A 57,671-nucleotide genomic window follows, 5' to 3' on the forward strand; every position below is an offset into this window, starting at 1 on the left:
TCTTCAGGGGTACCCCAGCGTCCTGCTGGTATTCGTTCGGTTATGGTTGCAGTTCTATGCTCATCACTACGGATGGGCGCTGTATTATCGGTTGTAATGTAACCAGGTGCAATACCATTTACTTGAATTCCGCTACTTGCCCATTCGTTAGCTAATGCTTTTGTGACACCAGCAATACCATGCTTACTTGCGGTGTACCCGGGTACCGTGATTCCCCCTTGGTATGAGAGCATGGAGCATATATTAATAATTTTACCACTGCCGCGTTCGATCATGTGTCTGCCAGCTAATTGGGAGAGTAGGAATACACTATTCAAATTGAGATTAATGACATCATACCAATCTTGCTCTGAATGATCCTTTGCAGGCGCACGTCTAATGATACCAGCGTTATTGATCAGGATGTCAACATGTCCAGTGAGCGTTAGTGCCTCTTCAAAGGTCGTCTGCAATGAAGATCTGTCGCTCAGATCAACTTGGATGATTGAAGTCTTGCGCCCAAATGCTTTGGCTTTATTGGCGGTTTCTTCGCTTTTGCTTTGAGAGATGCATACCACGTCTGCTCCGGCTTCAGCTAAAGCGAGTGCTATTCCTTGCCCGATTCCTCTTGCAGCTCCTGTTACAATCGCAGTCTTACCTGATAAATCAAAAATATGCATGAGACGACAGCACGCTCCTCTTCAATATTCAAACCGCTCCTAGCATTAGGTTTACACCTAATTTTCGATACTCATCAGCGATCTCGGAAGATAGCCCTCGGTCGGTAATAATGGCTGTTAACTCGTGTAATGAGGCGAAGGTCCGAAGTGCTGTCTGTCCGAACTTATGATGATCTAATACGGCGAAGGATTCTTTGGCAGTAGCCAATAAAGCCTGCTTAAATTCAATGAGATCTCCGGTATAAATAGATAGTCCCTGCTGTGGATGTACTCCTGTGGCAGAGATGAAGGCTTTTTGAATATTTAATTGTTGAATATATGAAGTGCTGCTGGGACCAACCAACATATTTCGTACACGATAGCCGCCCGGCACCACAAGCCTGATATTGTCCTTCGAGGCAAGCTCGCTAATAATATATACATCATTTGTTATTACGGTTAATGGCTGATTTTCAAGATTTCGGGCGATCTCAAGAGTGGTGCTTCCTCCGTCCAGAGCGATGATGTCACCTTTATGAATAAGACTCATTGCTACTTGTGCAATCTCGTTCTTCTCTTCGGCATATTTCGTTAAGGGTTCTCTGGAGGGGAGGATTCCAAATTGGTCGGATTGAGCGAGAATAGCACCACCATGAATACGTACAATAAGTCCTTGTTCCTCTAGTTTGGTTAAGTCTTCACGAATTGTTTTTCCAGTAACTTTTAGAGTATTACTTAAATCGGTAACCGTAACTTCCTTTTTCATTAATAAAACTTCCATAATCTTCTCGTAGCGCCGGATCGGATTCATCCTAAAGCCTCATTTCTTTTATACAGGTTCTATTATTGTAATTCTTTCATAGCTACCTGGTCCATATCTGCATATGCCTTGTTGTCTCCAGCCATTCCCCATATAAATGTATAGTTGCTCGTGCCAACTCCACTGTGAATGGACCAGCTAGGTGATATTACAGCCTGCTCATTTCTCATCATAAGATGTCTCGTTTCTTTCGGTTCTCCCATTAAATGAATAACAACGGATTCCTCAGGAAGATCGAAATACATGTAAGCTTCCATACGTCTTGGATGAACATGGGCAGGCATAGTATTCCACATATTCCCTTCTTTTAGTTGCGTCATTCCCATGACTAATTGAGCACTTTGAATTCCTTTTTCGTGAATAAACCGATGTATAGTACGATCATTGGAATTTTGAATCGATCCAAGAGCGCTGCTGTCAGCTTCCGCTAGGGTAGTATGGGTTGTCGGAAATTTCACATGAGCCGGCGCTGAGTTTAAATAGAACTTGGCAGGATTAGCCGGATCATCGCTTTTAAAAATAACTTCCTTTGACCCCATGCCCACATATAAACAGTCTTTAGAGTTCAGCACGTACTCATTACCGTCTACAAGGATGCTTCCTGTACTGCCAATATTAATGATACCTAATTCACGGCGCTCCAGAAAAAACGAAACGCCTAGTTCTTTTAGATCTGTAACGAGCGTAACGTCTTCAGTCACAGGGTAGGCCCCTCCAATGATAAAGCGATCCTCATGTGTAAGTACAAGCTCAAGCTGATTGGGTCTAAATAGGTCGGAGATTTGAAATTCAGTGCGGAGCCGTTCGGTGTCAAATTGTTTCACTTCATTGGGATGAGAAGCATATCTTCTGTGCATAAAAAAATCTCCTTTTGTGTTCATTTGTGTGTATAATGTTCATATTAGTTCACTTTATACTTTTTAGGTTTACTTTACAAGAGCATCGGAGGAAAGAGTTTGTAGCCTTGAATCAATTGAACCTTTAATAAAAGGGGAGTAGGTATGGATAATAAATGGTTGTGGTATGAGATGATCAATCTAGAGGAAGAGCATCTTTATCCTGTCCGCAATGCCTTGATAAATCATGGAGAACGAATGGCGTTGGAGGTACTGAAGGATGTTTATGAGCAGCGAACGGAACCTTGTTTATATTTTAAAGATGAAGACTTAGAGGGCTTGATTGCATATGTGAAGCTGAGGTGCCAAGAAGAACTTGCGCTTGTGATGGAAACGGCAGATGAGACAGTGAACAACATATTTACTTTCCGTTTTCCATGGGATATGGAACGATCCAACGAATCGGTTCGATTCGAGGGAGAAATTCGTTGGGATCACATTCCTGCGGAAGATCCAGAATGGACCTACATGCTGAATCGTCATCGGTACTGGATTGCTCTTGGACAAGCCTACGTGATTACTCAGAATGAAAAATATGCTGAGGCTGTATGCCGACAGATGGAAAGCTGGATTGACCACAATCCAGCTCCAGAGATTCCTGTTAGGGATCACTTAACTTGGAGAACCATTGATGCGGGGATACGGTGCGATCATTGGATCAAGACCTATCCTTACATTAAGCGGAGTCCGCATTTTACTACACGGTTATTTCATAACATGCTTCGATCTCTATACGAGCATGGAGAATATATTGCATCTGCCCCATGCACAGGGTGGAAACGCATGAGCAACTGGGGCGTTATAGAAAATCGTGGCCTATTCGGTATCTCGGTGTTTATGTCAGATTGGAATAGAGCTGAATATTGGCGCGGGTTAAGTACGCAAAGCTTGAAGGAGACGGCAGAACTGCAAGTGCAAAAGGATGGAGTGCACTGGGAACAGTCACCGCTGTATCATAATGAGGTGCTTCATTGTTACATGGATTATCTGATCCTATCCACAAATAATGCGATCACACCAGAGCCGGTCATTGTTCGTACCGTTAACAATATGTTATATGCGGATCTTTACATGGCAAAACCCAACCACTACCAGCCTCTTCAAGGGGATAGTGACAATAACGACCTAAGGGAAACGCTTGCTGCGGGAGCAGTATATTTTGAGGATGCCCATCTCAAATTTGGAGGATCGACTGTACTCAGCTACGATCATGCTTGGGCGTTCGGTATTCAAGGGATTACGCTCTATGAGGAACTCGAAGCTAGGCAGCCTGAGCATATGTCATGGCCGTTTGTTCAAACAGGAAATTATGTTATGCGGTCTGGGTGGTCGGAGCAGGATGCCTATTTGTATTTTCATTGTGGCTTTCTAGGCGGCGGCCATGGACACGCGGATATGCTGCATTTCGAAATGCATGCCTTTGGCAGGGACCTGCTGGTTGATTCCGGTCGCTATAATTACGGAGATCATACGCCGTGGAGAAAGATTCTGAAGCAATGCAAGGCCCATAATACAACGATGGTGGATCATATTGATTTTAATGAATATATTGATTCTTGGACGAATGGAAGGATTGCTGAGCCAAGAGATGTGTTTTGGACAACGGATTCTAAATTTGATTATGTCGAAGGAAGCCATACGGGTTATTTTTATTTAGATGATCCCGTTCGGCCTCTGCGGCGAATTCTGTTCATTAAACCGAATGTTTGGTTACTATGTGACAGCTTTGAGTGCAAAGAGGAGCATATATTTGAACAGCATTTCCATTTCATGCCTGGCGCGATCACGGTAAATTCTAGCGATCTCACAGCTCGTACCCAAGCAGAGCATGAAGCCAATATCAAGATTATTCCGGTGCATCCGGAACGGTTGACCTGTGAAGTGAGGGATAGCATGATATCGCTTGAATATAATTCAATTGAACCGAATCAGGCTGTAACTTATCGGAGTATTCATACTGGATTTACTTCGATGCTGCATGTCCTTTACCCGCAAGCAGCGGGATCAAATAATGCCCCCTTCATTCAACCCATAGAAGTGATGACCTATTTAGGTGAGCATGTCCATCATGCAGAGGCGGAGGCTGTATTGATTCGCTTGGATCGCGATGATGACCAAGGGTATGAAGAGCATTTAATTCTAATTTGTCATCGCAAACCTCGAAATCATATCGATTCTTATGTTGTGGATGGGACTCAGGTTTTTGGCGAGGTTGTTTGGATTCAGCGTAGTGAAGGAACAGAATTAATAACGGTAATCAAATAATGGAAGGTAAGGTGCTACTCATGTGGAAAGATGCGATACAAGCAGCTATCGCCACCATCAAAATGAATGCCATTCGACATCCGGAACAATTCCCTCATATTTCGAATGAGCTATGTTATGAGTGGGGAGAGAATAATGACTGGATTGATGGCTTTTATACAGGTCTCCTATGGTTGTCCTATGAATATAGCGGAGATGATTTTTATAAACAGACAGCGATGCAGCAGTTGGAATCATACCGACATCGTTTAGAGCATCATATTGTACTTGACCATCATGACATTGGTTTCTTGTATTCTTTGTCTGCTGTAGCCGAATGGCGTATTACAGGCAGTGAAGAAGCTAGGCAGCTTGCGCTTAGTGCCGCGGATAAGCTTGTCGAGCGGTTTCGGGAAAGCTTCGAGGCTATCCAAGCATGGGGACAAGCCGATGATCCGGATAATGGTGGAAGAATTATTATTGACTGCTTAATGAATATCCCATTGCTATTTTGGGCACATGAACAGACAGGCAAGGTAGCTTATTATGATATTGCAATGAAACATGCTCAAAAAAGCTTGCGTTTTCTTATTCGCGGAGATGGGTCAAGTTATCATACCTTTTATTTTGATCTGCAAAATGGAAACTGCTTACGAGGAGGGACCCACCAAGGCTTCTTGGATGGATCGACATGGTCACGTGGACAAGCATGGGGCATATACGGATTTGCCATTAGCTACCGATATACGAAAGATCCAATGTATCTCGATACTGCGAAACGACTTGCACGATATTTTATAGAGCATTTACCAGAAGATCATGTCTCCTATTGGGACTTCGATGTCAAAGTGGAGGATGGAACACCGCGTGATAGCTCAGCCACTGCGATTACAGCTTGTGGTATTCTCGAAATATTAGACCTAGTACCACCAGACGATGCAGATCGTGCCTATCTTCAAGAAGCGCTTATGCAAATGATGACTTCACTGGTAGATAACTATTCAACGCAGAATATTCCGAATGTGGAAGGTCTGTTGCAGCATGGTTCTTATCACGTGAGAGGTAATCAGGCACCCGATAACTACATGATTTGGGGCGACTATTATTATCTGGAAGCACTGGTACGCATGGATAAAGGAATTAAAGGCTATTGGTAAACAGTTCCTAATTACAGAAATCACGGGTAAGGCTTAAACTGCTAACCTTTGCTAGAAAGTAAAATTATTACAAGTTTATGTAAAGGATTTGAAATTGTTTCAGTCATAGGCCACGCTTATAATCTACCTAAATACAACATGAATCGTTCGAGTATCAGTTTATGAATCTTCGTTGATTCGAGAGGTGGTCGAAATCCATGGAACTGTGGGGAGCTTCAATCCTGAAATATAAGTGGATGATTGCTGGAGTTATAGCACTTACCGTGGTTGCCTTAACAGGATGTTCGAAAGAAAAGATGGGAGCGCATGTCAGTGAAGATGATTATATCGCGCAAATTGATGGAACGCCTATTAGCTTGACGGAGTATAACAGGACAGTTCAAATGAACCAGTCAAATATTATGAATTACTTCCGAGAAAAGTATAATGCTGAGCTGACAGAGGATTTTTGGAATACCGCTTATGGCGATGAAATTCCTTTAGAAGTATTAAAGAAGAAAGCGTTAGAAGACAGTGTGAACATTAAAGTTAGACAAATGTTAGCCAAGGAACAAGGTATTGTTCAGGATATAAGCTATCCAGCATTCTTAAGTCAGTTTAAAGAGGAAAATGCAAAAAGAGCGAAAGCGCTTGAGAAAAACGAAGTTGTATATGGACCGGCACAATACAATGAAGAATCATATTTCGAATACGTACTGACCAATACTACACTCGCTGTGAAGCAGAATATACAGGCAAGTATGGATCATTCAAATGAACAATCGCTAAAAAATTTCTATCATAAGCATAAGGATGAGTTGTACAAGACTTTAGGTCTGGTGAGGGTGCAGGTCATATCGGCTTCATTTATGGATCAGAATCATCAAGTTAATGAGTTCATGAAAAAGCAGGCGAAAGAGAAATTAAGTAAGTCATCTTCTGAAATAGTAGCCGGAGCTTCCTTTGCAAATGTTGCTAGAACTTACACGGGTCAAGATGCTTCGCGTGAGCTTACATTTAATTTCGGTAATGAAAAACATAATTCACGAAGTCCGCTAGCACAAGCCTCATTAATGCTTAGTGAACAACAAACTAGTCGTATCATCGAGGAAAATGGAAGTCTCTACCTTGTGAAATGTATTGAAAAAGTAGAACCGGGTTCGCGCTATACTGCATATGAGGACATTAAAGGACAGGTGCTTCACGATTATATTAATAGCAAATATGACGAATTTATCCGTAATAAGCTGTCCGAATCGAAGGTTATAGTAAACGAGAAAAGCTACCAATCTTGGAAGTTCCCTAGTTAAGTATGCTTAGCCCTAACCCTTGTTGTAAGCGCTTCACTTATGTCGAGTGAAGTATTACATACGACGAATGTATGAGCAGATTAATACAGCTTAGCCATTCGATTATTGTCTAATCAGGAAAGGAAGTGGCGTATGATCGCAGAGTCAGCAAAAAAATGGTTGAGTATGTTATTGGTTGTCGTTATGTTAGCAGGCATCACCATTATGTCTTCGCCCACAAAAGTAATGGCAGCAGGAGGGAATACGTACTACGTAGATAATCTGAGTGGAAATGATAGTAACGGTGGTACAAGTTCAGGTAGTGCTTGGAAAACATTAACGAAGGTTAATGCTACGACCTTCGCGCCCGGAGACAAGATACTGTTCAAAGCGGGTGGTTCATGGCAGGGGCAGCTTTGGCCTAAAGGGTCAGGAGCTAGCGGTAGTCCCATCGTGATTGATATGTATGGCACCGGTAATAAGCCACTGATAACAGGTGTGAAGTCAGAGCTTTCAACTGTGCTTTTGAAGAATCAGGAGTATTGGGAGATTAATAATTTAGAAGTTACTAATCCTTCCTCGGACCCATTCACAAGAGACTGGAAGGGAGCACGTGGGGAACGGCGGGGCGTATATGTGTTAAATGAAGAAAGCGGAATCTTAAATCATATCTATATCAAAAACTTAAACATTCATGATGTTGATGGTGTGTATACAACAAGATCTGGGGGTATCATCTTTGATTCCGTCGGATCATGGACGCCAAGTGCATTTAATGATGTATTGATCGATGGCAACACATTAACAGATGTTGATGCGTACGGTATTTATATTAGTTCCAATTGTATCGTTCGTTACGGCATGGGTGATTTATGGGAATGGGTTCCTAAGCCATATGGAGCATGGACACCTTCTACGAACGTGAAAATTTCTAATAATACGGTTGTTAGAGCAGCGACTGGTGCTATTGCATGGAATGTTACAGATGGTGCCATTGTCGAACATAACACGGTCCAGGAGGCCACGTATCTTGCAACGAATGCAGCCATATGGTGGGCATATGCGGACAATAACGTTGTCCAATTTAATGAGTCCTTTGCAACACGCAATGGTTCAGAGGACGGTACAGGCTTTGATGTTGATGCAGGCAACATAGGATCTGTAGTTCAATATAATTACAGTCATGATAATGCAGGTGGATTCATGCTCTATGTCAATGATACGTATTACACGACTAATACTATCGTAAGATATAACATCAGTCAGAATGATAAAGGTCGTATTTTCAGATATAGCGGCTCGATTGATACCGTACTGAATTATAACAATTCCATTTATGTAGGGGCGGCTTCTGGTAATCCCGTCATGAGTGATTATTTCACAAAGTCCTCAGGTAGTCCGAAGAATATTAAAAACTATAATAATGTGTATTATAGCGTAGGTGACCGAGGCTGGACACTGACGGGTCAAACTTTTGATAGCAATGCTTATTATGGAGGTAAAACATTAGTTAGCAGCGATGCGCACAAGGTTACAGTGAATCCGAAGCTTGTAAGTCCCGGAAGTGGTGGAACGGGGATGAACACAGTGACTGGATATCAATTACAGAGCGATTCACCACTGATTGGCGCAGGGGTTCCTATTGCTAATAATGGTGGACGCGATTACTTCGGTAATTTGTTATACAATGGTGATCCGGACATTGGAGCATACGAATATCAAGGGACTGTACCTCCAGCGACCAACAAGACTCCTATTGTGTTCACACCGGCACCGATTACACCATTACCTAAACCACCTGGTCCTGCACCCGGAAATCTTGCCCCTCTTGCTACTATGACGGCTTCAATCGCAACCTTGTCTGGTAGTGCGATTAAGGGCTTGAACGACAGTTCCTATGACAATGCATGGTCAAGTATCGATAAGGGAGTAACCTTCCCTAATTATATCACGCTTGATTTTGGCACAAAGACTGTGACAGCCAATCAATTGAAGCTTATTACGAGATTCGGAACAGGCCAAGGGATTACGAAGCTCGATTTGGAATACTACAATGGAACCGCATGGGTTCCTCTGAAGACGGGTGTGCAGTTGGTTTGGAAATCAAGTGATACGACCAACGAAGCGCAAATTATTGATTTTAACTCGACTACGGCTACTCAGTTCCGCGTCAAAATTAACGGAGCTAATCTAAAGTGGGGTAACTTCGCTATTAATGAATTGGAGCTTTATAACAATCATTAATTTGAATTTGTCTTAGGAAATACAGAAATGCAGAAAAGGAATCTCCCAAAGATGGTTCTTTTTTTGTTAATCACTATACTAAATGATATGACTTTGAAACTGGGGGGATCGAATGAAACTACAGGCTGCAGCAAAAGCTTCAAAGTGGTTCGTCTATCAAAAAATAGTTATCGTGTTTATTGCTTTCCTTATTCCACTCATCTCTATGAACATTTGGGTCAATTACAAGGGCATGTCCTTGACCAAAAAATCAATTCTAGATTCATCTTTAGCGGGTGCTTCTTTTTACTCCAAACAGCTGGATAAAGAGATGTATTTCATTCGCAATCTACAATTACAATTTCTAAATGACAAGGATTTACAGAAGCTTAGCTTTCGAGGCAGCATGCTCGAGAATTATGAGGAGGTCCAGCTCATTGAGCAGGTGAGGGATCGGTTGACTACGTTGATGGTTTCAAGCGATTTTGTGGTCAATACGGGAGTATATGTAAACGCTGTCGATAAGACTATTTCGACGCTGACGGGTGTTACTAATACGCCAAATACAGAGTATGGCTTGATTTCGAAATTGATGAGCACTTCGCCCAAGCCTTCAATATATCGGAGTGGGGATCGCATTTTTTTCATAGAAACTGAAAATAACGGTGGTGTAATCTCCTATATAGAAATTTCTAAATTCAAGCTGCTCGAGGCCCTAACGCAAATTGCAAGATTATCTGAAGAGTCGGAAGTATTGCTCGGTAATCGTGAAGAAGGACCTATCCTATCGACTGCTGTTAATCATCAGGACACCTCTGCATTCCTTGGGTTAATTGATGAAAGCTCTAATAACACAGACATTTCTAGAATTCAAAAGTTTAATGGAACGAGTTATTTTATCATTCAGAATAATGTCAGTTCGTTGGATTTATCTCTTATTATGTACGTGAATCAGAACGAAATCACACGTCCGCTAAGTCTATTTATAACGTGGTTTTATGCATTATTCGTTATAGCCATTATTGTAATGATACTGTATTCCTTCTCACTTAATGTATTGATTCATAGGCCCCTATCTAAATTAGTGAAGGCATTTCATATGATTGAAACCGATAACCTAAATATCATGATAGAGTCGAAGACCAAGGATGAATTTCACTATTTATTTCATAGCTTTAACCGGATGGCCTCTAAATTAAAACATTCGATAGAAGAGAATTATGAACAGAAAATTACACTCCAGCACTCTCAGCTCAAGCAGTTGCAGTCTCAAATCAACCCTCATTTTTTGTATAATAGCTTTTTTAATATCTATATGATGTGCAAAGTAGGCGATTCCGAAAGCGCTGCTGAGCTCTCCCAGAAATTAAGTAGTTATTATCAGTACATCACGAGAAGTGGATCCGATGAGGTTCCTTTATATAAAGAGTATCGTCATGCGCTTGATTATTGTGAAATTCAGTGCATCCGCTTCGCCAATCGTATCCGATATGAATATGAAGAGATTCCGGATACGACCCATGTGATTTCTGTACCTCGTTTAATGATTCAACCCATTGTGGAGAACGTGTTTGAGCATGCCTTCGAAGATGGTACAGAGGAGGGGATCGTATATATGACGACCCACTGCCAAGAGGGATTTGTACGAATTACAGTAGAGGATAATGGCAATTTATTAACAGATCAGGCTATTGACCTGTTAAGGAAGAAATTGGCCATGGATTCGAAGCAAACCGAGAAGACCGGATTAATCAATGTTAATAATCGTTTGCAGTTGAAGTATGGAAAGGGAAGCGGTTTGTTTGTATCGCGCAGTACATATGGCGGTTTAAAGGTTGATCTAGTGATTATGTATGACAACAAGGAGGAGTAAGCATGTATCGACTGATGATTGTAGACGACGAGCCAGTCATTGTGAATGGTTTGGTTCACTTATTTCAAGAAAACAAGGAATTCGAATTGGATGTTTGTAAAGCGTTTTCGTCTAGTGAAGCACTTGAGATTGCGAAGCGGACTAAACTGGACATTATCGTTAGCGATATTCGTATGCCGAAGAAAAATGGACTGCAGCTCATTAATGAAATCTCCTATTATTGGCCATCCTGCCGCATTATTTTACTGACGGGATATAGTGAATTTGAATATGTCCATGAGGCACTGCGCAAAAATGTAGACAATTATATTCTGAAAACGGAAGGGATAGAACCCGTGTTCCAAGCCGTAAAACAGGCGATCGGTAAACTGGAGGAAGCAAATCGCGATAGAATCCAGCAAGAAAGAATAGAACGACAATTTCAGATTGCAGAATCTTTCTTGAAGCAAGAGTTATTTGAGAGAATGATGAATGGGGAAGAGATATACGCACTAATAACGGAGTCTCGTTATGAGGAGGTTTTTACACGCATCTCCCTTGAGCAGCCTGCCTTCTTATGTATTGGACATGTGAGTGGAGGAGACAAGCAGCAGATGAAGGAATCGCTGCTGTCGGTGCAGCGCATATTTGATAATTATATACCACCCACGATGCGATTTGAGAAGTTAATTCGTGATGACCATACCCTTGTTTGGCTGATTCAACCTGGTGAAGAGCTTCTTAGCAAATTTCAGGAAGGTGAGACTACTTCAGAGAAAACGATTCATGAGTTGGTTGTCTATATGAGAGGCATTCTAGAGCTCATTCAGAATGAAAGTGAAGAACTGCTGAATTTATGTGTATCTTTCGGCATTTCTAGGAACCTAGTGAACCAGTGGAATAGCATCCATACACAGTATAAAATGCTTCGTTCGATGATCCAGAGCAGAGCGCTATTAGGTCAGGACATGGTTATCGTAGATATTGGAAAAACAAGTGATGCTGAAGAAGCGCTTTATGCTGGCGGTAAAATGCATCAGGAAGATATGAAGAGTGTAGTTATCGAACAAATTCATCGGTATATTGATCAACATTTAGCTGGGGATGTGTCACTCACTGCGATTGCAGAGGAGGTTCATTTTAATCCCTCCTATTTATCCCGTTACTACAAACAAGCAACGGCACATAATCTCTTAGAATATATCCAATCCAAGAAGCTTGAGGGTGCCCTTCACCTGATGGAGAATACTTCGCTGAAATTAAATGAGATCGCCATGCGGGTTGGCTTTGATTCACATTCCTATTTTACTACCTTCTTTAAGAAAAAGATGGGGATCTCACCACAAGAGTACCGTAATTCTAAATAAGTAAAGAAAGTAAAAGCAATGTAAAAAACTCAAAATTGTTAGCGCTTTCTCATCCATCTAGAATGAATATAAGAAGAACAAGTTACCAGTTACTTATACAATCACAGTTTAAAAGGGGGAAAGCATTCCATATGAAAAAAATTAGACCATGGAAAATGATCTTGCTTGTATCGCTTACGCTTTCACTATTCACAGCATGTTCGAGTAAAGAACAAGACAATTCAACATCGTCAGCTACGAAAGAGGACTCAAAGAGCAATACTACACCTCCAGATCCACTTGGGAAATACCCAGAGCTCGTGACGGTAACGGAAGTGCTTGGATATAACCCACCAGAGGATCCGAGAACTCCCAAAGGGATTAAACCCGAAGAGAATGCCTACTTCAAAGATTTGAAGGAAATGATGAATATCGAAATAAAATATAAGTGGACGGTACCGTCTAGTCAATTCGAACAAAAATTTGCACTAGCTATGGCATCGAATGATCTGCCGGATATTATGGAGCTGGATCAGAAGAATTTCGAGAAGCTTAAGAAACAAGACATGCTTGCCGATCTCACGGAGGCATATGAACAATACGCTTCGCCTGCACTCAAGAAATATATGCAATCGGACGACGGGTTTGCCATGAAGACCTTTGAATCAGATGGTAAGCAATTAGGTATACCTGCCTTTGAGGATCCATTCTTGTCCGCGCAGCTATTATGGGTTCGACAAGATTGGCTTGAAAATTTGAATTTACAAGCTCCAAAAACAATGGATGAGTTAAATAAGGTAGCTGAGGCATTTGTTAAAAATGATCCAGATCAAAATGGCAAAAATGATACCTATGGTATCGCGATGCAAAAGAACTTATTTTTCTGGGGATTTGATCTAAGAGGTTTCTTTAATGGATTTGGAGCCTATCCTTCCATCGGAGATAATCAGTCCGCTTGGATTAAGAATAGTGAAGGAAAGCTAGTTCCTGGTCTGATTCAACCTGAAGTGAAGACCGCGCTTAGCATGCTGCAAACTTGGTACCAGAACGGAATTATTGATAAGGAGTTCGCTCTTAAGGATGAGAATAAGTCCGTTGAAGATTTAACAGCAGGGAAAGTAGGGATGTCCTACGGAGAATGGTGGTATCCAAACTGGCCACTTAACTTAAATGTGGATAAAGATCCAAAGGCGAAATGGATTGCTATTCAAATTCCAGGCTTAGAAGGTTCAGGTCATTCCCTGGTTCCGAAGATTCGTAGTAATAAAATCTTCGCGGTGAACAAAAAAGCGAAAAATCCTGAAGCCGCTATTAAATTGATGAACTTCTATATTGAAATGGGCAACAAAAAGTACATGGATCAAAATAAAGCGGAAAAGGGATATGTATACAACTGGTTTAATCCACGCATTTACAATCCAGCGCAAATCGAGACCATTTATACCGAAGTAAATAAGGCACTAGATGCTAAGCAGACTGAAATTACGCTCGATGATGAGAACTACAAGAACGTAGCAGATGTCTTCAAGGCGGCGAAGGACTATCTCGCGGGAGATACGAAAAGTGCAAGTAAAGGTGTAAATTGGGGGCAGTATTACAGCCGTGCGGCAAAAGATGGTGGCTGGGGTATGACGCGCAAGCTTAAAGAAAGTAAAGCATATGTTACGAATGAATTCTATGGACTTCCTACTGCATCTCAAGTCGAGAAGGGGACTCAGCTTGATAAATTGATGCAAGAGTCCTTCACCAAAATTATTATGGGTGCACCGATCAGCGAATTCGATAAATTCGTTACGAGCTGGAAGTCGCTTGGCGGAGATCAAATTACGCAAGAAGTAAATGATTGGTACAGCAAGAACGCTACGAAATAATGAGATAGCTTGATAAAGCGGGAGAGATGGATCGATTAGTCGATTTCACCTCCCGTTTTAAAATTAGTAAGAAGGGTGGGTCTCTATGAGAACGCTGAAAAAGGAGTATCTACTCCATCTGATGTTATTACCTGGTGTAATCGTCACATTGATCTACGCCTATGGACCAATGGCTGGTCTGATCATGGCGTTTCAACAATTCGAGCCTTTGTCTGGATTCTTTAAATCTAAGTTTGTCGGTCTGGACAACTTCCGTTATGTATTTAATTTACCGGATTTCAATCAGGTGCTGTGGAACACGTTAATCATCTCGATTTTAAAAATGATATTATTCCTTCTGGTTCCGCTTATTTTAGCTTTGTTACTAAACGAAGTTACGAAAAAATGGTTCTCAAGCTTTATTCAGTCGGCTATTTTCCTTCCGTTCTTCCTATCTTGGACAGTACTTGGAGGCGTTATTATAGAGTTATTTTCCCTAAGTGGTCCAGTTAATGGAATGATTACTGCATTGGGATTAGAACCCATTATGTTTATGCTGGATAATCAATGGTTTAGAGGCATTATTATCGGTACCGATGTGTGGAAAGGTATGGGCTATAACATGATCGTGATGTTGGCCGCTATTGTCGGGATTAACTCGACACTCTATGAAGCCGCAGAGGTTGACGGAGCAGGTAGATGGAAGCAGATGATTCACATTACGCTACCGGGTATGGCTCCGATTCTGATCCTGCTAGGCGTATTAAGCTTAGGTGGTATCCTGAATGCAGGCTTTGAGCAAATCCTAATTATGTATAACCCAACTGTATATGAAGGTGCAGATATTATTGATACGTTCGTCTATCGATTAGGGATGTTTAGTCAGCAGTTTGGGCCAGCAGCCGCGGTGGGGCTCTTTAAATCGGTAATCTCTTTAGTATTGGTATCCGTAACTTACTATGCTGCTTATAAATACAACAATTACCGAATATTCTAGGGATGGAGGTCGTAATGTGGTACAAAAACAATCGATTAGTAGAAAACTATTTGTCGTGTTCAATACAGTGTTATTAGCTGTAATCACAATACTCGGTATTATTCCGTTTATTCATTTATTATCGATCTCCCTGAGTTCGAATTCTGCTGCAATGGCAGGAGAAGTAAAGCTCTGGCCCGTAGGTTTTTCATGGGATGCCTATGTATATTTAGGAGAGAAGGTAGAGTTCTTCCGTTCCCTGTGGGTGTCTGTACAACGGGTAGTGCTGGGAACGATCATCAATTTGTTCCTCGTATTTATTACGGCTTTCCCGCTTTCAAAATCAAATGATCAGTTTAAATATCGCACTCCCTATGTATGGTTCTTTGCTATTACGATGTTCTTTGGGGGTGGCTTAATCCCTACTTATATTATGGTCAAGAACACAGGATTAATTGATTCCATGTGGGCCTTAATTCTTCCGGGTGCACTGAATGTATGGAATATGGTATTGATGCTTAATTTCTTCAGAAGCATTCCAAGAGAGTTGGATGAAGCAGCTACGATTGACGGCGCGGGACACTGGCGTATCCTGTGGAAAATATATTTGCCTGTATCACTGCCATCGATCGCAACCATTGGTCTCTTTACCATTGTAGGTCACTGGAATGCTTGGTTTGACGGTATTCTGTATTTGAATTCACCGGATAAATATCCGCTTCAGACTTATCTATCCACATTAATTATGTCTATGAATGCTCAGATGTCTTCGATATCGCTTGAGCAGCTGAAAGCGATGGAGAATTTGAGCGAGAAGACACTGAAGACGGCGCAGATCTTTATGGGCGCTTTACCGATTATGGTCGTCTATCCGTTCTTACAAAAGTATTTTGTTAAGGGAATGACCGTCGGCAGTGTTAAAGAATAATGCATCTTAAGAAGGGACGATGGATGATCTATGAAAAAGATTACGGTAGCGTTAATTGGCGCGGGACTACGGGGAATTAACTATTTAGAGTACGCTCTACAGCATCCACATGAGCTTGAAGTGGTAGCCGTTGCTGAGCCGGTACAAGAGCGCCGCGACAATTTTAAAGCAAAGCATTCCCTCGCGGATGAGGTATGTTATGAGAGTTGGGATGATCTGCTTAATCAACCTAGACTAGCAGATGCTGTCCTCATTTGTACGCAAGATACACAGCACTTCGAGCCAACGATGAGAGCGCTTGAGGCTGGATATCATGTGCTGCTGGAAAAGCCGATGTCTCCTAATCCAGAGGAATGTATCCTGATGGAGGAAATGGCGACTAAGGTGAACCGTGTCTTCTCCATCTGTCATGTACTGCGTTATACCCAATTTTTTTCAACAATAAAAGAACTTCTCCAGCAGGGAACCATTGGTCAACTCATGTCCATACAGCACAATGAGAATGTAGGCTACTGGCATCAAGCTCATAGCTTTGTTCGAGGAAATTGGCGCCGGAAAGATGAATCGAGCCCGATGATATTAGCGAAGTCATGTCATGACCTTGATATCCTGCTATGGCTAGCCGATGCGGAATGCGTTCGTGTATCTTCTTTTGGATCACTGACTCATTTTACGGCGCAGCAAGCACCAGAAGGAGCACCTCTTCGTTGTTTAGATGGCTGTCCAGTCGCGGATGATTGCTTATATTATGCACCCAAGCACTATTTAACGGATGATACGAATTGGCCGACATCAGCGATTAGTGATGATATGAGCTATGATGCGCGATATCAAGCACTGCTGAATGGACCTTATGGCAGATGCGTCTATCATTGTGATAATGATGTGGTTGACCATCAGGTTGTGAATTTGGAATTTGCTAATGCAGTAACGGCTGCATTTACAATGAGTGCTTTTACTAGAGATGTCAGTCGGACGATGAAGCTGATGGGCACTAAAGGCGAAATTCGCGGCGCAATGGAGAAGAATGAAATTGAAATTCTTCATTTTGGTAGTGGAAAGGTTGAGAGAATTCGCTTTGAGGATATGGGAGGTCACGTGGGCCATGGCGGTGGTGATATGGGACTATTCAAGGATTTCTTAAGGCTGGTTCGTGATGACGGCAAGAGCCAAGGTCTCACCTCGGCTGCTCATTCGGTACAAAGTCACCTAATGGCGTTTGCAGCGGAACAATCTAGAATAGACGGTAATACGATCGTGCTACAAGATTATGCTCAATCTTTTCGCCGTAGTGAAGAGGTGAAATAATGCTGGAGCCTCAACCACAGCTACAGACCTTATTATTAAGCTCATTAACGAAGGTCTTTGCGGATGAAAAGCCAATAGCACAGTCGTATACTCGTGCAAGTGCACTTTACGGGGAAACCTTCTCATTTCAAATTGCATTTACATCAGATGTACTTTTTAAGAATATAAGCATTGAAGTGAAGTCGACACTTGTTCATCATATAGGGATTAGATCTGTCGGGCTCGTCCCCTCAGAACTGCCATGCGCTTCAAATCATGATGGGGATGTGCTTCGCACAGCCCCAGGCTTATATCCAGATCCCTTATACGAGCTGGACCAACAGCCTATATCATCTATTCCTAATCAATGGCGATCGATTTGGATTCATATTGTCGTAGAGGATTGTGCTACCCCTGGTATTCATCCAATTCAGATCGTTTTTCGATCAGATGAAGGCACTGAAATAGGTATCTCTGATGTGTTTGAGCTGAATATCATTCCGGTTTCTCTACCACCACAGAAGCTCATTCATACGGAATGGTTCCATACCGATTGCATTGCAACACAGTATGGTGTGGAGGTCTTTAGTGAGGAGCACTGGTCGCTGATCGAAAAGTTTGCGGATACGATGGTTAAGCATGGCATGAATATGATTCTTACTCCATTATTCACCCCCCCTTTAGATACAGCTATAGGTGGGGAACGACCAACCGTTCAGCTTATTCAGGTTAAGGTGGAGGAAGATGGAAGCTATACATTTGGTTTTGATCGTCTGACGCGCTGGGTTGCGATGGCGAAGAAGCTGGGATTTAAATACTTCGAGTTTTCTCATTTATTCACGCAGTGGGGAGCGAAGCATGCGCCTAAAATTATGGCAGTGATTCAAGGTCAGGAGCAGCAGTTATTCGGTTGGGACACCGATGCATCTGGTGAAGCCTATCAAGGATTTCTAGATCAATTTCTGCCTCAGTTGAGCATCTATTTGAAAGAGCAGGGATTGGATCAGCAAAGCTGGTTCCATATTTCAGATGAGCCTGAACGAGAACACTTGGAATCATATAAATATGCAAGCAAGATGATTCATAAGCATTTATCTGAATATCCAATTATGGACGCATTGTCCGATTTGGAATTGTATCAACAAGGATTGGTAAAGCGGCCTATTCCACCAAATAACTGCATAGAACCATTTTTGCAGCAGGAAGTTCCAGATTTATGGACGTATTATTGCGTCGCACAGAATCAGAAGGTGTCCAATCGATTCTTCAATATGCCTTCTGCTCGAAACCGAGTAATAGGATTTCAATTGTATAAATTCGGTTTGCAAGGCTTTCTGCATTGGGGATATAACTTCTGGTATTCACAATATTCGATTCATCAGCAGCTTGATCCATTTCGGACGACGGATGCGATGCATGCGTTCCCATCAGGTGATGCCTACTTAGTATACCCTGGTAAGGACGGTCCGATTGAGTCTATTCGATTAGAAGTTCTTTATGAGGGGCTGCAAGATTTACGTGCTCTACAATTACTTGAGCAAAAGATTGGGAAAGCGCAAACGCTGGCGATTTTAGAAGAGGGCTTAATAGAACCGCTAACATTCTCTGAGTATCCGAGAGGAGACGGGGATTGGCTGTTAGCTACAAGAGAGCGAATTAATGAAGCGTTGATCCATCATTATACTTAAATACTTATTCATCTACAGCATAGATGAAACGGAGGGAATGTATGAATACATTTCAATATTCAGGAGCAGATTTTTATTACAATGATCAACCTATGCAGATACTTTCAGGTGCCATTCACTATTTCCGAACGGTACCTGAGCATTGGCAAGACCGTCTAATGAAATTAAAGTACTGTGGATTGAATACGGTTGAAACGTATATCCCATGGAATTTCCATGAGCCCAAGAAGGGGCAATTTAATTTCGAAGGTATGGCAGATCTCGTTCGATTTATCGAGCTCGCTGGTGAACTTAAACTGCACGTCATTGTTCGTCCTTCACCTTATATATGTGCAGAATGGGAATTTGGAGGCTTGCCAGCTTGGCTGCTAGAAGATTCAGATATGCGTCTTCGCTGCTACCACAAGCCGTTCCTTGATCATGTTGATGATTATTACGATGAATTACTACCACGACTAAAGCCCTTGCTATGCACGAATGGGGGACCGATTATTGCCCTGCAGATTGAGAATGAGTATGGAAGCTATGGCAATGACAAGCCGTACTTAAATCATTTGAAGCATGCCATGATTAGTCGTGGGATGGATGTTCTACTGTTCACTTCAGATGGCCCCGAAGATGCGATGCTGCAAGGTGGAATGGTTGATGGTGTACTGGCCACGGTAAACTTTGGATCACGGCCAAAGGAAGCTTTTGATAAGCTAAGAGAATATCAGCCAGATGCACCAATCATGTGTATGGAGTTCTGGAATGGTTGGTTTGACCATTGGCATGAGGAGCATCATACCCGATCTGCTAAGGATGTCGCAGAGGTATTAGATGAAATGCTGGCGATGAATGCATCCGTTAATTTCTATATGTTCCATGGAGGAACGAATTTTGGCTTTTACAATGGGGCTAATGGTCATACGGAGGATAGCTATGAACCTACGGTCACAAGTTATGACTATGATGGGCTGCTTAATGAATATGGAGAACCTACGGAGAAATATTTTGCCGTTCGAGAAGTGATCTCCAAATATATCGAACTGGAAGACTGTGAATTGCCAGCTCCGATGCTTAAGAAGGCTTATGGAAGAATAGACATGGTGGAACAGGCTTCATTAACCGATAATCTTGATCGAATATCAACACCTGTTCACTGCGCGTACCCAGAAACGATGGAGAAACTGGGGCAGGATTATGGCTTCATTCATTATCGTACGTTTATTTCAGGTCCGAGACCGAAGGACGAATTCTTCATTCAAGACTTGCATGACCGTGCCCTAGTCTACCTGAATGGTCAGCTTGCCGGGGTTATGGATCGTAGTGATGCGAGTACACGGTTAGAGTTTGAGGTACCAACGGGTGGTATGCAGGTCGATATCTTGGTCGAGAATTTAGGACGAGTTAACTATGGTCCTTACATGAGTGATCGTAAGGGAATCACCGAAGGTGTGCGTTATGGACGTCAGTTTTTATCGGGCTGGACGATGCATACGCTACCTTTAACCAACTTATCAGGTCTTAGCTTTGATACGATTTCTAATCAACAGACAGAACCAAGCTTTTATCGAGGTAAATGGATGGTCGAAGAGCTTGGGGATACGATACTCCATTTACCTGGCTGGACAAAAGGTGTCGTGTTTATTAATGGTTTTAATGTAGGACGTTACTGGAATGTGGGTCCTCAAGAGACAATGTATGTGCCTGGGCCTTTATTGAAACAAGGTGAAAATGAGATTATTATCTTTGAATTAGAAGGAACAACTGATCGGGCTGTAACCTTCTTGGATTGAAACTAAAAGGTTACGTGCAGCAAGCGACTACGTCTTTATCATATTTTCTTTGAATGGTAAGTTATCCTAAAGGCTATCCCCTAGATCTCAAAAGATCTTGAGGATAGCCTTTTTTTGCATCCCTTCAATATTTAGATTTGTAAACACAATGAAAAATCCATGTAAATTTATTGTTAAGCTTCATTTAAGGTTTGTGGTATAAGTTAGAAATTCTAGATTGCCTAGAAAAAATTTTTAACTACATAACTCTATCAATCTAACTTCACTATAGGAGGTACGCACATATGAATTGGAAGCTATCGTTTCGAAAAATCAAGAAAGTGGCTTTGTCACTTACACTAGTCGTTTCCGTTACTGGGATTGCAGGTATCGGGACAAACGCTTACGCGGCGGAGGCAGGGGTTGCACAGCCTTATGAATCCTTGTTCAAGGGAGACCGAATTATTGATGTAAAGGTGACCATTGCGGAAGAGGATATGGCTAGCATATTGAAAAGCCCACTCGAGAAGGAATATAAGAAGGCAACCGTCGAGGTGGATGGGAATAAGCTGGACAATGTAGGCTTTTCAACCAAAGGAAATCTAACACTTAAGAGTGTTGCAGGTATGACGGATTCTGATCGATATAGTTATCGATTGAAATTCAATAAATATGATAAGTCACAAACGTTACTAGGACTAGACAAAATGGTGTTAAACAACAACTACTCCGATCCATCTTATATGCGAGAGTATTTACATTATGAAGCTCTGAGAGCTATTGGAGCGGATGCTCCCTTGACTGTTTTCGTAAATTTGTACATCAATGGCAAACTGTCTGGATTCTATACGGGTGTTGAATCTGTAGATGATAGCTACCTTGAACGCAATTTTGGAGATGAGTCCAAAGATGGTGTGCTGTATGATACAGAAGAGAAAAGTTACCTGAAGGTTGAAGAAAGTGGCGAATACAAGACCATTACCAAAGATGCGGGAACAGATAAGGATAAAGTGGCATTAGGCAAATTCATTAAAGCCTTGAACGAGATGCCTTCGGGCGAGAAAGGTAATATTGAGAGTGTACTCGATGTCAATTCTGCTCTCCAATATATCGCTGCCAACGCAGTACTCGGGAATTATGATAGCTATAACGGAGACAAAGGTCACAACTTTAAGTTGTACGGAGACAAGAGTGGTAGATTCAGCGTAGTCCCTTGGGATATGAACATGTCCTTTAATGGATATAGTGGAGGGGGAAGAGGCACATCCAATTCGACAACGGAAAAAGTAAATACAAATGCTACAACGGCTTCTGTAGACGTGCCCGTGCTAGGGATTAGTATGGAAAGCGTTCCAATGATCAACAACCTGTTGAAAGTTCCTGAATACAAAACGAAGTATATGGCATACGTTAATCAACTTGTTACTTACTTAAAAGGTATCGATACACGGATTGATGGTCTTGCTAATCTCATTCGTCCGTATGTGAAAGCAGATCCAACAAAGTTCTATACGCTGGAGCAATTTGAATCCAATGTCGCGTATTCATCTAAAGAAGAAGATAAAGGACAAGGTGGATTTGGTGGGAATATGACTCCACCGAATGGAATGACTCCACCCAATGCTCCGGATGGAAATATGGCTCCACCAACGAATAATGGGGAAATGCCAACTCCACCTACTCAGGCTGGTGATCAAGCTCAAGGACCTGGCAAAGGATTTGGTCAAGGCGGACAAGGCATGGGAATGATGGCTGCGGGCTCGTTAAAGACATTTGCACTCAATAGACTTGTTAATCTAGAGGAGCAGCTAGGATTAGAGAAGACAACGTTACCTGTAGATCAAACGGTAAATCAGCCTGTAAATTCAACAGGTGGCATCCAAGTACTTCTTAAAGGCAAGGCTGTAGCATTTACAGATCAGCAACCGATAAACAAAAATGGCTCCGTACTTGTACCTGCTTCGAGTATTATGAGTGCGTTGGGTGCCAATGTAGCTTGGGACAAGAAAACTCAAACCGTCACCGCAACAAGTGGTGCTAACGTAGTTAAGCTCAAAATAGGCAGCAACGTTGCTACAGTAAACGGCAAAACAATGAAACTTCAAGCACCGGTTTCGATCGTAAATAACCGTACGATGGTTCCGGTACGACTGCTTGCGGAAGCATTTAATATGAAGGTTAGTTGGGATAAAACGACTACGACTGTGACGATTGTTAATCTGTAAAAAGAATATAAATTAAGGGACTGCTCCTCGGGGTTATATAACCTGTAAGAGCAGTCCCTTTTGTTCATAGGTTGGAACATTCAATTTGTATATTTTATGATCTCGGTTCATCGTGTAAATGAATATGACTTAGCGCAAAGGCACCCGATTTCGGATCATAGCCTACCCTTTCTTTGGATTCTTCTAAGTTTAAGCGTTTGAATCGGTTATTGGATATAGCATGGAGAATTGTAAGAGGAGGCAGGTCTTCCGTAGTGATTGCTTTTGAGATGAGATCACATAAATCCGAAGGACTGATATAAGCACTCATGTCACGTGCAGTCATCTGGTCTCCGCCTGGAATGAAATCATCATACGCCCCTATTCTTAATGCAATAGTTTGTAATCCTTCGCTATAAGCAAAATAAGAGGCGACGGATTCACCAAAACATTTACTCACCCCATAAAGATTCCTCGGCCGCGTAGGCATATTCGAATAAATTTGTGCATCAATTGGATAACCCTCGATCGTTTGAGCACTGCTAGCAAATATCACTCTTTGAACACCTTGATCCTTAGCTGCACGGAAGATATTATAAGTTCCTTTAATATTATTTTCTAGCAAGGATTCATAGAATCCCGCATCGGGTGAAGGATCTCCCGCAAGGTGAATAACGAGATCCATATGTTCACATGCCTTCTGACAGGCTTCTAAATCAGCAACATTAAGCATGAATAGCTCATGCTTTGTATTTGCATACGCGCTTAATCGAGATAGGTTAAGATCAGCTAAACGTAAAGAATATGGATGACTTAAATGATCTGTTACGGTTCGTCCTATTTTGCCGGAAGCGCCTGTAATTAGAATGTTCATGGGATCAGCTCCTTTTGGAGAAAAGTATAGCATACCCAAATTGTTTTTTTGATATGATCATATGGTCCAATGGATTGACTTCGTCCTTTTTTGGTACCGATGGTTGTATTTGTCGTGGTGAGGTTTACTGAAATCATTTGTTGACTGTGCGGTCAATAATCGGTATGATAATCCCATGAGCAGACCAAGAGAATTTGATGTCGATCTTGCATTGCACCAGTCTATGGAAGTGTTCTGGACCAAAGGATTCAAGTCAACCTCCTATGAGGATCTAACTCGAATGACGGGGGTTAAAAAGCAAAGTTTGTATTGTATATTTAACGACAAACGAGCCTTGTTCCTGAAGGCGTTAGCACACTATCGTGAACAGAGTATTGCGATACTGGAAGAGCTGGAAGCGCAGAAAATATCTCCACTGAAAAAGCTGGAGTCTTTACGCAGCTCTCTTCTAGACGATGAAGCGAAGTGCAGAGGATGCCTGATGGTAAATTCCGCACTGGAGTTCGGAACGGATGACGAGCAGGTCACCCGCGAAATAGAGCTGATGTTTGCCGAAGCCGAACATATACTAGAGAAGATCATTAACAGCGGTCAGAATCAGAAGTTGATTACGACCCTTTATTCCAGCAAAGAGCTTGCTGCTTATCTGAACAACGCAATTCTCGGCGCGAGGATACTAGAAAAATCGGGTGCATCCCGGGAAAAGATCGAGGCTGTCTTGCATATGTCTTTTGCGATGATTTCACCTTGATTTTTTTTGAATATTTCTTGACTTTGCAGTCAAGAAATATTGTAGTCAAGAACAAAGCGGCAGGCAGGCGAGCCTGTGAAATCTAAGTATTCTTGTAAAAACTAATTATTGGAGGCTATTATATTGAATTATTCTCAATCAGTAGAACCACTGTTTAAATCTTTTGAATTAGGCAATTTGAAATTATCTAATCGGATCGTAATGGCACCGATGACTCGTCAATTTTCTAAAGACGGCGTGCCAGGTGCAGATGTAGCTTCCTATTACCGCCGCAGAGCAGAGAACGGTGTGGGACTTATTGTGACAGAAGGAACGGTGATCAAACACCCGGATGCATCCAATCAGGATAACGTTCCACACTTTTATGGGGAAGCTGCATTAAACGGGTGGGCAAACGTGTTGTCTGAGGTGCATGAGGCAGGCGGACGGATTATACCACAGCTTTGGCATATGGGAGCACGAGGCCATGTAGGCGATTATTCGGAAGCTGAAATTGCCGACATTATTCAAGCCTTCGCACAGGCAGCTTCGGAGGCCAAACGCCTTGGATTTGATGGCATCGAGTTACACGGTGCGCATGGTTACTTAATCGATCAATTCTTCTGGGAGAAAACCAACCCTCGCACGGATCGTTATGGTGGTAACATGCTTGCGCGTACACGCTTTGCAGTGGAGGTCATTGAAGCCTGCCGCCAGGCAGTTGGACCTGATTTCCCGATTGTGCTACGCCTATCGCAATGGAAGAGCAGTGACTATACAGCGAAATTGGCTGAAACACCAGCACAGCTAGAGCAATTCCTTGCACCACTTGTCGATGCAGGCGTGGATATTTTCCATTGTTCCACTCGACGTTTCTGGGAACCTGAATTCGAGAGCTCTGACCTGAATTTTGCGGGATGGACCAAAAAGCTGACGGGCAAACCTACGATTACGGTTGGATCTGTTGGTCTTGATGGTGATTTTATGAGTCTTTTCACCGAAGGAAAGGGAGCTAATAACGTCGGGTTTGATGGATTGATCCAAAAACTCGAACGTGAAGAATTTGACTTGGTCGCCATAGGCCGTGCATTATTGGTTGATCCGGCTTGGGTGACCAAAATCCGCGACGGTCGGACTGACGAATTGATTCCTTTTACGTCGGAGGCAGTAAAAATACTCAATTAAGTTATGATTAACCTTAGATAAATATTGTCGGATTACAAGAACTCACAAGTATATGAAGTCGTCAAATTGACGGCTTTTTTGCTTTAAAGATGAGGATACTGTTTTCGTACATTTATTTGTATTATTTCACTGACAATGACTTTAGGAGTGACCACGATGCGTCCGCAGAAGAAGACGATGTTTTTGCTAATATTTTTAATTCTCGTATGGGGCATCAACTGGCCTTTATCGAAGTTTGCTTTGGCTTATACTCCACCTATTATTTTTGCAGGCCTAAGGGCGATCATTGGTGGAATCCTGCTTATTATTGTTGCGCTACCCAAGCTCAATAAGCTTCAGTTCCGTCGGAATTGGCCCATTTATCTTATATCGGCCATGCTAAGCATCGTTATTTATTATGGTGTACAGACGATTGGTTTGGGATATACACCTGCGGGACTTTTCTCGGCAATTGTATTTCTGCAGCCTGTATTATTGGGCCTCTTCTCCTGGTTATGGTTGGGAGAGAGTATGACGAAGATGAAGCTGTTTGGCTTGATCATAGGCTTTGCTGGAGTGGCAACTATGAGTGTAGGAGGACTTACGGGAGACATATCCACGATAGGAATTATACTGGCATTGATTACGGCCTTATCTTGGGCGATCGGAACCGTATACGTTAAGAAAATCGGTTATAAGGTTGATTCATTGTGGCTGACAGCGATGCAGGTTACAATCGGCGGTATTATTTTACTGGTTGTTGGTACAGGGATGGAGGATTGGAGTGCAGTAATCTGGAACATACCGTTTATTCTGGATACGTTGTTTATTTCTATCTTTGTTATTGCATGCGGTTGGTATGTTTATTTCAAATTAATTCATGAGGGAGAGGCGAGCAAGGTAGGTCCTATACGTTCCTTATACCTATCGTTTCGATTTTCACAAGTGTCGTGTTTCTGCATGAAGAAGTGACGATCAATTTGTTGATCGGACTGATTCTGGTTCTGGCTAGCATTTTACTCGTAAATGTGCGTTTTGTTCGAAAAAGGCCAAGTCAGAGAAAAGAACATTAATGCATGGTATTACATTACAAAAGGAACCGCGCCTAAAAACGCAGTTCCTTTTGTTTGTCTAAGTATATTTCAAACCAAGTCTCCAGCCTCAATACGGCTCAGCTTCATGGCCCTCCTGAACAGCTTTAGCCGCTGCTTGATCACCATCTTTGTTGCCAAGCGTTTTCTGAGATGATTCACCTTTAGGAGCATTCGCTAGTCCCTCTCTTAAACGGCGGCCATATTCCTCGTCTGCTTCTTCAGCTAGAGCGATCATTTTATCCTGAATTCGTTGATCTGATGGTGCAAGGTCAGCAACAAGGTTTGAAATTAACTCTGCTCTTTCCCATTCTTCAAAGTTCCTGTAGGTTTCGCCCGCTTGCTGCGTATTGTTCTCACGACGGATGGATTCACGTACTAAATTGCCTTCAATGAAAGGGGTATATTCCTTACCATATTGCTTAGCTTCTGTCAGACCGCCCAAGACGGAAGGCTCGTAATTAATATGAGGGTTCTGATCAGGCGCGCGGTCTACTTTATATTGCATTTGTCCGCCGCTCTGATTCGTGGCAACACGTTTTTTTGGTGCATTGATAGGGAGCTGTAAATAGTTTGCGCCTACCCGGTGTCGCTGCGTATCGGAATAGGAGAACGTGCGCCCTTGAAGCATTTTGTCATCGGAGAAATCGAGACCATCGACCAGTACCCCTGTACCAAATGCGACCTGCTCTACTTCGGTAAAATAATCCTCCGGATTGCGGTTCAACACCATTTTACCAACCGCTTTCCATGGGAATTTATCATTGGGCCACAATTTCGTATCATCAAGTGGGTCAAAATCCAGTTCAGGATGATCATCATCACTCATTATTTGGACAAGTAATTCCCATTCGGGGTAATCTCCACGCTCAATCGCTTGATATAAATCCTGAGTGGCATGATTGAAATTAGTGGCTTGAATTTCATTCGCTTCTGCTTGTGTTAAATTTTTGATGCCCTGTTTGGGCTCCCAGTGATATTTAATAAGAACAGCTTCTCCATCGCTATTCACCCATTTATATGTATTTACGCCAGAGCCTTGCATCATGCGATGGTTGGCTGGAATTCCCCAGGGGGAATAAACAAACGTAACCATATGGAATGATTCGGGTGAATTGGAGCAGAAATCGAAGAATCGTTCACCATCCTGAATATTTGTTATCGGATCAGGCTTGAAAGCGTGGATCATATCAGGGAACTTAATGGCATCGCGGATAAAGAAAATTTTTAAATTGTTACCTACTAAATCCCAATTGCCGTCTTCTGTATAAAATTTCACAGCAAAACCCCGCGGATCACGAAGCGTTTCAGGCGAATGGTTACCATGTATAACGGTTGAGAAACGTACAAATACGGGCGTTTGTTTACCCTTTTCTTGAAACAATTTAGCGCGTGTATATTTCGAGATAGGTTCTTCTCCAACCGCACCATAGGCCTCAAAATAACCATGTGCACCCGCACCACGGGCATGGACCACACGCTCAGGAACACGTTCACGATCGAAATGACTGATTTTCTCGATAAAATCATAATTCTCTAGCGTAACAGGGCCGCGGTTTCCTACGGTTCTGACATTTTGATTATTCGTGACAGGGTGGCCTTGTCTGTTGGTTAAGGTGTCATTATTCTCTTCATTGGTGTCGTGATTTGTTGGATCTTGTGTCACCTCTAAGACCTCCTAGGAAATGGTATACAAACGATTACTTATTTATAATTTGTCGTATTTTATATAAAATATTCCTTTTTCAAACATCATTCATAAGCTCAGTGCATAAGTATTATGGATTCTGTTGAACGAAGGAGTGATATGTAGTGAGTCTTAAGGGTTCAAAAGGTGAGGAACATATGCATATGGGACAAAATCCAATTGATCAGCCGGGCTGTATTAATCAAATGCCAGCAGTGCATTCTCAGATATATCCGATTGCGGGAATTCCGCAGCCTACTGAATATGTAACCCATTTAGACCCGGTATTCGTACAACATTTGAGTAGGCATCAAGGCCAAAGAATAGGTATCATGACTTCTGTAGGTAGAGTTGAAGGGATCAATGCAGGTGTGGCGGTAGATCATATTCAAATCAACTTAGAGGATCGATCTTTGCATATTCGAATTTCGGAGATTGTGTATTTTGAAGGTCCATTAGCATCGTATCGGTAAAATAAAATGGAGATTGTTCTTCGTTGTACAAATGATAAAGGCCACGGGGCGTTCCCGGCGGCCTTTTGTTGATGCACCTATCAATCAACTATTAATTTGCTTTTCTTTATTATTATAGCTATCGGGTAAGATTCTAAATAGCTTGATGTAGATTGCGGAGCTGATTAGAGTGACGAGTAGGATGAAGCCAAATACTTCAAGCGATGAGAGCCAGGAGGAGAGAAAAATCGTTAATGGGGCGAAGAATCGTCCGATGGAGAATTGTAGATTTGATGCCCCCATATACTGTCCTCTCGCATGGCTAGGAGCATAGTTACTGACAAAACTTTGTGTTACGGGAGCACGTGAAAGCTCGCCAATCGAAAATACAATCGTAAATGCAAATAGAAGCCAAATATTCGTGGTAAGTCCAATCATAAACATCCCTATTCCGAACAATAAAGAAGAGGTAATAAGAATGTTACGCTCGCTCCATTTTTCAAAACATTTCGTCACGGGCAGGACGCAAACAACGAATAAAAGACCATTCAGCCCCAGCATCCATCCGAAAATTTGTGGACTTGTCAGAGCGAATGACGCGTTACGGAATGCGATTAAGGTTTGCCCTGGTACATATTCTTTCACATACATGGCAAGGTACATATCCAATTGCATAAATGCTATGGAAACTAGAATTCCTGCAACAATATAAAGTGCAAAGATTGTATCTCTGAAGATAACACCATAGCTATTCCATTGTTCTTTTATCAAACCTGCCAAGTTGTAGTTTATCTTAGCGACTTTAGCAGTAGCTGGCAGCGTCTCGCGAATCATAAACAAGATTGCCATAGAATATAGCAGTGTAACGGAGGTACAAGTCCATAGAAGCTCACTTCGATAATGATAGAAAAAGATAGAGCCCAGCGCTGGACCGAAGACAGCTCCGATATTACTTCCTGTAACAAAGGTTGCGAACACCATCCGGCGGTCCTTTTCCGACGTAACATCTGCTACCATCGCTGAGCTTGCTGGAGAATATAAAGATCCTCCAAGACCTAGTCCAATATATGCGATATAATCGAGCCAGTGAGAAGAAGATAGAGCGAATATAGCAAACATGGTCGCCTGCATGAATGCTCCGAGCAGCATGGCGGGCCTTCGTCCTATACGGTCTGAGAGATAACCACCGAATAGACTTCCCACAATTCCTACTAGTGGCGGCACAGCCATTAGCATGCTGGCAATGGGTTTCCCAAACGCATCACTAAAGAATAATGTGATAAAGGGGAAATACATCCAATATAGCATGTTGAATAATGTATCTCCGATGAGTCTAATTTTCAGATTACGATCCCATGCGAACCAGCGCATTGCTTGTGATCCTCCTGTTCTCAATTTTAGCATTGCGAATGTGTAAATAAGCTTATTAGGAAAAAATGGAAGGGTTTCTAATATAGCAGAATAGGCCAATATTACAAGTCTTTTTTGAATGATATATAATAGTTGTATCAAATTTGAATCATAAACGAGGTAAAGAGAGGGCTATTCCATTGACGTTACAACAATTAAAATATGTGATAGAAGTTGCTAACCGTGGCTCGATGAACGAGGCCGCCAAGCGGCTATTTATATCTCAGCCGAGCCTTTCTAATGCGATCAAGGAGCTCGAGAAAGAAATTCGAATTACGATTTTTGAGCGAACGAATAAAGGCATCTCACTTTCTAAAGAGGGAGCAGAATTCCTAGGCTACGCCCGTCAGGTCATTGATCAATCGGAACTATTGGAGAGCCGATATCTAAATGCCAAACCTTCGCCCCAGCATTTTTCGGTATCTACGCAGCACTATGCTTTTGCCGTGAATGCATTTGTGAATTTGGTGAGTGAATATGGTCAGGAAGAATATGAATTAGCGCTCCGCGAGACGAAAACGCATGAAATCATTCAGGATGTTAAAAGCCAGCGAAGTGAAATAGGTATACTGTATCTCAATGAGTTTAACAGCAAGGTGATTAATCGATTACTGAAAGACGCCAACTTGAAATTCACAAGCTTGTTTACGGCCAAGCCCCATATTTTTATTAGTATTCATAATCCACTCGCTAAACAATCCATGGTCAAAATTGATCAGCTTCAGGATTATCCATACTTATCTTTTGAACAGGGGGAGTACAACTCCTTCCACTTCTCTGAAGAAATTCTTAGCACGTTGTCACATCCCAAAAGCATTCGTGTCAACGATCGGGCGACACTCTTCAATTTACTAATTGGACTGAACGGATATACGATTTCTACGGGTGTGTTAAGCGCAGATCTAAATGGAAATGAGATTATCCCCGTTCCTTTAGATTGTGATGAAACCATTAATATCGGATGGATTAGCCACCAGAATACGCCACTTTCGAAGCTGGGTGCAGCCTATATTGATGCTCTTCAGCTTGCAATCACCGACTAAAGGAGTCGGTGTATATTTGATATAGCTTTAAGCTATAACCAGGTATAGTTAATTGGAGTTACAGTATAGCTAAATAGATATGATATCTTTCTTATAGAAGATTAATTCAGCGACTAAGGAGATCATCAAATGAGCATACAAACAGAAAGTGCCAAACAAAGAACAGCAACACCTTATAGACATGATCATGTTGGAAGCTTCTTGCGTCCACAGGCGCTTAAAGATGCTAGAGCGAAGTTCCAAAACAACGAAATTTCAGCGGATGAGCTGCGAAATATTGAAGATCAAGAAATAAATAAGCTCGTAGAGAAACAAAAATGGGTAGGTCTGAAAGCAGTAACGGACGGAGAATTCAGACGTTCTTGGTGGCATCTTGATTTCATGTGGGGACTAGATGGCGTTGAGAAGGTAGATGTTGCGAGAGGGTACCTTTTTCAAGGAGAGGAAACTAGAGCAGAGACAGCTCGGTTAACGGGCAAAGTTGGCTTCTCACATCATCCATTTGTAGAGGATTTTAAATTCTTGAAGACAGTCGCAGGTGAGGATGTTGTCGCTCGTCAGACCATACCAGCTCCTGCACAATTCCTTGCCGAGCTTCAACGCCCAGAGAATATAGAGAGCACAAATGCTTATTATAACAATATCGATGATTTGGTTACAGATATTGCTGCTGCATACAATGCGGCTATACATGCCTTTTATGATGCGGGCTGCCGTAATGTACAATTAGATGATTGCACATGGGGAATGCTTTGCGATAAGAACTATTGGCAGGCAAGACAGCAAGACGGCGTTGACGTTGCCGATATTGTGAAGCTGTATGCACGTGTGAATCAAGAGGCGATCGCTGGCTTGCCTGAGGATCTAATCATTACAACACATGTATGCAGAGGGAACTATCATTCCACTTGGGCATCGTCTGGTGGCTATGAGCCTGTAGCAGAAACTCTTTTTGGAATAGATAACATCGACGCGTACTACCTTGAATTTGATACCGACAGGGCAGGAGGCTTCGAGCCTCTAAGATTGTTAAAAGATCAGCAGGTCGTGCTTGGACTTCATTCTTCCAAAATTGGCGAGCTCGAAGACAAGCAAGAAATTATTAATCGGATCAAGGAAGCTACCAAATATGTAGATATTAATCACATTTGCCTTAGTCCACAGTGCGGATTCGCCTCTACTGAAGAAGGAAACATTCTGACTGAAGAGGAACAATGGAACAAGCTTGCTTATATTAAAGAGATCGCGGATGAGATTTGGAAATAATATAGAACAATTGTAAATGAAGCCTTTTATCGCGTGTGCGGTAAAAGGCTTTTTTTGATTTCTGAAATATACATGGCATTAAGTTTTACCGAAATACTTGTCAAAAGTGCAGAAATGTTAGTTTATTATCGGTATTCGCACCTAAGAAATCTCTTTACAATGGGATAGAAGACGGACGTCCGAATGAGTAACTTGTAAGCGCGTACATGACACCTATTACGTTAAAGGAGGAACAATGATGTATAAGAAAAAGTTAGCTCTGATGCTGTCGATGATCCTGTGTATTTCCTTCATGTCTGGTTACAAGGCGATGCCATTTCAGTTGAACAAGGCTGAGGCAGCAGCAACATTTGCTAAAGGGGCTGACGTTTCCTGGCTCTCTGAGATGGAGTCTTATAACTGGAGTTTCTATAACAGCAATGGTACGAAACAAGATCTACTTCAGATTCTAAAAGACAAAGGAATGGATTCCGTTCGCCTACGTGTATGGGTAAATCCCTCACTGAATTTTTCCAATAAGGCTGATGTCGTTAAGCAAGCCGTTCGTGCGAAAAAGATGGGCCTACGCATTATGATTGATTTCCATTACAGTGATACTTGGGCAGACCCTGGAAAGCAAGCTAAGCCTGCCGCATGGAGCAGTAAAAGCTTAGCTGAACTCAACCAAGCGGTCTATGACCACACGTATGATGTGCTAAATACCCTCAAAAGTAATGGCGTTACGGCTGAATGGGTTCAGGTTGGAAATGAGACAAATGACGGCATGCTTTGGCAGGATGGCAAAGCTTCTTCCAACATGAAAAACTTCGCTCAGTTGATTACGAGTGGATACAAAGCTGTAAAAGCAGTCAATTCCTCTTCCAAAGTTATCGTGCATCTCTCCAATGGATATGATAACTCGCTCTTCCGCTGGATGTTTGATGGGCTAAGCGCGAACGGTGCGAAGTATGATGTAATTGGCATGTCGCTTTATCCTTCACAGACGGACTGGTCAACGCTTGATACACAGGCTTTGGCGAATATGAATGATATGGTTGCTAGGTACGGGAAGGAAGTTATGGTGTGTGAAGTTGGGATGGATGTAACAGCTCCAGCACAGGCCAAGTCTTTCCTTACCGATATCATTGCGAAAACAAAATCCGTTTCGGGTGGCAAAGGGCTTGGGGTATTTTACTGGGAACCTGAGAGTTATGGTACATGGTATGAATATACCAAGGGGGCTTTTGATTCTAGTGGCAAACCGACCGCCGCACTAGATGCTTTTAAAAACTAAGTCAACATGATAGGAGGCGTCTGTAATAGAAGAAGCTACCGTACTAAGGTAGCTTCTTTTTTTAGTAACAATCGATCATTATGAAGTATAATGATGTAGGTTTTAGACATATTTAGACAAAATTCAACATGATTATCTTTCAAAACAACTTATCTTTTCTAATTTTAAATGTAAGGTGTGAGATCCGTGCCCAGATATACGCTGTTCCGCAAAATGGTTCTTTTACTTGTTATTATGCTTGTACCTATTGTGGGGCTTTACTTTTATTCTAACCGCACAAGCACGGAGGTGCTAGGAAACGAGTTAAACCAGTCGAATACGAATCAACTAAATTTTTTCCAAACTCAGGTGAATACGAATATTGAACTATTTTCACTATGGCCGACGCTTCTCATGCAAGACCCTGATATATTCGGTTTTAAAGATATTTTTCTCAGTAGTGAGTATTTCAACCTCGATATTATTAATCTAGTGAAACGGATTCAGACGAAGCTTAACATTCAAGAAAGCTCATCAAATTGGAAAACAAAGCTCTATATCTTTTCCCCATCGCTCGGACGAATGGTGTCAGATAACGATGTAGAAGCTTACGATAACAACAACGATCTAAAGAAGCGAATGAAACCAGGATGGCAGGTCGAGAAGAAGGGGGAAGGGAATAATGAATACTATGAGTTCTCCCTGATTACAGCCTATCCGTATTCGTCCTTTAATCATCCAGAGGATGCAAATCTGATTATTGAACTGAAGTTTGACAGCAGTAATATTCAGGACATGCTGGATAAATTCAAGAGCGATGGTCGAAGAGATCCGGTGTATTACAAACAGGATCTTGGCATCATATACAACCGTACCGCGGATCGATCGCTAACGAACGAAATCTTACAACAAATTAGGGAAGAACCATTAAAAGTAGTGGAGAATCGCACACTTGAGTTACATGGGCAACAATATCTAGTTAACATTGCGGCTTCGAAAACGATAGGTTGGTATCTTATCGATTATATGCCACTGAAAGATATTTTGGCACCAATCGAGAAGTCTAACCGCTTGTTTTATTTTTCTGTAGGATTGTTGCTGCTGATGAGCTGTTTAGCCGCATATATGCTATATGCCGAGGTGCAAGTGCCAATGAAGAAGCTGGTCATTGCATTTAAAAAGCTACGGAATGAGGATTATTCAGTAAGGCTTCACTCTAAAGGGAATAACGAATTTAGTTTTGTATTTCAGCGATTTAACTCGATGGTAGATCAGATTCAACAGTTATTTGAAAACGTATATATGGAGCGTATTCACGTTAGGGAGGCAAGGCTGAAGCAATTGCAATCCCAAATTAATCCGCATTTCTTTTACAATTGTTTCTCCTTTATTTCTAGCATGGCTAAGCTTGGAAACATGAAGGCTGTTGTTGCCATGTCACAAAATTTGTCTAGTTATTACCGGTATACGACAAGACAAGAACGGGATGTAGTTCCTTTATTAGAGGAGCTTGAGTTTGTAAGAAATTATTTAGAAATCCAGAAGATGCGTAAACCCCAGCTTGAATTCATCATCGATATGCCTGATGTCATGCGTAAATGGGAATTACCTCTGCTAGTTGTCCAGCCCTTAGTAGAGAACGCTGTACTGCATGGGATTGAGCCCCGTTCGGGAGCGGGAAGTATCCGAATTGTTGGCGAATTGCATAAGGACGAAATGCGGATTGTGGTGGAGGATGGAGGCAAGGGGATGATCTCAGGCGAAATGGACAAGCTTAAGCTCTCTTTGTCCCAGCCAATGAATCAAGAAATGGGATGCGGGTTATGGAATGTGCAGCAACGCATGCAGATCCGCTATGGTGAATCAGCCGGGCTTACGTTTATGCCATCTGATCTTGGTGGATTGAAGGTTGTTCTGCATTGGCCAATAGAACAGACGAGAGCACAAGGTTAAAGGGGGAAACATCATGATTGAAATTCTGTTGGTCGATGACGAATCATATGTAACAGAAAGTCTGAAGGCTACGATTCCGTGGCATGAGCTTGGTATCCAGCACGTGTATCAAGCAGATTCCGCAGAGGCGGCGTTGGCCATTTTGAATGAGCAGTCTGTAGATATCGTCGTATCAGATATTCAAATGCCAGAAATGGATGGATTAAATCTAATCGAAAACATACAGCAGAAATGGCCGCATATTCGTTGTATGGTTTTGACAGGATATTCTGATTTTAAATATGCTAAAAAGGCACTGCAGCTACATTCTTTTGATTATATTTTGAAACCTGTAGATGATGAGGAATTTATTCTAAGTCTCTCAAATGCCATTGAATCTTTGAAAGATGAATGGGAGGCATCTGATAAATATCATCAGTTGCTATATACCATGAAGTCAGATTCGAGCGTGTTAAAGGCAAGTTTAATGCATGATCTTGTTTTAGGCCGCACCTTGTCGCACAAGACGATAGCTAGTAAGCTGCAGCAGTACGAAATATCAATGGAAGTTGAGGAGTCTGCTGTAATGCTTCTGATACAGCTAGGCAGACAGTTCGCCCACCATGATCACCATTCTTTGACTCTGATCGAATATGCAGTGGGCAATATCGCTGAAGAGGTCTTTGCGGATGCCCTTCAAGTTTGGACCTGCAAAGCGCCGCATGATTGCCTTGTGATGCTAGCAACGCTAAAGCCTGAATATCGGGATCATATTGAATTGCTACCTGATTTTGAAGCGCAACGAAAGAGAAAACTTCAAGAGCTCGCTGAAAACTTCCGTAAGCAGGTGAGCAGTTACCTGAAAGGGGATATTGCCATGGTCATTACAGAGTGGTTTCTATTTCCAGACGGTGTTGCTTCAGCTTACCGAGCGGGTCTTAGTAGGTTTATGATGTCTGGTAATGATGACCCTGAATCTATTCATCATTTGGAAGATATGGAACTAAGTCATCATAATCCTGTGAAATCGATTGAGTCCCTATATAAACCACCTACGTTGATTCATCTATTGGAATCCAAACAGTGGGAAGCGGCGCAGTATAAGGTTAATGAAGTATTTGCTGATCTAGGGGGCACCAGATATTCACGTGAACACTTATATGAAGTATACCTACTAATGACGAATTCGTTCATGTATATTGCACATAAGCAAGGCCAGTTTGCTTACCAGATTGATCAATCGGGCTTTGATCTGATGTATGATCAAGGGACGATACTTTCAATCGACAGGTTAAAGGGCTGGGCAGTTGGGATGCTGGAGAAGATCCGCACGGAGCTATCTGCAAGCGACAATTATACGCGAAGTTATATTATCCATCAGGTACAAGAGCTTGTATCTAGTGATTTGGGTCAGGATACTTCTGTGAAGACGATCGCGGATAAGGTCTATTTACATCCTGTATATTTATCCAAAATTTATAAAGCCGAGACCGGTGAGAGTTTAGGAGATTATATTATCCGTATGCGTATGGAGAAAGCACTCTATTTACTGAAAAAGACGAATAAAAAAATATATGAGATTACCGCAGAGCTTGGTTACCAGAATCCGCAATATTTTAGCAAAATGTTTAAAAAGCATTATGGACTTAACCCGAATGAATTCAGGGATCAGTAATAAGGTTGCAAAAGGTGCAGAAATGTTCGGAGAATGACATAGGACCGACTAAGGCGTGCCCCTATAATTAGAGATGCAGCAACGAACGTATATAAGGGGGAGCGACATGAAGGCATATACCAAAAAAGCACTGACACTTGCGTGCAGCCTTGTGCTGATCAGCACGATATTCACTGGATGTTCCAGTTCTAAAGAAGAGACAACATCGGATTCGGGGAAGGTAACTTCAGATACATCCAAAAATGAAAACGCTTATAAAGACAAGTACGATCCTCCAGTGACGCTAACGACCGTATGGGGAGTCGACCCAGAACTAAAGTTCAAGAACGAGGAAACGATAGAGAATAACGTAGCAACGAAATGGGCTAAGGATACACTTGGAGTCGACATTAAATCACTGTGGTCGGTAACCGATACTAACAATGCCTTTGCTACCAAGCTACGACTGGCCATGTCCTCGGGTCAAGAGATGCCTGATGTTGTAACCATAGGTGATGCGAACCTCGCTCAAGATCTTATCAATTCGGGTATGTTTCAGGATGCAGGGGCATTATTCGATAAATATGCTTCTGAAGAGTGGAAGAAAGCCATGGCACAAGATCCAAATGTATGGAATCCATACACGGTAGATGGTAAAAGAATGGGTATTCCAGTGCTCGATTATGCGTATAACCATGATTACTTACTCTGGATTCGTCAAGATTGGCTGGATAAGCTGGGCCTAGCTACACCAAAAACAATGGATGAGTTAGAGACGATAATGGATGCTTTTAAAAATAAAAATCCGGACGGACTCAAGCCAGATGAAGTTATTCCACTGAGCATTGGATTTAAAACGACGATGAATACATGGATGGGCGATCCATCTTGGGTATTCGGAGCTTATGGCACTATTCCGCAGCAGTGGAATAAGAGCGCTGACGGCAAGCTTGAATACGGTTCTATCAATCCAGCCATGAAACAAGGGCTTCAGAAGCTAACGGAATGGTTCAACAAAGGATATATCCCGAAAGAAGCAGCCTTGTGGGATGAGAACAAAACTTCAGAGCCTGCGGTTGCGGGCAAAGCAGGAATTTTGCCTGGTCCTTATTGGATGAGTGGATGGCCGCTAGTGGATACCGTTAAGAATGTGAAAACAGCGGTCTGGAAGCCAATTGCGTTACCTACCGGACCGGATGGCAAAGCGGGTAGGCATGGTACGTTATTTACGAACGGTGTCACCTTGATCAAGAAGGATATAGAGCATCCTGAAGCGTTATTTACGTATCAAAATTATATGTTTAAGAACCTAGCAAACTCCCAGCCAGGTGGCGTATTCGATAACGGATTGTTTAAGGGTTACGATTACGACATGGACGCTAACGGTAAAGCGCTGCGTTATGATGATATTCCAGGCGGCTATGTGAATAGTCTACGTTATTTACTTGTACGTGACGGTGCGCGTGATCCGGGTGCACAGATGAAGGCGCTCTTGAATTTAGCTGATGGCAAGGAAGCAACTACTCGCTTGGAAAAAGAAGTGAAGTTGAACTATGGATTGCAGACTCCAGCAGCCGCGAAGGTACTGATGAGCCAAGAAGGCATTGCGTATCCGAATATGTATACAGGACCAACGACTTCAACCATGAAATCGAAAATGGATTACCTCAACAAAATTGAGAACCAGACATTTAATGAAATTATTTATGGCAAGCAGAGCATCGAAGCATTTGATAAATTCGTTGAAACTTGGAAGTCATCAGGTGGAGAACAGGTTACAACTGAAGTAAACGATTGGTATTCCAAACTAAGTAAATAGACTTTATCGTACGGAGCGGCATGCTGTAGCATGCCGCTTTTTGCGCTGCTCTAAAGTGCGTTCCGCAGGAAGGAAACACAATCAAATCATAGACTCTATAAGAGGTTGCAATAGTGCCATTTATATTGCTTTTATGAGCTACTTCTGAATTTACGTCGTTGCTATAATGACGTTACCAATGAGAAGTAAACACATCTGTAGGAGGAACACTTATGAATCACTTTAAAAGAAACTGGCCGCTGCATGTGATGATACTGCCTTCGCTGCTCTTTCTAATTATTTTCAATTATCTGCCAATGGCGGGTATTGTAATGGCTTTTCAAAATTTCAAACCATGGCTCGGATTAGCTCATTCGGAATGGGTTGGTCTGGAGAACTTCAGAACATTATTTGAGAGACAAGATAGTGTGGAGGTCATATGGAACACACTCATTATTTCTGCACTCAAAATTGTTCTTAACTTGGTTGCACCTTTCACTTTTGCATTATTCCTAAATGAGGTGCGTAAGGCATTCTTCAAGCGCTTTGTACAGACACTCGTCTATTTGCCACATTTCTTGTCTTGGGTCATTCTCGGCGGGATTTTGCTGGATGTGCTTTCAACAGATGGAGGATTCCTGAATCAGATTCTAAGCTCTTGGTTCGGTATTGAACCAATTTTTTTCCTCGGAGACAATAATTGGTTTCGATTTACAGTCATCGTATCCGATGTATGGAAAGAATTTGGATTTGGAACCATCGTATTTCTAGCAGCATTGTCCAATGTGAATCCTTCTCTATACGAGGCTGCTGAGGTTGATGGTGCATCACGATGGAAGCAAACCATTCATATAACGCTTCCTTCCATGCTTCCTATTGCAGTGGTGGTCGGTACGCTAGCACTCGGTAATATTCTAAATGCAGGCTTTGATCAGATCTTTAACCTATATAATCCACTCGTGTATCAGAAGGGCGATATTATTGATACCTTTGTTTATCGTACAGCAATTTTGAATGGGGAAATGGGACTCGGGGCTGCCATAGGATTATTCAAATCAATCATTTCCATGGTGCTCATTATCATCTCTTATCGATTGGCATACAAACTAGCAAACTACCGGATTTTCTAAGAGGGAGAGAAGATAGATGTATCATAAAACCACTGGTTATCGCATTTTCAGCATTTTCAATACAGTGATGCTACTTGGCTTATCACTTCTATGCATCGTTCCGTTGCTTCATGTACTTGCGGTGTCTTTCAGCTCGAAGTCGGCAGCTGATGCTAATATCGTAGGTCTGTGGCCCGTACATTTTTCATTAGAGGCTTATAAAAAAACGATTGATAATCCTGTATTTCTACACTCCATCTGGGTGTCAGTGAAGCGAACTGTTCTCGGTTCCGTGCTCACACTTTTACTAGCATTTCTCGCAGCTTATCCGCTGTCGAAAGAGACCAGCATATTCAAGTCCAGAAATATATATTCTTGGATATTCGTTTTTACGATGGTGTTTAGCGGTGGCTTGGTGCCATTTTATATCGTGATTCAAAAGCTGCATCTCATCAATTCTTTCTGGGTGCTGGTGCTACCTGGAGCGGTTAACGTGTATTTGACGATACTTCTCATGAATTTCTTTCGCGGCATTCCGAAGGAATTAGAGGAGGCGGCGTTTATTGATGGCGCAGGACATTTCCGCACGCTATTCTCGATCTTCCTTCCGGTTTCCCTACCAGCCATTGCAACACTTACACTTTTCAGCGTAGTGTTCCATTGGAACTCTTGGTTTGACGGATTGTTATACTTGAATAATTCTAAATCCTTTCCGCTAGCAACATTCTTACAAACGGTCATTGTCCAAAAGGATATGAGCTCCATGAGTATTGATCCGAAGGAAGTGGCCTTGCTCTCACAGAAGACAGTGAATGCGGCTCAAATTTTTATCGGTGCATTGCCTGTTCTGGTGGTGTATCCATTCTTACAAAAGTATTTCGTAAAAGGTCTCGTTGTAGGTGCGGTTAAAGAATAAAGAATAAAGTACATCCGTAGTCAGATTTGTACATTTAATATACACAATAGAAAAGAGGAACCCGATATGGTCACTTCATATCCTCCCATTAGTCCGAAGTTGAAGGGATTTATGCATGGAGCAGATTATAATCCAGATCAATGGCAGCACTCACCTGAAGTGCTGGAAGAAGACATCCGGCTCATGAAGCTAGCGAAATGCAACGTGATGGCTATAGGCATTTTTGCTTGGGCGGCATTGGAACCGGAAGAAGGCGAGTTTACCTTTGAGTGGCTTGACCGCGTGCTAGACAGTTTTGCAGAGAATGGTATCTATGCATGGCTTGCTACACCAAGCGGGGCAAGACCTGCGTGGATGTCTGCGAAGTATCCGGAGGTTCTACGTGTAGAAGAGAATCGAGTTCGTAATTTGCATGGAGGAAGGCATAATCATTGCTACTCTTCACCTGTGTATCGCGAGAAGACACATATTATGAACACAAAGCTAGCTGAGCGTTATGCAAATCACCCAGCCATCATAGGCTGGCATATTTCAAATGAATATGGTGGGGAATGTCACTGCAACTATTGTCAGAAGGCATTCCAGGAGTGGTTGAAGGATCGTTATGGCACGTTAAATGCTTTAAATAAGGCGTGGTGGACGACATTCTGGAGCCACACGTACACGAGCTGGTCGCAGATCGAATCTCCTGCCCCACATGGCGAGAAAATGGTTCATGGGCATAACTTAGACTGGAGACGATTTGTTACGGACCGGACTGTAGATTTCTGCAAGCATGAGATTGCGCCACTGCGAGCCGTTCGTCCTGAACTGCCCGTAACGACGAACATGATGGACTGGTTCGAGGGACTCGACTATCGTAAATTTGCGGATATTCTTGATGTTATTTCATGGGATGCGTATCTACATGGCATGATTTACAGCAGCCGGGTAAGCTGGCAGCATGGTTCTCATTTAATCATGATTTGTTCCGCTCCCTAAAGGGTGGTCAGCCTTTTATGCTGATGGAGAGTACGCCAAGCATGACGAATTGGCAGCCAGTTAGTAAGCTGAAGCGGCCTGGCATGCATTTGCTGTCATCATTACAGGCCGTGGCGCATGGATCAGATACTGTGCAATATTTTCAGTGGAGAAAGAGCCGTGGATCTAGCGAAAAGCTACATGGGGCCGTCGTAGATCATGTGGGAATTGAGCATACAAGGGTATTCCGCGACGTGGCGGAGCTTGGAGCGATACTAGAAGGCATTTCTCCAGTGACGGGTTCTGCAGTGCCTGCGGAGACCGCTATTATTACGGATTGGGACAATCGATGGGCGGTTAAAGATTCGCAAGGACCGCTGAACCGTGGCATTGATTATGAGGGGACTGTGATGCAGCACTACCATGCTTTTTGGAAGATGGGTGTGCCTGTAGATATTATTGGTTCGCAGGATGATCTTACCAAGTACAAACTGATTATTGCCCCTATGATGTATTTATGCTCTGAGGAGGCTGGTGCTGCGATTGAATCATTTGTTTCGAGTGGAGGAACATTTGTCACGACCTACTGGTCAGGCATCGTAAATGAGAATGACCTATGTCATCTGGGTGGATTCCCAGGTCCACTGCGACAGACGCTGGGCATTTGGTCAGAAGAAATGGATGGGCTGCATGAAGGCGAACACAATTCGTTGATATATAAGAAGGACAATGCATTGCATCTGGAAGGAAGCCATGTGCTGTATGATTTATGTGATCTCGTCCATACCGAAGGTGCTGAGGTCATTGCAGAATATGGGAATGATTTCTATAAGGGACGTCCTGCTCTAACAGTGCATACGTTTGGAAAAGGTCAAGCCTATTATTTGGCAGCACGAGCGAAGGAACCCTTTTATGATGAGTTCTATGGTAAGGTAATACAAGACGCGGGGGTACGGCGGGTATTAGATACCGAGCTACCAGATGGCGTAACAGCCCAACTGCGTACAGACGGGTTATCAGAGTATGTCTTTATCCTTAACTTTAGTGGCAAGAAGCAGCAATTGGCATTCAACACACTAGAGTATATAGATCTATTAAAAAACCAATCTGTACAAGGAAGTATCGAACTAGATCGGAATGGTGTTTGCATACTTAAACGGACTGTAAAATAATAATCTCATTGATAAGAGGCAAAGCCGCAACATGGCTTTGTCTTTTTTCAGTTCACCCAAATCTTCTGAGGTTACAATCCCTTTTCTATGAAACTGAATAGTATAAGAGATACTGATGAAGGAGTGTGTGACTGTGATAGATAATAAGGAGTATGATGCGATTATTAGTCTGGGTCACAATTGTCAGGTTGCTTCTCAGCTTAGGAGAAATCATTTGAGGAAATTCTCAGGGCCACTAGATTGGTTCAATTTCGCCAAGACGAGTGAGGTGTGCAAGGTATTACAGAATCGTTTTGAAGGATTTATGTTACTTGAGAATCTTGAAGTATATGGTAAATCTCAAAACTGTCACTACGTCCGAGATAAATCAACTACATGCCTTTCCTTCCATGATTTTAAAAATGTTACTGAAGAAGATCCACTATTTGACTACTTTATCTTCAGAGAGACTTTGGATAGAAGAATTAGACGATTCATCGATTGTTTATCTTCAAATAAGGATATTTTACTTATAAGAGCGAACGTAAATTCAACGGATTCTTTCGATATCTATCACGCAATCAAGGAAACCTACTCTAATCCAAATGTTCATTTTCTATTCGTAAATCAAAGTGATGAACAACAAATCATTGAGCAACCATCAACCTTTAAGAGCATTAACTCGCTGCAAATTCCTAGCGGTAAAACATGGGAAGGAAATTATGAAGCTTGGAAAAAGGTATTGAGCAGATTTTCACTTCGTAGATGAACTTTTTTTCGCGAAAAAGAATCTCAAGAATGAGAAGATGTCACCACGAGGCTTGAATCTATTCTACAATGATTCAGGCCCGTTGATATGCCAGTAGATTATTTGAATAAGACTCTCTGCATACTCATTTTTCCTCATAGATATGTGTATAACAATTAATGTAAGCGCTTTAAAAATTATCTTGCCAATGTAATATTCGCTTGTTATAATCCTTTTGAAAAGCTTTTCTAAAAAAAGGAAGTAACAAAATGAAACCAACAATTCGCGATGTTGCTAAGATGGCGGAAGTATCCATTAGTACAGTTTCACGTGTAATGAATGCCCCAGATCGAGTTGTAGAGAGTAAGCGAAATCGTGTGTTAGAAGCGATAGATACACTCCAGTATCAGCCTAATTCCTTTGCCCGTGGCCTGATTTACAAGAAATCGTTCACGCTGGGTCTACTAATCCCTGATATTGAGAACCTGTTCTTCGCAGGAGTTATTCGTGGTATGCAGGATGCTTGTATCAAGCTGGGTTACAGCCTTATGATTTGTAACACGGACCGTGACAAGGATCGTTTGCTATCGTATATAGATACTTTTCATGAAAAGCAGGTCGATGGTGTCGTCTTTGCAAGTGATATCCTTTACCCTGAATATTATGAGAAGCTAGTAGGCTGCCGCATACCGTTTGTACTCGTATCCACACATTCTGACGAATATGATATACCTTGTGTTGAGATTGATGATGAGATGGCTGCATATGATGCAGTTAAATTCTTGATTGAACTTGGACATAAGGAACTGGGTATGATTGGTTTCAATCATGCAGATTCTGTCTCAGGACCTCCGAGATCCAGAGGGTTTGTGAGAGCTGTAAAGGAATTTGGACTAGATCATAACATTCAGAATATTGCTTATGCTAGTCATCGTTTTGAGCATGCTTATCAAGCGGCACATGAATTATTTACAGATCATCCGAATTTAACAGCTATTTTCTGTGTATCAGATGAATTTGCGATGGGTGTAATCTCCTATCTGAAGGATCGGAACATTCTTGTTCCAGGTCAAGTGTCGGTAGTAGGATTTGATAATCTTCGCATGTCGAGTATGTTTGTACCGAAGTTAACAACGGTCGCGCAGCCTATGTATGAATTAGGGCAGCGTGCCGCAGAGAAACTGCATGAGCTTTTAACAACAGGAATGGTTCAAATCTCTAAGGAGAAGATGGATCACAAATTAATAATAAGAGAGTCTTCGCGCGAAAAGTAAAATATTTATAAGCGCGCTTATTCTGAAAGCTTTCAGATTCATAAAATATAGGAGATGGCGAAAAATATTCGTTCCTCTAGTATCTTATGTAAGCGCTTTATTTAATGGGGTTTAATACGTATGTTCAATAGCTTTACAAGGGGGTGATCTACCGTATCCGCTTTGGGTAACTCAGATTGTTAGGTGTCATATTTACTAAAACGATTAAAGGGGATGTACGACAAGATGAAAAAAACGATTGGGTCCAAATGGTCATTGCTGATGGTACTCTGCTTATCTTTCACAATGACACTGAGCGCATGTGGTAGTGGCAGTAAGGCAGGGCCAACAACAGAGGAGCCTAAGACACCAACAACTACAAATACGACACCAACCGATGATGCTGGCTCTCCACTCGATAAAGCATTGAAGGGTGAATATAAAGGTAAAAAAGTTACTATGTTTGGACCATTCGTTGATGCCGATCAGAAGAAATTCGAAGCAAGCATTAAGGATTTCGAAGAAAAAACAGGAATCGACATTCAGTATGAAGGTTCCAAAGAATTTGAAGCTACTATTAATATTCGTGTTGATGGAGGAAGCGCACCGGATATCGCTGATTTCCCGCAGCCAGGTCTGTTAGCATCCATCGCTAAAACGGGTAAAGTGGTGGATCTAACCAAAGTCTTGGATCAAGACAAATTGAAGAAGAATTACAACCAAAGCTGGCTTGATATGTCCACCATGGACGGTAAAGACGGCAAAATCATGGCGGGGATTTGGAATCGGAGTAATGTGAAGAGCTTAGTTTGGTATCCGAAGAAGCAATTTGAGGATGCTGGTTATAAAGTTCCACAAACGTGGGATGAAATGATGGCTCTTACCGAACAAATTGCTAAGGATGGAGATCCTGCTTGGACCATTGGTATTGAAAGTGGTGCAGCAACTGGCTGGCCCGCAACGGACTGGGTAGAAAATATTATGCTACGCACGACTACCCCAGAGAATTATGACAAGTGGGTAAAAGGCGATCTTCCATTTACTTCTCCAGAAGTGAAACATGCCGTTGAAGTCATGTCTAAAATATGGATGAACAAAGATTATGTTTACGGCGGTAACAAATCAATTGTGACTACAGCATTTGGAGATGCACCTAAGCCAATGTTCGAGAATCCTCCAAAAGCATGGTTCAATCTGCAAGGTAACTTTATTACAAGCTTCTTCCCTGCAACAGCTAAAGTCGATCAGGATTATGACTGGTTCTATCTGCCACCGATTGACTCACAGTATGGTAAACCCGTACTTGTAGCAGGCGATATTTATGCCATGTTTAATGACCGCCCTGAAGTTCGTGCAGTGATGGACTTCTTCACAACAGGTGAATCAATCAAATCATGGGTTCAATCGGGCGGGGTTATCGCACCTATGAATGATGCATCGCTTGATTGGTATACATCTGAATCAGATAAACGTATGGCGAAGCTGGTTCAAGATGCGACAACGCTTCGTTTTGACGGTTCCGACCTCATGCCGGGTAAAGTAGGCGCTGGTACGTTCTGGAAAGGTATGACCGATTATGTGAGTGGTACAGCCACACTTGATAAAGCATTGGAATACATTCAGTCAGGCTGGAAGAACTAAGTAAAGCTTATCAAGCAATAAGCTCAAGAATTCGTAAAGGTTTATGTTTTAAAAAGAGAGGCAGCGGGATGTCAAGCACGTCTGTCTCTCTTTTCATATTCGCAAAACCAAGTTAAAGCTTACGAAGATCGTTTTGCTTCGCAAAACAAAAGCTAATGCTTACGAAGATCGTTTTGCTTCGCAAAACAAAAGCTAATGCTTACGAAGATAGTTTTGCTTCGCAAAACTTTAAGGAGGTTCTCTATGAGCGCACAAGCTAAGCAAAAAATCAGCTTGAAGGCGATTTTGTTATCACTCGTGGTGCTCGTTGCCAACATTTTTATGAATGGACTGATTTTCTGGTTTTTCCGGGACTCGACCTTAAACCCACTGCTTACTGCCATCCTTGCGGTGATATGGGGAGTGGCTGGTGTATACCTCATTTATTATTCGTTATCTTGGGCAGCTGAACAGTTTCCTGATTATATCCGCAAATATGCGTTACCCTATGTTTTTATAGGCCCGGCGGTAATCATTTTAGGATGGTTACTGATATTACCGGCATTACGCACGTTATACTTAAGTTTTTTCAATGCTTCATCCGAAGAATTTGTTGGGCTAGGTAACTATGCGGCGATCTTTAGCGATCATTTATTAGCAACTGCGCTCCGTAATAATCTGCTTTGGGTATTTATTGGCACTTTTGCGTGTGTCGCATTTGGCCTGCTCATTGCAATTCTAGCTGATCGAAGTAGTTATGAGAAAATCGCTAAATCCATCATTTTTATGCCGATGGCAATCTCATTCGTAGCGGCAGGTGTGATTTGGAAGTTTGTTTACTATTACCAACCGGGTGATCAGCAAATTGGGCTTTTAAACGCTATCGTTGTCTTTTTTGGAGGAGAACCTCAAGCCTGGGTGAGTATGCTTCAGCCGTGGAATAACTTTTTCCTCATTGTCATTCTAATCTGGATGCAGACTGGTTTTGCTATGGTCATCTTCTCTGCGGCTATCAAGGGTGTTCCTGAAGATATTTTGGAAGCCGCTCGTAGATGGAGCCAATGAAGTTAGAATATTCTTCAAAATTATGATTCCGTTTATATCGATGACGATTCTTACGGTATCCACGACGATTATCGTCTTTACGCTGAAAATATTTGACGTCGTCATGGTCATGACGGGTGGTCAATATGATACCGAGGTGGTTGCTACACAGTTCTACCGGCAGTTCTTTATGTACCGTAACTTTGGCTATGGATCGACGCTCGCAATCGTCCTACTCATTGCGGTTCTGCCTGTGATTATCATTAATTTGCGTCAATTCCGCAAGCAGGGAGGATTCTAAATGGTAGGAAAAAAGAAGAAAAAAGGCAGTAAATTAGTGGTTAATATTGTACTTGGCGTGATTTGTTTTATATGGCTGCTTCCCACATTAGGGCTGCTCATTTCGTCCTTCAGACCTGCGACAGATATTTTGCAAAGCGGATGGTGGAAGGTGCTGCCTCATCAGGAATGGAAAGCAGGAGATACGATCCATCTATCCAAGGATGTTGATCTGCGGAAGCCGATTGATGTTGAAGGCAAAACATATAGCGACGATCAGCTAAAGAACGGTGTCATGGCAGATGGGAGCCGCTTGATCTGGGAGAACCGCAGAGCACGTGATATAAGTGTGCAAGAACAGGGCTGGGTGACCAGCACCAAGCTGACGACCGAGAACTATCTCAACGTTATTACTGGAAAAGAGTATACAATCAAAAACGCTGATGGCAGCGAAACGGTTGAAAAGGGTACCGGCTTGTCGCAGGCATTCTGGAATACACTGACGATTGCTGTTCCCGCTACTGTGATTCCAGTACTTATCGCCTCCTTCGCGGCATATGCATTTGCTTGGCTACGGTTTCCAGGGCGCAAAACATTATTTGTCCTCATTATTGCTATGCTGGTTATTCCGATTCAGGTCGCACTCATCCCAGTGTTAAAGGATTATACTTCACTAGGATTAAATGGAAGCTATTTAGGGATATGGCTTGCTCACACAGCATTTGGTCTGCCCTTGGTTACCTATTTTATGTATAACTTCATTAGTCAGCTACCCAAAGATTTGTTTGAGTCGGCATTTATTGATGGTGCGAGCCACTTTAATATTTTCAGTAAATTAATTTTGCCTTTGTCTGTTCCTGCGCTAGCATCCATTGGCATTTTCCAATTCCTATGGGTATGGAATGATTATTTAGTGTCACTTATTTTTATCGGAAACCAACCAAACGTACAGGTCATGTCGATGAAAATTGCCGATCTCGTTGGTTCGCGTGGTAATGATTGGCACTTACTCACCTCGGCAGCGTTTATCTCCATGTTGATGCCACTGGCTATCTTCTTCTTACTGCAAAAGTATTTTGTGAGAGGCTTGATGGGCGGTTCAGTGAAGGGCTAAACAGATTACAGTTCTCTAAACTAATAATAGAAGCATTCTGCTACAGGAGGAACATCGAGCCATGAAAATGAAATTGAAAGAACGTCCTGAGGCGTTATATCCTTACCAGTCATGGATGCTGAGCGAGGATGCTTACGATGATAAGAATAATCAGCGAAGTGAAAGTGTATTCGCCGTGGGCAATGGATATATTGGCATTCGTGGTCATTTTGAGGAAGGCTTTCATGGAGTTCAGGGAACATCGGTTACAGGCCACTATCTGAATGGATTTTATGACTCGGAATCTATTGTTTATCCTGAAGGTGCATACGGGTATCCTTCACGGAATCATGCGATGCTGAATGTACCTAATGCGACGATTATTGAACTAAATGTAGAAGGACATCCTTTTCACTTAAATCATGGCAGGGTCATTTCTTTCAAAAGAGAGCTTGATATGAGGAAGGGCATCTTGTTTCGGCAGATTGAATGGGAGGCTCCATCAGGACAGCGAGTCATGCTGAAAATTCGGCGTATGGTTGCCCTTCAACATAAACATTTAGCTATCGTAGATTATGAAGTGCAGTCACTTAATTTTAGTGGCAATATTACTATTACTTCGTCGATCGATGGTGAGATTAAGGGAGCTGAGGCGACCGATGATCCCCGCCTTGGAGCAGGGTTTAAGGAGCCTAGTCTACTGTTAGAAGAGATAGAACACGGTGAAGTATTTTCAGCAATCAAACAACGTACACGACATAGCGGATTTGCACTTCTCACAGCGATGAAGCATCAAGTTCAATCTCAGTCGGAAATCAAAGTGGCTGAGAAAATCGAAGATCAGCTTATTTCGCATGAATTTACGGGTTTGTTACAAAAAGGGGAATCTGTGTCTCTTACGAAATACATTTCGTATTATACGTCGAAGGATACACCAGAAGATGAACTTTATACACGGACTGGGGAAACATTGCTAATGGCCACGGATGCTGGCTTTGACGTACTAGCTGAAGAGCAAAGACGTTATCTAGAAGGCTTCTGGAGCCATGCAGATGTTGAAATTAACGGTGACCTTGCGATGCAGCAAGGCATTCGCTTTAATGCTTTTCAGTTGCTGCAATCGGTCGGACGTGATGGAATAACGAATATCGGAGCCAAAGGCTTAACGGGAGAAGGATACGAAGGACACTATTTCTGGGACACAGAAATGTACATGCTACCGTTCTTTACCTACACACAACCGGAAATTAGTCGTTCTCTACTTGAATTCCGTTATTCTACACTGGGCAAGGCACGGGAGCGAGCTGCCACCATGTCGCAGAAGGGGGCATTATATCCTTGGCGTACGATTGATGGGGAGGAGAACTCAGCTTACTTCCCAGCAGGCACAGCTCAGGTCCATATTAACGCAGATATTGCATATGGCATAAAGCAGTATGTAACCGCTTCGGGTGATGATGAATTTCTAGTTACTAAAGGCGCAGAGATTCTGTTCGAGACATCTCGATTCTGGGCAGATATGGGACACTTTAATCCAATGCGTGATGGTGCATTCTGTATTGATGCTGTGACGGGACCAGATGAATATACCGCCATTGTGAACAATAACACCTATACCAATTTAATGGTGAAGGACCAGCTTCAATATGCATATGAAACGACTAAATTACTTCGTCAGAATTACCCGCAGCAATATGAACAGTTGCAGCAGCGAATGGGACTGACGATTGCAGAAGTGGACGGATGGATGGAAGCTGCAAATCGGATGTTTATTCCATATGATGCGAATCTTGGAATCTATGCGCAGGATGATACGTTTCTTAGTAAAAAGAAATGGGATTTCGAACATACGCCGCCGGATAAATATCCGCTGCTGCTCCATTATCATCCGCTGGTGATCTATCGTCATCAGGTACTAAAGCAAGCTGATCTTGTGATGGTTTTATTTTTACTTGGAGATCAGTTTACATTAGAAGAGAAAATCCGAAACTATCAATATTATGAACCGCTGACTACGCATGATTCTTCTTTGTCTCCATGTATTCATAGTATCATTTCGGCAGAGATTGGTGATTTAGAAGCAGCGTATGCATATTTTGACCGTACCGTTCGCATGGATTTAGATGATATCAACGACAATGCAAAGGATGGACTGCATACAGCTGCTATGGCGGGTTCGTGGATGTCCATTGTAAATGGATTTGGTGGTATGCGCTTATATGATGGGATGTTATGCTTCAATCCTACATTGCCTGAACATTGGGAAAGCTATCGCTTCAATATTATGAATAAGGGTCAGCAAATCGATATCTTTGTTGAGGCAGGAAGCGTGGTATACACACTGCTTAATGGAGATCTACTAACGATTAATCACAAAGGTATTCCAGTAAAATTATTGCTGCGGCAGCCTGTTCGCTTATAAAAAAGAGCCTTGATCTTCGGATCAAGGCTTTTTTGTAATGTTCTGCTGTATTTGATCTTGTACAAATTGTTTGAAGCGTTCCTTAAGCGGGGAGAAGGATTGGTCAGCGGGAAAAGCAAGAACGGTCTTAAACTGCGCACCCGCGCGGTCGGGAATTGGCAGTGAGTAAAGTGTACCGCTTGAGAGTTCGCGCTCAATACCGGATGCAGCGAAGAAGGAAATATACTCTCCTGTTTGTACCATCAGTTTCACGGCCTCTGGAGAGTCGAGTACCATGCGTTCCCACAGGTGGATATGATTCTGAATCGCATAGGTGCGGGTGAAATCCTTAATGAAGGAACCCGGGCTATGCTGTATAAAGAAATGCTGAGCAATAAGCTGTGGAGTTAACGCCTTGAGATTGGAAAAGGTATGCCCTTTTCCGAAAATAACCATCAGTTCATCTTTCCAGAGCAGCTCTTCCGTTATTGTATTTGCAGCAGAGTCCTGCGTACTGTAAAAGGCAAAATCGACATCATGATTATACAGCATCTCTTGGATCTGACGGGTTGGTTTGACGGTCATATGTACCTGAACGCCTGGGTACTGGCTGCAAAACTGGCTGATGATATCGGGTAGACGGTACGTCCCTGTCATACAATCTGCACCGATACTGAGAATACCCTTATTCAGATCGGTATAGTCCTGAACCGCCTTTTTGGCTTCAACCGCCATGTTCGTCATTTTGAGCGCATAAGGATATAATGCTTTACCTGCATCGGTTAATAAGATTCGTCCACGTTTGGATTCAAACAACGATATTCCCATTTCCTCTTCTAAACTCTTCATATGAAAAGTAACGGTAGGTTGCTTCATCTGCAACTCTTTCGCTACATCGGTGACCTTCTTATACTTCTCAATGTAAACGAGAACGGATAATTTTAACAAATTCAAGCATAATTCCTCCATTTTTAAACATTTATACTCATATTATAGAATTATTCTATAGTTATATAAATAAAATATTACGATATTTGTTTTTATTTTTACATAACTTACGTTTTGAAATAATGATAGAGAACTACAATGAAGTTGTCAGTAACTTAGTAGAGTTGCTACGACAAACACAGAATAGGGGGAAACATTAAATTATGAAATTCAAGAAACCGTTACTTATGTTTTGTACGTTGGCACTGGTGGCTATGCTTGCAGCTTGTGGAAATAAAGACGAGGGTTCCCAAGGAAGCACATCCGGGACTAATAATGATACAGCAGCACTGAGTGGATCTGTTCTAGCCGTAGGTTCAACAGCACTGCAGCCATTGGTTGAACAAGTTGCCCAAAAATTCATGGCAGACCCTAAATATTCAAAAATTCAGGTTCAGGTTCAAGGCGGAGGTAGTGGTACTGGATTAACTCAAGTTGCTGGTGGTCAAGCGGCAATTGGTAACTCCGATGTATTCGCTGAAGAGAAACTGAAAGATGCAGATGCAGACAAAGCAAAAGATTTGATCGACCATCAGGTAGCGGTAGTAGGTATTGCTGCGGTTACGAACCCTGATGTAGGTGTTGATTCCTTAACGAAACAACAATTGATCGATATTTTCTCTGGTAAAGTAAAGAACTGGAAAGAGGTAGGCGGTAAAGATCAAGCGATCGTCATCGTTAACCGTCCAGCTAGCTCGGGTACTCGCAAAACTTTCGAGAAATATGCACTAGGTACTTCCACTGAAGATATTAAAGGTTCAATCCAAGAAGAATCATCAGGTACAGTGAAGAAGATTGTCGCTGAGAATCCAGGAGCGATCGGTTACCTTGCCCTGTCTTACCTAGATGACAAAGTGAAAACTGTTAAATATGATGGCGTTGAAGCTACTGTAGATAACGTTAAGTCTGGTGACTACCCAGTTTGGCATATGAGCATATGTACACGAAGGGCGAGCCTAAACCAGAAGTTAAAGCATTCCTTGATTACATGGCTTCCGATGAAGTACAAAAAGGTGACGTAGTCGAATTAGGTTACATCCCAGCTTCAGAGATGAAAGTTAAACGCGATAAAGACGGTAACATTACGAAATAATGACAACTAAGATAGATGGACCAAAATCGCTTTGCTACTGAATAGGACCAAGAGAGGCGGAGGAGTATTCTGCCTCTATTTTCACTTTAGAAAGAAGGACAATGATGAAAGCGATGAAAGAAGGGCATGTCCAGATTGAACGTAGTCGTTCAGGGAAATTTCAAAAACATCATATGGAAGATCTGATAGGGCGCAGTTATACCATGCTTTGTGTGGGTCTGTTGATCCTCATCATAGTATCCATTATATATTTTGTTGCCTCCAAAGGACTGGCCACCTTTATACAAGACGGGGTGAGCTTAGGAGATTTCTTGTTTGGCAGTAAATGGGATCCTGAAGGTAGTCAGGGTACACCCGTATTCGGCGTCTTGCCATTCATCTTCGGCTCATTTGCTACATCCTTGCTAGCTGCTTTGATTGCGAGTCCTCTAAGTATTTGTGCCTCGTTATTCATGACAGAGATTGTACCGAGCTGGGGTAAAAAGCTATTAATGCCGGTAATTGAATTGTTAGCTGGTATTCCATCTGTTGTATATGGGTTTGTCGGATTAACAGTCGTTGTCCCTTTCCTAAGAGATACGTTTCCAGGCCAAGGCATCGGTATCGCCGCGGGTGCGATCGTGCTTTCAATTATGATACTACCGACGATTACAAGTATAGCTACAGATGCATTGTCTGCACTTCCACGTGGGCTTAAGGAATCTTCATTCGCTTTAGGAGCTACTCGCTGGCAGACGATTTCCAAAGTCATTCTCCCAACCGTTATGCCTGCAGTACTGACGGGTGTTGTGCTAGGTATGGCGCGTGCCTTCGGCGAAGCGCTTGCCGTACAAATGGTCATCGGTAACGCACCTCATATTCCGCGGTCGCTGTTTGAATCAACATCGACATTAACCAGTGCCATTACACTCGATATGGGAAATACCGTCATGGGATCGGTGCACAGTAATGCCCTTTGGAGTATGGCGCTCGCACTAATGTTTATGACATTCGTCTTTGTGCTTATTGTAAGGGTCTTGGAAAGGAGAAACCGGATATGAAGGCTAAAACGATAGATAAAATTGCAACAACCATCATTGTAGTGTTTTCATTATTGATTGTGGCTGTCCTTGTGGGACTGCTTGCATTCATTCTTGTCCGGGGACTTAGTCATGTGAATTGGTCATTTCTTACTTCAGTTCCGCAGACGATTAAAGCTGGCGGAGGGATTGGACCTCAGCTATTCAACTCATTGTTCTTATTAGTATTAACGCTTATTATTACCATTCCATTGGGTTTAGGCGCTGGTATTTATATGGCAGAGTATGCTAAGCCAGGTAGATTTACAGATGCGGTTCGTCTGGTAGTCGAAGTATTATCTTCCTTTCCATCGATCGTAGTCGGATTGTTCGGCCTCTTACTTATCGTAAATACGTTTGGTTTCGGATTTTCCTTGTTCTCAGGTGCTTTGGTACTCACCATTTTCAATCTACCACTGATTGTCCGCATTACAGAACAAGCATTTCGTAGTGTGCCCAAAGAGCAGAAGGAAGCGGGTCTTGCACTCGGATTATCGAAGTGGAAAATTATTACTTCCGTGTTGTTCCCAGTAGCCATTCCAAGCATTGTTACAGGTACGGTACTCGCCTCAGGTCGCGTATTTGGGGAAGCAGCTGCGCTACTGTTCACTGCAGGTATGTCTACGCCACGGCTTGATTTTAGCGATTGGAATCCGTTAAGCCCAACATCGCCGATTAATCCATTCCGCCCGGCAGAAACCCTTGCTGTGCATATTTGGAAAATTAACAGTGAAGGCCTTGCGCCAGATGCTGCGGAAATTGCTGCGGGTGCATCGGCAGTATTGGTCATACTCGTATTGATATTTAATCTTTTTGCAAGATGGTTTGGAAATGTACTGTATAAGGCGTTAACGGCGTCTAAACGAACGGGATAGGGGGACTGAAGATGGAAAGTACATTTCGCACGGAAAATCTCAGTGTATTTTATGGAAAATATGAAGCTGTAAAGAACATTAGCTTGGACTTTCCCGATCAAAGCGTTACGGCTCTGATCGGTCCTTCCGGATGCGGGAAGTCAACCTTTCTGCGCTCCTTAAATCGGATGAATGATGAAATCTCGCAAGCAACCATTAAAGGCAAGATTTGGATTGAAGGTCAAGATATTAACGCTCCTGATACGGACGTAATCAAGCTGCGGCAGAAGATTGGGATGGTATGGCAGAAGCCAAATCCGTTCTATAAATCTATTTATGAGAATATTGCCTTTGGTCCGAAATACCATGGCATTAAGAATAAGAGTATGCTCGATGAAATTGTAGAGTCTAGTTTACGTAAAGCTGCATTATGGGACGAAGTAAAAGATCGCCTGAAGCAGTCGGCATTATCACTTTCTGGTGGGCAACAGCAGAGGCTATGTATCGCACGGGCGCTATCGGTTAATCCAGGGATTCTACTCTTAGACGAACCCGCATCGGCACTCGATCCAGTCTCCACTTCCAAGGTAGAAGAGCTGATCATTGAACTGAAGCGTGAACTTAGCATAGTAATTGTGACCCACAATATGCAGCAGGCTGCGCGTATTTCGGATTACACTGCATACTTCTATCTAGGTACCTTGATGGAGCATGGAGATACGGAGCTTATATTTACGAATCCAGTGAATGCCACGACGCAGGAGTATATTTCAGGTCGCTTCGGCTGAGTCGTAACCAACTTAGATAAAGGCATTATGACAAAAGGCTCCTGCAAGCGCAGAAGCCTTTTAAGCATATATTCTCATAAGCATATATTCATAAGTTAACAAACAGTCATTATTTATTTAACAATCATGACAGGACAGTGTGCATGCTGCACAACACTGTGACTAACACTGCCAATAAACATTTCAGACATTAAGCCAAGTCCGCGACTGCCCATGATAATAAGATCTGCATTCATCTCTTGGGCCTGCCCGCAAATGACCTTAGCGGGGTCGCCATTCTTACTGGTCGAGGTATAATCAATACCCGTGGTAAGGAGCCTACTTTTCGCTTCTACCACAACCTCCTGATCTTCCTCTTGCACATATTCTTCTAAATCCACGCCTACAGGAGGCTCGTTCATTGCGATGGTTGGATTCACATGCAGAATAGCGAGTTGAATTTTGGTTTTGGAATTTTGGCATAATGTAATAGCTTCATTTAAAGCTCGCTCCGCGTGAACCGAGCCATCGATTGGAACCAAGATGCAATGATACATAATCTATCCCTCCATTATTCTTAATGCTGAACCCCAGCCTCATCAATATGCGTAAGGTGACGACGTCTTACAACCATCGTTACAATGCCAAGGAATACCATCAATGCCCCAAAATAAAATGGGGTTTCTGGGTAGTACCATTCCGACAGTTTACCAGCAAGCCATGGAGAAAGAGCACCTCCAAGGAACCGAAGAAAGCTGTAAGCAGCAGAAGCAATAGAGCGCTCAACAGGAGCGGCCTGCATAACTGCTGTCGTAATCAGTGTGTTGTTAATCCCTAAGAATATCCCAGCT

At 42.4% G+C, this 57,671-nt stretch carries 43 protein-coding genes and 3 pseudogenes (2 of these 46 only partly in view); 37 read left to right on the forward strand and 9 right to left on the reverse strand.

Annotated elements, in window-relative coordinates; all coding sequences use genetic code 11:
- The 3 genes in view from kduD to kduI are tightly spaced (at most 32 nt apart) and all read right to left on the reverse strand, a layout consistent with a single transcriptional unit that may run on beyond the window.
- Positions 1-659: the 5' portion of a 2-dehydro-3-deoxy-D-gluconate 5-dehydrogenase KduD gene (gene kduD, locus JCM16418_RS01545; protein ID WP_036645443.1), read on the reverse strand. The gene continues 94 nt to the left of window position 1, outside the view; the window shows 659 of its 753 coding nt (coding positions 1-659); it begins with the start codon at positions 657-659; its stop codon lies beyond the left edge, outside the window.
- Between the two features lie 28 nt (positions 660-687).
- Entirely contained in the window at positions 688-1,449 is a 762-nt protein-coding gene (locus tag JCM16418_RS01550) for a DeoR/GlpR family DNA-binding transcription regulator (protein WP_036645444.1), read from the reverse strand.
- Between the two features lie 32 nt (positions 1,450-1,481).
- Positions 1,482-2,315: a 5-dehydro-4-deoxy-D-glucuronate isomerase gene (gene kduI, locus JCM16418_RS01555; RefSeq protein WP_036645445.1), complete on the reverse strand. Its 834-nt coding sequence runs from the start codon at positions 2,313-2,315 to the stop codon at positions 1,482-1,484.
- Between the two features lie 144 nt (positions 2,316-2,459).
- On the opposite strand from kduI, the gene JCM16418_RS01560 reads away from it, so the two are divergent.
- From JCM16418_RS01560 to JCM16418_RS01620, 13 genes are all read left to right on the forward strand, one after another.
- Complete coding sequence (locus tag JCM16418_RS01560) at positions 2,460-4,619, forward strand: alginate lyase family protein (RefSeq protein WP_052019980.1); 2,160 nt, start codon at positions 2,460-2,462, stop codon at positions 4,617-4,619.
- A 20-nt stretch (positions 4,620-4,639) separates the two neighbouring features.
- Positions 4,640-5,755, forward strand: coding sequence for a glycoside hydrolase family 88 protein (locus tag JCM16418_RS01565; protein WP_036646078.1), 1,116 nt, complete (start codon positions 4,640-4,642; stop codon positions 5,753-5,755).
- 197 nt (positions 5,756-5,952) lie between these two features.
- Positions 5,953-7,044, forward strand: coding sequence for a peptidylprolyl isomerase (locus JCM16418_RS01570; protein ID WP_036645446.1), 1,092 nt, complete (start codon positions 5,953-5,955; stop codon positions 7,042-7,044).
- A gap of 159 nt (positions 7,045-7,203) precedes the next feature.
- The gene (locus JCM16418_RS01575; protein ID WP_242403677.1) at positions 7,204-9,267 is read left to right on the forward strand and encodes a right-handed parallel beta-helix repeat-containing protein; all 2,064 of its coding nucleotides are present in this window, start codon (positions 7,204-7,206) and stop codon (positions 9,265-9,267) included.
- 112 nt (positions 9,268-9,379) lie between these two features.
- Positions 9,380-11,119 carry a sensor histidine kinase gene (locus JCM16418_RS01580; protein WP_036645447.1) on the forward strand — a complete coding sequence of 580 codons (1,740 nt, stop codon included), beginning with the start codon at positions 9,380-9,382 and terminating at the stop codon, positions 11,117-11,119.
- A 2-nt stretch (positions 11,120-11,121) separates the two neighbouring features.
- On the forward strand, positions 11,122-12,465 hold the full coding sequence (locus JCM16418_RS01585) for a response regulator transcription factor (protein ID WP_036645449.1): 1,344 nt from the start codon (positions 11,122-11,124) through the stop codon (positions 12,463-12,465).
- 131 nt (positions 12,466-12,596) lie between these two features.
- Positions 12,597-14,315, forward strand: coding sequence for an extracellular solute-binding protein (locus JCM16418_RS01590; RefSeq protein WP_036645450.1), 1,719 nt, complete (start codon positions 12,597-12,599; stop codon positions 14,313-14,315).
- An 85-nt stretch (positions 14,316-14,400) separates the two neighbouring features.
- Positions 14,401-15,291 (forward strand): ABC transporter permease, encoded by an 891-nt coding sequence (locus JCM16418_RS01595; protein ID WP_036645451.1) that lies wholly within the window; start codon positions 14,401-14,403, stop codon positions 15,289-15,291.
- Entirely contained in the window at positions 15,254-16,198 is a 945-nt protein-coding gene (locus JCM16418_RS01600) for a carbohydrate ABC transporter permease (RefSeq protein ID WP_081765284.1), read from the forward strand. Before JCM16418_RS01595 ends, JCM16418_RS01600 begins: the two co-directional genes overlap by 38 nt.
- A gap of 30 nt (positions 16,199-16,228) precedes the next feature.
- Positions 16,229-17,506 carry a Gfo/Idh/MocA family protein gene (locus JCM16418_RS01605; RefSeq protein WP_036645454.1) on the forward strand — a complete coding sequence of 426 codons (1,278 nt, stop codon included), beginning with the start codon at positions 16,229-16,231 and terminating at the stop codon, positions 17,504-17,506.
- Positions 17,506-19,173, forward strand: a complete 1,668-nt coding sequence (locus tag JCM16418_RS01610) for a DUF4091 domain-containing protein (RefSeq protein WP_036645455.1) — start codon at positions 17,506-17,508, stop codon at positions 19,171-19,173. The genes JCM16418_RS01605 and JCM16418_RS01610 overlap by 1 nt, the downstream gene beginning before the upstream one ends.
- Before the next feature lie 41 nt (positions 19,174-19,214).
- On the forward strand, positions 19,215-20,951 hold the full coding sequence (locus tag JCM16418_RS01615; protein WP_036645458.1) for a glycoside hydrolase family 35 protein: 1,737 nt from the start codon (positions 19,215-19,217) through the stop codon (positions 20,949-20,951).
- A gap of 284 nt (positions 20,952-21,235) precedes the next feature.
- The gene (locus JCM16418_RS01620) at positions 21,236-23,155 is read left to right on the forward strand and encodes a CotH kinase family protein (RefSeq protein WP_036645461.1); all 1,920 of its coding nucleotides are present in this window, start codon (positions 21,236-21,238) and stop codon (positions 23,153-23,155) included.
- Between the two features lie 94 nt (positions 23,156-23,249).
- Here the strand turns inward: JCM16418_RS01620 and JCM16418_RS01625 are convergent, their stop codons facing one another.
- Positions 23,250-24,008, reverse strand: coding sequence for an NAD-dependent epimerase/dehydratase family protein (locus tag JCM16418_RS01625; RefSeq protein WP_036645462.1), 759 nt, complete (start codon positions 24,006-24,008; stop codon positions 23,250-23,252).
- Between the two features lie 175 nt (positions 24,009-24,183).
- Here JCM16418_RS01625 and JCM16418_RS01630 point away from each other — a divergent pair, with 175 nt between their 5' ends.
- From JCM16418_RS01630 to JCM16418_RS01640, 3 genes and pseudogenes are all read left to right on the forward strand, one after another.
- A complete protein-coding gene (locus tag JCM16418_RS01630; RefSeq protein WP_036645467.1) occupies positions 24,184-24,759 on the forward strand; it encodes a TetR/AcrR family transcriptional regulator in 576 nt (191 codons plus the stop codon).
- Between the two features lie 123 nt (positions 24,760-24,882).
- Complete coding sequence (locus JCM16418_RS01635; protein ID WP_172679195.1) at positions 24,883-25,923, forward strand: NADH:flavin oxidoreductase; 1,041 nt, start codon at positions 24,883-24,885, stop codon at positions 25,921-25,923.
- Between the two features lie 135 nt (positions 25,924-26,058).
- Positions 26,059-26,975, forward strand: a pseudogene (locus tag JCM16418_RS01640) (DMT family transporter).
- An 88-nt stretch (positions 26,976-27,063) separates the two neighbouring features.
- Here JCM16418_RS01640 and JCM16418_RS01645 read toward each other — a convergent pair.
- On the reverse strand, positions 27,064-28,659 hold the full coding sequence (locus JCM16418_RS01645) for a catalase (protein ID WP_036645470.1): 1,596 nt from the start codon (positions 28,657-28,659) through the stop codon (positions 27,064-27,066).
- Positions 28,660-28,805: 146 nt separating this feature from the next.
- On the opposite strand from JCM16418_RS01645, the gene JCM16418_RS01650 reads away from it, so the two are divergent.
- Entirely contained in the window at positions 28,806-29,153 is a 348-nt protein-coding gene (locus JCM16418_RS01650; RefSeq protein ID WP_242403678.1) for a DUF2642 domain-containing protein, read from the forward strand.
- 84 nt (positions 29,154-29,237) lie between these two features.
- Here the strand turns inward: JCM16418_RS01650 and JCM16418_RS01655 are convergent, their stop codons facing one another.
- Positions 29,238-30,503, reverse strand: coding sequence for an MDR family MFS transporter (locus JCM16418_RS01655; protein WP_036645472.1), 1,266 nt, complete (start codon positions 30,501-30,503; stop codon positions 29,238-29,240).
- A gap of 179 nt (positions 30,504-30,682) precedes the next feature.
- Between JCM16418_RS01655 and JCM16418_RS01660 the strand changes: the two genes are divergently transcribed.
- The 16 genes and pseudogenes from JCM16418_RS01660 (at position 30,683) to JCM16418_RS01730 (ending at position 52,082) form a co-directional block, all read left to right on the forward strand.
- Complete coding sequence (locus JCM16418_RS01660; protein WP_036645475.1) at positions 30,683-31,585, forward strand: LysR family transcriptional regulator; 903 nt, start codon at positions 30,683-30,685, stop codon at positions 31,583-31,585.
- Between the two features lie 129 nt (positions 31,586-31,714).
- A complete protein-coding gene (locus JCM16418_RS01665) occupies positions 31,715-32,851 on the forward strand; it encodes a 5-methyltetrahydropteroyltriglutamate--homocysteine S-methyltransferase (protein ID WP_036645478.1) in 1,137 nt (378 codons plus the stop codon).
- A 235-nt stretch (positions 32,852-33,086) separates the two neighbouring features.
- Entirely contained in the window at positions 33,087-34,124 is a 1,038-nt protein-coding gene (locus JCM16418_RS01670) for a glycoside hydrolase family 53 protein (RefSeq protein WP_036645481.1), read from the forward strand.
- A 186-nt stretch (positions 34,125-34,310) separates the two neighbouring features.
- Positions 34,311-36,056, forward strand: a complete 1,746-nt coding sequence (locus JCM16418_RS01675; RefSeq protein WP_036645484.1) for a sensor histidine kinase — start codon at positions 34,311-34,313, stop codon at positions 36,054-36,056.
- Between the two features lie 13 nt (positions 36,057-36,069).
- Positions 36,070-37,710, forward strand: coding sequence for a response regulator transcription factor (locus JCM16418_RS01680; protein ID WP_036645487.1), 1,641 nt, complete (start codon positions 36,070-36,072; stop codon positions 37,708-37,710).
- A gap of 106 nt (positions 37,711-37,816) precedes the next feature.
- Positions 37,817-39,508, forward strand: coding sequence for a type 2 periplasmic-binding domain-containing protein (locus tag JCM16418_RS01685; protein WP_036645490.1), 1,692 nt, complete (start codon positions 37,817-37,819; stop codon positions 39,506-39,508).
- Between the two features lie 212 nt (positions 39,509-39,720).
- Entirely contained in the window at positions 39,721-40,617 is an 897-nt protein-coding gene (locus JCM16418_RS01690) for an ABC transporter permease (RefSeq protein WP_036645493.1), read from the forward strand.
- 16 nt (positions 40,618-40,633) lie between these two features.
- Entirely contained in the window at positions 40,634-41,512 is an 879-nt protein-coding gene (locus JCM16418_RS01695; protein WP_036645496.1) for a carbohydrate ABC transporter permease, read from the forward strand.
- Positions 41,513-41,578: 66 nt separating this feature from the next.
- A pseudogene (locus JCM16418_RS01700) lies at positions 41,579-43,644 on the forward strand (beta-galactosidase).
- Between the two features lie 133 nt (positions 43,645-43,777).
- Positions 43,778-44,392: a DUF1796 family putative cysteine peptidase gene (locus JCM16418_RS01705; RefSeq protein ID WP_242403679.1), complete on the forward strand. Its 615-nt coding sequence runs from the start codon at positions 43,778-43,780 to the stop codon at positions 44,390-44,392.
- Positions 44,393-44,640: 248 nt separating this feature from the next.
- Positions 44,641-45,645, forward strand: a complete 1,005-nt coding sequence (locus JCM16418_RS01710) for a LacI family DNA-binding transcriptional regulator (protein ID WP_036645501.1) — start codon at positions 44,641-44,643, stop codon at positions 45,643-45,645.
- Positions 45,646-45,870: 225 nt separating this feature from the next.
- Entirely contained in the window at positions 45,871-47,265 is a 1,395-nt protein-coding gene (locus tag JCM16418_RS01715) for an ABC transporter substrate-binding protein (protein WP_148298715.1), read from the forward strand.
- Between the two features lie 243 nt (positions 47,266-47,508).
- Complete coding sequence (locus tag JCM16418_RS01720) at positions 47,509-48,309, forward strand: carbohydrate ABC transporter permease (RefSeq protein WP_242403680.1); 801 nt, start codon at positions 47,509-47,511, stop codon at positions 48,307-48,309.
- 22 nt (positions 48,310-48,331) lie between these two features.
- Positions 48,332-48,589: an ABC transporter permease family protein gene (locus tag JCM16418_RS25540; protein WP_242403681.1), complete on the forward strand. Its 258-nt coding sequence runs from the start codon at positions 48,332-48,334 to the stop codon at positions 48,587-48,589.
- The gene (locus tag JCM16418_RS01725; RefSeq protein ID WP_036645505.1) at positions 48,590-49,681 is read left to right on the forward strand and encodes a carbohydrate ABC transporter permease; all 1,092 of its coding nucleotides are present in this window, start codon (positions 48,590-48,592) and stop codon (positions 49,679-49,681) included.
- A gap of 61 nt (positions 49,682-49,742) precedes the next feature.
- Positions 49,743-52,082, forward strand: coding sequence for a glycoside hydrolase family 65 protein (locus JCM16418_RS01730; protein ID WP_036645507.1), 2,340 nt, complete (start codon positions 49,743-49,745; stop codon positions 52,080-52,082).
- A gap of 21 nt (positions 52,083-52,103) precedes the next feature.
- On the opposite strand, the gene JCM16418_RS01735 is transcribed toward JCM16418_RS01730, so the two are convergent.
- Positions 52,104-53,015 carry a LysR family transcriptional regulator gene (locus JCM16418_RS01735; protein WP_052019984.1) on the reverse strand — a complete coding sequence of 304 codons (912 nt, stop codon included), beginning with the start codon at positions 53,013-53,015 and terminating at the stop codon, positions 52,104-52,106.
- Between the two features lie 197 nt (positions 53,016-53,212).
- Here JCM16418_RS01735 and JCM16418_RS01740 point away from each other — a divergent pair.
- The 4 genes and pseudogenes from JCM16418_RS01740 to pstB all read left to right on the forward strand — a co-directional run bounded on the left by JCM16418_RS01740 (position 53,213) and on the right by pstB (position 56,841).
- A pseudogene (locus tag JCM16418_RS01740) lies at positions 53,213-54,141 on the forward strand (phosphate ABC transporter substrate-binding protein).
- Positions 54,142-54,314: 173 nt separating this feature from the next.
- The gene (gene pstC, locus JCM16418_RS01745; protein ID WP_373280685.1) at positions 54,315-55,181 is read left to right on the forward strand and encodes a phosphate ABC transporter permease subunit PstC; all 867 of its coding nucleotides are present in this window, start codon (positions 54,315-54,317) and stop codon (positions 55,179-55,181) included.
- Positions 55,178-56,074: a phosphate ABC transporter permease PstA gene (gene pstA, locus JCM16418_RS01750; RefSeq protein WP_036645510.1), complete on the forward strand. Its 897-nt coding sequence runs from the start codon at positions 55,178-55,180 to the stop codon at positions 56,072-56,074. Before pstC ends, pstA begins: the two co-directional genes overlap by 4 nt.
- An 11-nt stretch (positions 56,075-56,085) precedes the next feature.
- Positions 56,086-56,841: a phosphate ABC transporter ATP-binding protein PstB gene (gene pstB, locus JCM16418_RS01755; RefSeq protein WP_036645512.1), complete on the forward strand. Its 756-nt coding sequence runs from the start codon at positions 56,086-56,088 to the stop codon at positions 56,839-56,841.
- Between the two features lie 113 nt (positions 56,842-56,954).
- On the opposite strand, the gene JCM16418_RS01760 is transcribed toward pstB, so the two are convergent.
- The gene (locus tag JCM16418_RS01760; protein ID WP_036645514.1) at positions 56,955-57,377 is read right to left on the reverse strand and encodes a universal stress protein; all 423 of its coding nucleotides are present in this window, start codon (positions 57,375-57,377) and stop codon (positions 56,955-56,957) included.
- A 20-nt stretch (positions 57,378-57,397) separates the two neighbouring features.
- Positions 57,398-57,671, reverse strand: partial view of an MFS transporter gene (locus tag JCM16418_RS01765; RefSeq protein ID WP_036645516.1) — the end only. Its footprint extends 947 nt past the window's final position; only the last 274 of its 1,221 coding nucleotides appear in the window; its start codon lies beyond the right edge, outside the window; the stop codon is at positions 57,398-57,400.

Source organism: Paenibacillus pini JCM 16418 (genome assembly GCF_000576305.1).
Classification (GTDB): Bacteria; Bacillota; Bacilli; order Paenibacillales; family Paenibacillaceae; genus Paenibacillus_AQ; species Paenibacillus_AQ pini.

Coding starts and splice junctions, on each gene's coding strand:
- JCM16418_RS01595 (WP_036645451.1), top strand. CDS start 14,401: ATGAGAACGCTGAAAAAGGAGTATCTACTCCATCTGATGTTATTACCT.
- JCM16418_RS01620 (WP_036645461.1), top strand. CDS start 21,236: ATGAATTGGAAGCTATCGTTTCGAAAAATCAAGAAAGTGGCTTTGTCA.
- JCM16418_RS01630 (WP_036645467.1), top strand. CDS start 24,184: ATGAGCAGACCAAGAGAATTTGATGTCGATCTTGCATTGCACCAGTCT.
- JCM16418_RS01565 (WP_036646078.1), top strand. CDS start 4,640: ATGTGGAAAGATGCGATACAAGCAGCTATCGCCACCATCAAAATGAAT.
- JCM16418_RS01600 (WP_081765284.1), top strand. CDS start 15,254: ATGCTGCTTATAAATACAACAATTACCGAATATTCTAGGGATGGAGGT.
- JCM16418_RS01680 (WP_036645487.1), top strand. CDS start 36,070: ATGATTGAAATTCTGTTGGTCGATGACGAATCATATGTAACAGAAAGT.
- pstA (WP_036645510.1), top strand. CDS start 55,178: ATGAAGGCTAAAACGATAGATAAAATTGCAACAACCATCATTGTAGTG.
- kduI (WP_036645445.1), bottom strand. CDS start 2,315: ATGCACAGAAGATATGCTTCTCATCCCAATGAAGTGAAACAATTTGAC.
- JCM16418_RS25540 (WP_242403681.1), top strand. CDS start 48,332: ATGATTCCGTTTATATCGATGACGATTCTTACGGTATCCACGACGATT.
- JCM16418_RS01605 (WP_036645454.1), top strand. CDS start 16,229: ATGAAAAAGATTACGGTAGCGTTAATTGGCGCGGGACTACGGGGAATT.
- pstB (WP_036645512.1), top strand. CDS start 56,086: ATGGAAAGTACATTTCGCACGGAAAATCTCAGTGTATTTTATGGAAAA.
- JCM16418_RS01685 (WP_036645490.1), top strand. CDS start 37,817: ATGAAGGCATATACCAAAAAAGCACTGACACTTGCGTGCAGCCTTGTG.
- JCM16418_RS01690 (WP_036645493.1), top strand. CDS start 39,721: ATGAATCACTTTAAAAGAAACTGGCCGCTGCATGTGATGATACTGCCT.
- JCM16418_RS01610 (WP_036645455.1), top strand. CDS start 17,506: ATGCTGGAGCCTCAACCACAGCTACAGACCTTATTATTAAGCTCATTA.
- JCM16418_RS01725 (WP_036645505.1), top strand. CDS start 48,590: ATGGTAGGAAAAAAGAAGAAAAAAGGCAGTAAATTAGTGGTTAATATT.
- JCM16418_RS01615 (WP_036645458.1), top strand. CDS start 19,215: ATGAATACATTTCAATATTCAGGAGCAGATTTTTATTACAATGATCAA.
- JCM16418_RS01570 (WP_036645446.1), top strand. CDS start 5,953: ATGGAACTGTGGGGAGCTTCAATCCTGAAATATAAGTGGATGATTGCT.
- JCM16418_RS01550 (WP_036645444.1), bottom strand. CDS start 1,449: ATGAATCCGATCCGGCGCTACGAGAAGATTATGGAAGTTTTATTAATG.
- JCM16418_RS01665 (WP_036645478.1), top strand. CDS start 31,715: ATGAGCATACAAACAGAAAGTGCCAAACAAAGAACAGCAACACCTTAT.
- JCM16418_RS01585 (WP_036645449.1), top strand. CDS start 11,122: ATGTATCGACTGATGATTGTAGACGACGAGCCAGTCATTGTGAATGGT.
- pstC (WP_373280685.1), top strand. CDS start 54,315: ATGGAAGATCTGATAGGGCGCAGTTATACCATGCTTTGTGTGGGTCTG.
- JCM16418_RS01625 (WP_036645462.1), bottom strand. CDS start 24,008: ATGAACATTCTAATTACAGGCGCTTCCGGCAAAATAGGACGAACCGTA.
- JCM16418_RS01590 (WP_036645450.1), top strand. CDS start 12,597: ATGAAAAAAATTAGACCATGGAAAATGATCTTGCTTGTATCGCTTACG.
- JCM16418_RS01730 (WP_036645507.1), top strand. CDS start 49,743: ATGAAAATGAAATTGAAAGAACGTCCTGAGGCGTTATATCCTTACCAG.
- JCM16418_RS01580 (WP_036645447.1), top strand. CDS start 9,380: ATGAAACTACAGGCTGCAGCAAAAGCTTCAAAGTGGTTCGTCTATCAA.
- JCM16418_RS01670 (WP_036645481.1), top strand. CDS start 33,087: ATGATGTATAAGAAAAAGTTAGCTCTGATGCTGTCGATGATCCTGTGT.
- JCM16418_RS01760 (WP_036645514.1), bottom strand. CDS start 57,377: ATGTATCATTGCATCTTGGTTCCAATCGATGGCTCGGTTCACGCGGAG.
- JCM16418_RS01655 (WP_036645472.1), bottom strand. CDS start 30,503: ATGCGCTGGTTCGCATGGGATCGTAATCTGAAAATTAGACTCATCGGA.
- JCM16418_RS01560 (WP_052019980.1), top strand. CDS start 2,460: ATGGATAATAAATGGTTGTGGTATGAGATGATCAATCTAGAGGAAGAG.
- JCM16418_RS01695 (WP_036645496.1), top strand. CDS start 40,634: ATGTATCATAAAACCACTGGTTATCGCATTTTCAGCATTTTCAATACA.
- JCM16418_RS01710 (WP_036645501.1), top strand. CDS start 44,641: ATGAAACCAACAATTCGCGATGTTGCTAAGATGGCGGAAGTATCCATT.
- JCM16418_RS01720 (WP_242403680.1), top strand. CDS start 47,509: ATGAGCGCACAAGCTAAGCAAAAAATCAGCTTGAAGGCGATTTTGTTA.
- JCM16418_RS01715 (WP_148298715.1), top strand. CDS start 45,871: ATGAAAAAAACGATTGGGTCCAAATGGTCATTGCTGATGGTACTCTGC.